The organism is Kitasatospora sp. NPDC127060 (assembly GCF_042724935.1).
In the GTDB taxonomy this organism is placed as follows: Bacteria; Actinomycetota; Actinomycetes; order Streptomycetales; family Streptomycetaceae; genus Kitasatospora.
Genome location: NZ_JBHXEG010000065.1, coordinates 1 through 56534 on the forward strand (window position 1 = coordinate 1; position 56534 = coordinate 56534).

General features: G+C 72.7%; 45 protein-coding genes and 2 pseudogenes. 25 read left to right on the forward strand and 22 right to left on the reverse strand.

Annotated features, from left to right (window positions below; all coding sequences use genetic code 11):
• Positions 1 to 46 precede the first annotated feature (46 nt).
• The 7 genes from trxA to ACFWIS_RS29405 form a co-directional block, all read right to left on the reverse strand.
• On the reverse strand, positions 47 to 373 hold the full coding sequence (gene trxA / locus ACFWIS_RS29375) for a thioredoxin (protein WP_380458421.1): 327 nt from the start codon (positions 371 to 373) through the stop codon (positions 47 to 49).
• 134 nt (positions 374 to 507) lie between these two features.
• Positions 508 to 1473 (reverse strand): thioredoxin-disulfide reductase, encoded by a 966-nt coding sequence (gene trxB, locus ACFWIS_RS29380; RefSeq protein WP_188307728.1) that lies wholly within the window; start codon positions 1471 to 1473, stop codon positions 508 to 510.
• Between the two features lie 194 nt (positions 1474 to 1667).
• Positions 1668 to 2675, reverse strand: a complete 1008-nt coding sequence (locus tag ACFWIS_RS29385; RefSeq protein WP_380458423.1) for a hypothetical protein — start codon at positions 2673 to 2675, stop codon at positions 1668 to 1670.
• Complete coding sequence (sigM, locus tag ACFWIS_RS29390) at positions 2672 to 3451, reverse strand: RNA polymerase sigma factor SigM (RefSeq protein WP_380458425.1); 780 nt, start codon at positions 3449 to 3451, stop codon at positions 2672 to 2674. Before sigM ends, ACFWIS_RS29385 begins: the two co-directional genes overlap by 4 nt.
• Before the next feature lie 39 nt (positions 3452 to 3490).
• Positions 3491 to 5443 (reverse strand): serine/threonine protein kinase, encoded by a 1953-nt coding sequence (locus tag ACFWIS_RS29395; RefSeq protein ID WP_380458427.1) that lies wholly within the window; start codon positions 5441 to 5443, stop codon positions 3491 to 3493.
• A 316-nt stretch (positions 5444 to 5759) separates the two neighbouring features.
• On the reverse strand, positions 5760 to 8192 hold the full coding sequence (gene murJ / locus ACFWIS_RS29400; RefSeq protein ID WP_380458429.1) for a murein biosynthesis integral membrane protein MurJ: 2433 nt from the start codon (positions 8190 to 8192) through the stop codon (positions 5760 to 5762).
• A gap of 58 nt (positions 8193 to 8250) precedes the next feature.
• Positions 8251 to 10773, reverse strand: a complete 2523-nt coding sequence (locus ACFWIS_RS29405; RefSeq protein WP_380458431.1) for a DUF6049 family protein — start codon at positions 10771 to 10773, stop codon at positions 8251 to 8253.
• A 361-nt stretch (positions 10774 to 11134) separates the two neighbouring features.
• Between ACFWIS_RS29405 and ACFWIS_RS29410 the strand changes: the two genes are divergently transcribed.
• Positions 11135 to 12559 (forward strand): CCA tRNA nucleotidyltransferase, encoded by a 1425-nt coding sequence (locus tag ACFWIS_RS29410; RefSeq protein WP_380458497.1) that lies wholly within the window; start codon positions 11135 to 11137, stop codon positions 12557 to 12559.
• Positions 12560 to 12634: 75 nt separating this feature from the next.
• Here ACFWIS_RS29410 and ACFWIS_RS29415 read toward each other — a convergent pair whose 3' ends face one another.
• From ACFWIS_RS29415 to ACFWIS_RS29435, 5 genes are all read right to left on the reverse strand, one after another.
• Positions 12635 to 13627: a hypothetical protein gene (locus ACFWIS_RS29415; protein WP_380458433.1), complete on the reverse strand. Its 993-nt coding sequence runs from the start codon at positions 13625 to 13627 to the stop codon at positions 12635 to 12637.
• Positions 13628 to 13681: 54 nt separating this feature from the next.
• A complete protein-coding gene (locus ACFWIS_RS29420) occupies positions 13682 to 14290 on the reverse strand; it encodes a hypothetical protein (protein ID WP_380458435.1) in 609 nt (202 codons plus the stop codon).
• Positions 14291 to 14425: 135 nt separating this feature from the next.
• A complete protein-coding gene (locus tag ACFWIS_RS29425) occupies positions 14426 to 15760 on the reverse strand; it encodes an MFS transporter (protein WP_380458437.1) in 1335 nt (444 codons plus the stop codon).
• A 133-nt stretch (positions 15761 to 15893) separates the two neighbouring features.
• Positions 15894 to 16976, reverse strand: a complete 1083-nt coding sequence (locus ACFWIS_RS29430; protein ID WP_380458439.1) for an inositol-3-phosphate synthase — start codon at positions 16974 to 16976, stop codon at positions 15894 to 15896.
• Between the two features lie 127 nt (positions 16977 to 17103).
• Complete coding sequence (locus ACFWIS_RS29435) at positions 17104 to 17808, reverse strand: PadR family transcriptional regulator (RefSeq protein WP_380458441.1); 705 nt, start codon at positions 17806 to 17808, stop codon at positions 17104 to 17106.
• A gap of 354 nt (positions 17809 to 18162) precedes the next feature.
• On the opposite strand from ACFWIS_RS29435, the gene ACFWIS_RS29440 reads away from it, so the two are divergent.
• Positions 18163 to 20781 (forward strand): transglycosylase domain-containing protein, encoded by a 2619-nt coding sequence (locus tag ACFWIS_RS29440; RefSeq protein WP_380458443.1) that lies wholly within the window; start codon positions 18163 to 18165, stop codon positions 20779 to 20781.
• A gap of 152 nt (positions 20782 to 20933) precedes the next feature.
• Entirely contained in the window at positions 20934 to 22517 is a 1584-nt protein-coding gene (locus tag ACFWIS_RS29445) for a glycosyltransferase family 87 protein (RefSeq protein ID WP_380458445.1), read from the forward strand.
• Positions 22518 to 22520: 3 nt separating this feature from the next.
• Here the strand turns inward: ACFWIS_RS29445 and ACFWIS_RS29450 are convergent, their stop codons facing one another.
• The 3 genes from ACFWIS_RS29450 to ACFWIS_RS29460 all read right to left on the reverse strand — a co-directional run bounded on the left by ACFWIS_RS29450 (position 22521) and on the right by ACFWIS_RS29460 (position 25155).
• Positions 22521 to 23555, reverse strand: coding sequence for an alanine racemase (locus ACFWIS_RS29450; RefSeq protein WP_380458447.1), 1035 nt, complete (start codon positions 23553 to 23555; stop codon positions 22521 to 22523).
• A gap of 13 nt (positions 23556 to 23568) precedes the next feature.
• A complete protein-coding gene (locus ACFWIS_RS29455) occupies positions 23569 to 24687 on the reverse strand; it encodes a peptidoglycan bridge formation glycyltransferase FemA/FemB family protein (protein ID WP_363429774.1) in 1119 nt (372 codons plus the stop codon).
• 168 nt (positions 24688 to 24855) lie between these two features.
• On the reverse strand, positions 24856 to 25155 hold the full coding sequence (locus ACFWIS_RS29460; protein WP_188302419.1) for a hypothetical protein: 300 nt from the start codon (positions 25153 to 25155) through the stop codon (positions 24856 to 24858).
• A gap of 319 nt (positions 25156 to 25474) precedes the next feature.
• Here ACFWIS_RS29460 and rpsF point away from each other — a divergent pair, with 319 nt between their 5' ends.
• The 4 genes from rpsF to rplI all read left to right on the forward strand — a co-directional run bounded on the left by rpsF (position 25475) and on the right by rplI (position 27260).
• Positions 25475 to 25765: a 30S ribosomal protein S6 gene (gene rpsF, locus ACFWIS_RS29465; RefSeq protein ID WP_188298654.1), complete on the forward strand. Its 291-nt coding sequence runs from the start codon at positions 25475 to 25477 to the stop codon at positions 25763 to 25765.
• Between the two features lie 96 nt (positions 25766 to 25861).
• Positions 25862 to 26479, forward strand: a complete 618-nt coding sequence (locus ACFWIS_RS29470) for a single-stranded DNA-binding protein (RefSeq protein WP_380458450.1) — start codon at positions 25862 to 25864, stop codon at positions 26477 to 26479.
• 80 nt (positions 26480 to 26559) lie between these two features.
• Positions 26560 to 26796: a 30S ribosomal protein S18 gene (gene rpsR / locus ACFWIS_RS29475; RefSeq protein ID WP_030059640.1), complete on the forward strand. Its 237-nt coding sequence runs from the start codon at positions 26560 to 26562 to the stop codon at positions 26794 to 26796.
• Between the two features lie 17 nt (positions 26797 to 26813).
• Positions 26814 to 27260, forward strand: coding sequence for a 50S ribosomal protein L9 (gene rplI / locus ACFWIS_RS29480; RefSeq protein WP_380458452.1), 447 nt, complete (start codon positions 26814 to 26816; stop codon positions 27258 to 27260).
• A 65-nt stretch (positions 27261 to 27325) separates the two neighbouring features.
• Here rplI and ACFWIS_RS29485 read toward each other — a convergent pair whose 3' ends face one another.
• On the reverse strand, positions 27326 to 28675 hold the full coding sequence (locus ACFWIS_RS29485) for an MATE family efflux transporter (RefSeq protein ID WP_380458454.1): 1350 nt from the start codon (positions 28673 to 28675) through the stop codon (positions 27326 to 27328).
• 581 nt (positions 28676 to 29256) lie between these two features.
• Between ACFWIS_RS29485 and dnaB the strand changes: the two genes are divergently transcribed.
• The gene (gene dnaB / locus ACFWIS_RS29490) at positions 29257 to 30732 is read left to right on the forward strand and encodes a replicative DNA helicase (RefSeq protein ID WP_380458499.1); all 1476 of its coding nucleotides are present in this window, start codon (positions 29257 to 29259) and stop codon (positions 30730 to 30732) included.
• A 45-nt stretch (positions 30733 to 30777) separates the two neighbouring features.
• Here dnaB and ACFWIS_RS29495 read toward each other — a convergent pair.
• Positions 30778 to 30906, reverse strand: a pseudogene (locus ACFWIS_RS29495) (sterol carrier protein domain-containing protein); the annotation flags it as partial.
• Positions 30907 to 30958: 52 nt separating this feature from the next.
• Between ACFWIS_RS29495 and ACFWIS_RS29500 the strand changes: the two are divergent.
• The gene (locus tag ACFWIS_RS29500; protein ID WP_380458456.1) at positions 30959 to 32389 is read left to right on the forward strand and encodes an acyltransferase family protein; all 1431 of its coding nucleotides are present in this window, start codon (positions 30959 to 30961) and stop codon (positions 32387 to 32389) included.
• A gap of 73 nt (positions 32390 to 32462) precedes the next feature.
• On the opposite strand, the gene manA is transcribed toward ACFWIS_RS29500, so the two are convergent.
• Complete coding sequence (manA, locus tag ACFWIS_RS29505; RefSeq protein ID WP_380458458.1) at positions 32463 to 33671, reverse strand: mannose-6-phosphate isomerase, class I; 1209 nt, start codon at positions 33669 to 33671, stop codon at positions 32463 to 32465.
• A gap of 288 nt (positions 33672 to 33959) precedes the next feature.
• Here manA and ACFWIS_RS29510 point away from each other — a divergent pair, with 288 nt between their 5' ends.
• Entirely contained in the window at positions 33960 to 34727 is a 768-nt protein-coding gene (locus ACFWIS_RS29510) for a polyprenol monophosphomannose synthase (RefSeq protein WP_380458460.1), read from the forward strand.
• Between the two features lie 75 nt (positions 34728 to 34802).
• Here ACFWIS_RS29510 and ACFWIS_RS29515 read toward each other — a convergent pair whose 3' ends face one another.
• Positions 34803 to 35210, reverse strand: coding sequence for a winged helix-turn-helix transcriptional regulator (locus ACFWIS_RS29515; protein WP_380458462.1), 408 nt, complete (start codon positions 35208 to 35210; stop codon positions 34803 to 34805).
• 107 nt (positions 35211 to 35317) lie between these two features.
• Here ACFWIS_RS29515 and ACFWIS_RS29520 point away from each other — a divergent pair, with 107 nt between their 5' ends.
• The 10 genes and pseudogenes from ACFWIS_RS29520 (at position 35318) to ACFWIS_RS29565 (ending at position 46636) form a co-directional block, all read left to right on the forward strand.
• A complete protein-coding gene (locus ACFWIS_RS29520) occupies positions 35318 to 35965 on the forward strand; it encodes an FMN-dependent NADH-azoreductase (RefSeq protein ID WP_380458464.1) in 648 nt (215 codons plus the stop codon).
• A gap of 111 nt (positions 35966 to 36076) precedes the next feature.
• Positions 36077 to 37039 (forward strand): MBL fold metallo-hydrolase, encoded by a 963-nt coding sequence (locus ACFWIS_RS29525; RefSeq protein WP_380458466.1) that lies wholly within the window; start codon positions 36077 to 36079, stop codon positions 37037 to 37039.
• 17 nt (positions 37040 to 37056) lie between these two features.
• A pseudogene (locus ACFWIS_RS29530) lies at positions 37057 to 38024 on the forward strand (NTP transferase domain-containing protein).
• Between the two features lie 20 nt (positions 38025 to 38044).
• Positions 38045 to 39229, forward strand: coding sequence for a molybdopterin molybdotransferase MoeA (locus tag ACFWIS_RS29535; RefSeq protein WP_380524045.1), 1185 nt, complete (start codon positions 38045 to 38047; stop codon positions 39227 to 39229).
• Positions 39230 to 39251: 22 nt separating this feature from the next.
• Positions 39252 to 40310 carry a potassium channel family protein gene (locus ACFWIS_RS29540; RefSeq protein WP_380458470.1) on the forward strand — a complete coding sequence of 353 codons (1059 nt, stop codon included), beginning with the start codon at positions 39252 to 39254 and terminating at the stop codon, positions 40308 to 40310.
• A gap of 36 nt (positions 40311 to 40346) precedes the next feature.
• Positions 40347 to 41324, forward strand: coding sequence for an NAD(P)H-quinone oxidoreductase (locus ACFWIS_RS29545; protein ID WP_380458472.1), 978 nt, complete (start codon positions 40347 to 40349; stop codon positions 41322 to 41324).
• A gap of 126 nt (positions 41325 to 41450) precedes the next feature.
• On the forward strand, positions 41451 to 42227 hold the full coding sequence (locus tag ACFWIS_RS29550) for a hypothetical protein (protein WP_380458474.1): 777 nt from the start codon (positions 41451 to 41453) through the stop codon (positions 42225 to 42227).
• Between the two features lie 244 nt (positions 42228 to 42471).
• Positions 42472 to 43086: a bacterial proteasome activator family protein gene (locus ACFWIS_RS29555; RefSeq protein WP_380458476.1), complete on the forward strand. Its 615-nt coding sequence runs from the start codon at positions 42472 to 42474 to the stop codon at positions 43084 to 43086.
• 267 nt (positions 43087 to 43353) lie between these two features.
• Positions 43354 to 44805 (forward strand): protein kinase, encoded by a 1452-nt coding sequence (locus tag ACFWIS_RS29560; RefSeq protein WP_380458478.1) that lies wholly within the window; start codon positions 43354 to 43356, stop codon positions 44803 to 44805.
• A 112-nt stretch (positions 44806 to 44917) separates the two neighbouring features.
• Positions 44918 to 46636, forward strand: coding sequence for a protein kinase (locus ACFWIS_RS29565; RefSeq protein WP_380458480.1), 1719 nt, complete (start codon positions 44918 to 44920; stop codon positions 46634 to 46636).
• Between the two features lie 4 nt (positions 46637 to 46640).
• Here ACFWIS_RS29565 and ACFWIS_RS29570 read toward each other — a convergent pair whose 3' ends face one another.
• Positions 46641 to 47741, reverse strand: a complete 1101-nt coding sequence (locus ACFWIS_RS29570) for a phosphotransferase enzyme family protein (protein WP_380458482.1) — start codon at positions 47739 to 47741, stop codon at positions 46641 to 46643.
• A gap of 64 nt (positions 47742 to 47805) precedes the next feature.
• A complete protein-coding gene (locus tag ACFWIS_RS29575) occupies positions 47806 to 48465 on the reverse strand; it encodes a response regulator (protein ID WP_380458484.1) in 660 nt (219 codons plus the stop codon).
• A gap of 426 nt (positions 48466 to 48891) precedes the next feature.
• On the opposite strand from ACFWIS_RS29575, the gene pdhA reads away from it, so the two are divergent.
• The 3 genes from pdhA to ACFWIS_RS29590 are packed head-to-tail and all read left to right on the forward strand — an operon-like array spanning position 48892 to position 52481.
• Positions 48892 to 50046 (forward strand): pyruvate dehydrogenase (acetyl-transferring) E1 component subunit alpha, encoded by a 1155-nt coding sequence (gene pdhA / locus ACFWIS_RS29580; RefSeq protein WP_380458486.1) that lies wholly within the window; start codon positions 48892 to 48894, stop codon positions 50044 to 50046.
• The gene (locus ACFWIS_RS29585) at positions 50046 to 51020 is read left to right on the forward strand and encodes an alpha-ketoacid dehydrogenase subunit beta (RefSeq protein WP_380458488.1); all 975 of its coding nucleotides are present in this window, start codon (positions 50046 to 50048) and stop codon (positions 51018 to 51020) included. The genes pdhA and ACFWIS_RS29585 overlap by 1 nt, the downstream gene beginning before the upstream one ends.
• Positions 51021 to 51035: 15 nt before the next feature.
• Positions 51036 to 52481, forward strand: a complete 1446-nt coding sequence (locus ACFWIS_RS29590; protein ID WP_380458490.1) for a dihydrolipoamide acetyltransferase family protein — start codon at positions 51036 to 51038, stop codon at positions 52479 to 52481.
• An 80-nt stretch (positions 52482 to 52561) separates the two neighbouring features.
• Here the strand turns inward: ACFWIS_RS29590 and ACFWIS_RS29595 are convergent, their stop codons facing one another.
• Positions 52562 to 53464, reverse strand: coding sequence for a hypothetical protein (locus ACFWIS_RS29595; RefSeq protein ID WP_380458492.1), 903 nt, complete (start codon positions 53462 to 53464; stop codon positions 52562 to 52564).
• A gap of 205 nt (positions 53465 to 53669) precedes the next feature.
• Here ACFWIS_RS29595 and ACFWIS_RS29600 point away from each other — a divergent pair, with 205 nt between their 5' ends.
• Together ACFWIS_RS29600 and ACFWIS_RS29605 are read left to right on the forward strand one after the other, a co-directional pair.
• Complete coding sequence (locus ACFWIS_RS29600; protein ID WP_380458494.1) at positions 53670 to 54902, forward strand: benzoate/H(+) symporter BenE family transporter; 1233 nt, start codon at positions 53670 to 53672, stop codon at positions 54900 to 54902.
• Between the two features lie 158 nt (positions 54903 to 55060).
• Complete coding sequence (locus ACFWIS_RS29605) at positions 55061 to 56293, forward strand: M64 family metallopeptidase (protein ID WP_380458496.1); 1233 nt, start codon at positions 55061 to 55063, stop codon at positions 56291 to 56293.
• Positions 56294 to 56534 lie beyond the last annotated feature (241 nt).

Consider the following 56534-nt stretch of genomic DNA (forward strand, 5'->3'; position numbering starts at 1 on the left):
CCCCCATCGGGGAGCCCCGCCGCCGTTCGGTCGGTGACCGGGAGACCTAGATCAGGCCGTCCAGCTCGCGCAGCAGCGCGGCCTTCGGACGGGCACCGGTGATCTGCTTCACCGGCTGGCCGCCCTTGAAGAGGATCAGGGTCGGGATCGAGATGACGTTGTACTCGGCGGCGGTCGCCTGGTTGGCGTCCACGTCGAGCTTGGCGATGGTCAGCTTGTCGCCGCTCTCGGCCGCGATGTCGTCGAGAACCGGGGCGACCTGGCGGCACGGGCCGCACCAGGTGGCCCAGAAGTCGACCAGTACGGGCTTGTCGCTCTCCAGGACGTCGGACTTGAACGTCGCGTCGGTGACGGTGGTGGTGGCGCCGGCCACGGGGACTCCTCGGGTTAGGACGGAGGGGGCTGCTGCCAGGTGAACAACGGCCGGAGCCGTTCTGTTTCTGCCTGGCCGGGGCGGGGGTGTTTCACGTGGAACACCCCCGCGGGGTTCGGTCGGTGGTGGGGAGGTCAGACCGCGACGGCGGCGGTCTTGTTCTCCACGTCGTCCAGCGCGGCCAGGTAGCGCTCGGCGTCCAGCGCGGCCGAGCAGCCGGTGCCGGAGGCGGTGATGGCCTGGCGGTAGGTGTGGTCCACGACGTCGCCGGCGCCGAAGACGCCCTCGACGTTGGTCCGGGTCGAGGGGGACTCGACCTTCAGGTAGCCCTCGGCGTCGAGGTCCAGCTGGCCCTTGAACAGGTCGGTGCGCGGGTCGTGGCCGATCGCGATGAACAGGCCGGTGACCGCCAGCTCGCGGGTCTCGCCGGTGGTGGTGTCGCGCAGGGTGACGCCGGTCAGCTTCGGGTCGCCGTGGATCGCCTCGACCGCGCTGTCCCACTCGAAGCGGATCTTCGGGTCGGCGAAGGCGCGCTCCTGCATCGCCTTGGAGGCGCGCAGGCTGTCCCGGCGGTGGATGATCGTGACGCTCTTGGCGAAGCGGGAGAGGAAGGTCGCCTCCTCCAGGGCGGTGTCGCCGCCGCCGACCACCGCGATGTCCTGGTCGCGGAAGAAGAAGCCGTCGCAGGTCGCGCACCAGGAGACGCCGCGGCCGGACAGCTTGTCCTCGTTCGGCAGGCCCAGCTTGCGGTGCTGGGAGCCGGTGGTGACGATCACCGCGCGGGCCTTGTGGACGTTGCCCTCGGAGTCGGTGACGGTCTTGATCTCACCGGTGAGGTCAACCGCGACGATGTCGTCCGGGATCAGCTCGGCGCCGAAGCGCTCGGCCTGCGCCCGCATGTTGTCCATCAGCTCGGGGCCCATGATGCCGTCCCGGAAACCCGGGAAGTTCTCGACCTCGGTGGTGTTCATGAGCGCACCACCGGCGGTGACGGCTCCCTCGAAGACCAGCGGCTTGAGGGAGGCTCGGGCCGTGTAGAGCGCAGCCGTGTACCCAGCCGGGCCGGAACCGATGATGATCACGTTACGGACGTCGCTCACTGCTTCTCCTGGTTCGCATCGCGACCCGCGTTTGCTGCGGGGAGGGCGGTCCTGCTCCGCCGCCCGGGACAACGACTGACCAGTCTCTCGCATTCCCAGGCGGATCAGTACCAGGTGCCCGAACTCCGGAAGCGGCGTGGCGTCCTTGACGTCGATCGCATGGGAAGGGCCGACCGGTGGCTGGGAACGGCTGCTCAGCGGCCGGGGACGGTCCGCTGCAGGAGGACCGGGCCGCAGTCCGCGGCGCGCAGGTAGACGTCCACGGAGCCGGGTCGGTCGGAGGCCGGATAGACCAGGACGTCGACCGGAGAGCCCTGGTAGCTGCCCCGGTCGGTGGCCAGCGGGGTGCCCTGAGCGGGCGCCGGGCAGGCGGTGGGGGAGGCCGGCGCGGTGGGGGAGGCCGGCGCGGTGGGGGAGGCCGGGGCAGTGGGCGAGGCCGGCGCGGTGGGGGAGCCGGGGCCGGCGAGGTCGGGGCGGGAGCCGTCGGCGGGGGCGGCCTCGGACTTGGCGGGCCCGGTGGCGTGCAGCCCGGGCTCGGCCCCGGAGCGGGCCAGCAACTGCTGGACCTGTGCCGCGAGCCGGTCCTCCCGGTAGTCGGTGCCGGGGCCCGCCAGGCGCGGGCTGCGGGCGTTCGGCTCGCCGGCGGCGGCGGAGGAGGGGACCGAGGCCGCCGAGGCGGTGGACCGGCCGGAGTCGTCGCGGTGGTTCAGCAGCAGGGCGCCGCCGAGGCCGAGGGCGGCCAGGGCGGCGGCCGTGCCGAGCAGCAGGGCGAACCGGCGGCGGGGCCGGGGTCGCCCGGGACCGGAGGCCGAGCCGGGGCGGGACGGGGGCGCGGAGGGGGCCGGGACGGACCGGACGGGCGTCGCCGGGGTGGTGGTCGGGCGGGCGAGGGCGGGGGCCTCCCGGGGGCGTTCCACGGCTCCGGCCGCCGCGCGGTGGTCGGAGCCGGCGGCCTCGGCGAGGGCGGCGTCCAGCCGGGCGGCCACGTCGGCGGGCATCGGCTCGGGCTCGACGGTGCCGAGCAGCGCCTGCACCTCGGCCAGGGCCTCGGCGGTCTCGCGGCACTCGGCGCAGCCGTCCAGGTGCCGTTGCAGCGCCCGGGCGGCCTGGGCGGGCTCGACCAGGCCCTCGGCGAGGTCGGCGAGTTCCTCGACGGAGGGGTGGGCGTCGGAGGCCTCGGGGGAGGAGAGGGGGGCGGTCATCGTGTGCTCGCGTCTCCTTCCAGCATCGTGCGGCCGGTGCTCGGGCCTGTCCCTGTGACGGTGCGGGGGCCCGTCGGGTTCCCCTGGGGCGCGCGGTGCGGTGGCGGGGACCCGCCGGACGCCCCGCGGGCCGGCGTTTCACGTGAAACGTTCCGTCGGCCGCGCTCCCCGCCGCGCTCCCCGACGGGCTCTCCACCGCGCGCCTCGCCGCCGGTCTCCCGCAGGTGCCGCACCAGTGGGAGCAGCCGGGCCCGGCCGCGCGCGCAGCGGCTCTTCACCGTGCCCACCGGGACGCCCAGCAGCTCCGCGGCCTCGGCGACCGGGTAGCCCTGCATGTCGACGAGGACCAGCGCGGCCCGCTGCTCGGCGGGCAGCTCTGCGAGCGCCGCGGTGAGCTCGCGGTGCACCTCGGCCCGGACCACCGGGGAGTCGGCCGGTTCGGCGGTGCCGACCAGGCGGTCCAGCCGCTGCGGGTCGTCGTCCAGCGGGGTGGTGCGCCGGGTGGCGCTGCGCCGGGCGCGGTCCAGGCAGGCGTTGACCACGATCCGGTGCAGCCAGGTGGTGACCGCCGAGCGGCCCTGGAAGCCGGGGGCGGCCCGGAACGCGGAGACCAGGGCGTCCTGGAGGGCATCCGCGGCCTCCTCGCGGTCGCCCAGGGTGCGCAGGGCGACCGCCCAGAGCCGGTCCCGGTGGCGGTTCACCAGCAGGCCGAAGGCCTCCTGGTCGCCGGCGACGTGCCGGGCGAGCAGCGTCGCGTCGTCGTCCGCCACTGTCACCCCTCGTCCCCTTGCCGTCGTACGGATTCGCCGACCGGGTCAGCCGGAGACCTTGACCTCCGAGACCCGGCCGACGAACTTCGTGGGGTTATCCTTCGGCAGAGCGGTCAGCCAGAGCAAGAGGTAACGCGTGGTGACCGGTGCGTCGAGGGCGTACTCGGCGTGCGAGCCGGTCTGCTTGCCGATGACGGTGAAGCCGTCGAGCTTCGCCTGGGAGGGATTGGCGGCGGAGGCCGGCGTCGGCACCCGCAGTTCCGCCGTGTGCTCGCCGGCGAACTGGACGCTCACCGAGGAGACCGGCTGGGGGGAGCCGAGGTCGATCAGCAGGCCGGTCCCAGCCTTGAGGGAGGGCAGCTTGGGACCGAACTGGTCGCGGTACCACTGGGTTTCCCAGAACGTGTTCGGGTCGCCGTCGACCGCTTTCGCCGGACTGTCCGATCCTTCGGTGCCGTCACCGAACGGGTCGTAGGCCTGTGCGCCCTTGATCGCGATCGGCACCGGGGCGTGGGCCGTCGGGTGCATGCTCGGGGCGGTGCTGCTGACCGAGGTCTGCGGGGTGGCGGCGGCCTGCCCGGTGTTGCGCAGGCTGCCGACGAACTGCCAGGAGGCTACGCCGATCGCGCCCAGCGCGACCGTCCAGGCGGTGGCCTTGACCACCCGGCGCAGCCGGCGCTTGGTGCGCCGGGCGGCGGTCGGCCGGGAGGACGGCGGCAGCGGGGTGACCGTCGGGTCGGCGACCCGGGTGGGGTTGGGCGCGGTGGGCAGGGAGTGGGTGTTGTGCCGGGGCGGAGCCGGGAAGGCCGGCAGCTCCGGCTCGGGCTGGCGGATCTTGGGCAGCTTCGCGATCGCCCGGACCAGTTCCTCCGGGGTGGTGATCGGCTCGGCGTGGTGCGGCGGGTGGTCGAACAGGGCGCGTGCGGCGAGCTCGGACAGGCCCTTGTGGACGCCCGCGCGGACCTGGTCCGGTGCGGCGTTCTGCAGGTCCTTGGGCAGTCCCTTGAGGTCGTAGCGGTCCTCGGGGTACGGCCAGCGGTGGGTGAGCGCGGCGAACAGCAGGGCGCCAATCGCCTGGGTGTCGGTGCGCTGGGCGTCCTCGGTGGAGTCCTCCGGGGGCAGTCCGCGCAGGGCGGCGTCCACCGCGATGCCGTTGATCCGGTACTGGCCGCTGTCGGTGCGCAGCACGCAGCGCGGGGTGAGCCGCAGGTGGGCCTTGCCGCGGCGGTGGGCGGCGGCGACGGCGTCGGCGACCTGGCGGACCATCTGGTACGCCTCGTGCGGCTCCATCGGGCCGTTCGCGAGCAGTCTGGCGAGGTCGGAGGCGTGCGGCAGCCACTCCCGCACGACGTAGACCAGCTCGTTCTCCTGGACGGCGTCCAGCACCTGGACGAAGCGCGGGTCGCCGAGCAGGGCCGCGGACTTGGCGGCGGCCAGCACCTTGCGGGCGCGCTGGTGGCCGGAGGCCATCAGGTGGACGCCGACCGCCCGGCGCAGCTTCTCGTCGACGGCCCGCCAGCTGCTGAAGGTCTCGGTCTGGGAGATGCACTCTTCCAGCAGGTACCGGTTGCCGATCTTGTCGCCGCTGTGGCGCATCGGCGCGGGGAGGGTGCGCGGGAGGGTGGCGGTGTCGCGCGGGTCGACCGTGGGCTGGGGGTCGGTCGGGCGGCGCTTGGCGGGCGCGGCCGCCGGCCCGGGGGCGGGCTTCTTCGCGGCCGAGCCGGCCGCCAGCTCGGCGGCGATCTCCTGGACCGAGAGCGGGGCGGTGACCTCCGAGGTCTCCTCGCTCACGGAGGCCTCCGGGGCGCGGCCCGGGTCCGGCGCCGCCGGTTCGTCCTCGTCGGCAGCCGTGGGGGCGTCCGCGGAGGGGGCGTCGGCGGAGCCCGCCGGGGCGGGCTTCCCGCCCCCGAGCTCGTCGATCGCCGCGGCCAGCGCGGCCTCGTCCGCCGCCGTGTCAGCTGCTGACGTGTCGACGACCGCCTTGGTGCCATCAGCCACCGTGGTCCTGCCTCCCCTTGTGTCGCCCCGGCTGAGAGAGTCGCTGGAGCCCGCGGATCGGCCGCCCTGTGCTCCAGGACAATTGTGCCCACTCTTCTCCACCGGGTACGACCGCTGAGGTGTCCGCTCGGTTGCACGGGGGTGGAGAGATGTGGTGCAGATCCGACACCTGGCCGCCACCGGGCCGCCACCCGGTGGTCCCGGGTGCTCCCGGCCGCGGCCTGCGGCCCAGAATCTGGCCGGACGGGCGGAGGCGGTGTCGCCCCGGTTGACGCCCGCTCAGGGCGCCCGCTCGTCCGGCCGGTTGGCCGGTCGGTCAGCGGCCCAGTCGGCCGCGGACCATGCCCAGCATGGCGTTCATCTCCTCGATCCGCAGGCGCTTCGCGATGAACACGAACACCAGCATCTGGATGCCGCCGCCCAGCAGGACGGACGCCACGCTGCCCGGCCAGCCGCCGATCACCTGCTGGACCGCCAGGCTGACGCCGAGGCCGACCACCGCGGCCGGCACGCAGGCGGTGGCCAGCCGGCTGTAGGTCTTGCCGATCCGCTTGGTGTCCAGGCCGCCGATCTTCTTCTTCAGCTTCGGCACCGCGACCATCACTCCGACGGCGTAGGCGAGGCCGTAGCCGAGGGCCATGCCGGTCACGGTCCACTGCGCGGGCAGCGCGAACCAGCAGATCAGCGAGAATCCGGCCTGGCAGACCGCCACCCAGACGGTGTTGGAGAACGGCGTCCGGGTGTCCTCGTAGGCGTAGAAGCCGCGCAGCATCACGTACTGGGCCGAGTACGGGATCAGCCCGAGCGCGAAGGCCGACAGCATCAGGCCGACGTTGGTGGCGTTGTCCAGGGCCGTACCGCCGCCGCCGACCGCGTAGATCGAGCGGCCGATCGCCGGGCCGAGGGCCAGGAACAGGAAGGCCGCCGGGACGACCGCCACGGCGGTGGTGCGCAGCCCGTACGACAGGTCGTCACGGACGGCGCCGGCGTCCTCGTCGGCCGCCGCCCGGGAGAGCCGGGGGAGCACCGCGCTCATGATCGAGACGGTGATGACGGCCTGCGGGAGCTGCCAGATCAGCAGGGCGTTGGAGAAGGCCGACAGGCCGACACCGCCGTGACCGCCCTGCTCGGCGGCGCTGCCGGCGGCGGTGGCCAGCTGGGTGATGACCAGGTAGCCGGCCTGGTTGGCGAGCACGAAGAAGAAGGTCCACTTGGCCAGCCGGGCGGCCTTGCCCAGGCCGTGGCCGCGCCAGTCGAAGCGCGGCCGGAAGCGGAAGTCCGCGGCCCGCAGGTACGGGATCATCGCCAGCGACTGGACGACCAGGCCGAGCAGGGTGCCCAGGCCGAGCAGCCGGACGCCCTCCGGGGAGATGTTCTCGGGGGTGACCTGGGTGCCGTTGTAGCCGCCGAAGACCCAGATGTAGGCGCCGAAGGTGAAGATCACCACGATGTTGTTGAGGACCGGGGTCCACATCATCGCGCCGAACCGGCCGCGGGCGTTGAGGATCTGGCCCATCACCACGTGCACGCCCATGAAGAAGATGGTCGGCAGGCAGTAGCGGGCCAGCGCCACCGTCGTGTCGGCGCGGGCCGGGTTGGTCATCATCGGGTGGGCGATCAGCTGGACCAGCAGGGGCGCCCCGAGCACGGCCAGGAACACCACGCCGCCGAGCCCGACCATCACCAGGGTGAGCAGCCGGTTGGCGTAGGCGGTGCCGCCGTCCTCGTCGTTCTTCATGCTGCGCACCAGCTGCGGCACGAAGACCGCGTTCAGCGCGCCGCCGCCGATCAGGATGTACAGCAGGGTCGGCAGGGTGTTCGCCGCGTTGTAGGAGTCACCCATGACCGCGATGCCGATCGCGCCGGCGATCACCATGGTCCGCAGGAAGCCGGTGCCGCGGGAGACCAGGGTGCCGGCCGCCATGATCGCGCTGGAGTTCAGCAGGCTGGCGACCTTGCCGCCACCGCCCTCGGTCGCCGGGGCGGGCGCGGCCGCGGGCTGGGCGTCGTGCTCCTCGGCGAAGTCCGCCAGCGGCTCGACCGCCGGGGGCACCGCGACGGCGGCCACCTGCATGGTGGCCTCCTCCTCGGAGAGCGGCGGGTCGAACTCGATCGGCGGCACGAAGGGGCGCTGCCCGTCCGGGCCGCCGTGCTGCGGCTGCCCCGGGTAGCCCATCGGCGGGTACGGCCCGGGGGCGACCGGCGGCACCGGCGCGGACGGCGGGGCCGGCGCGGGCTGGGGCACCGGCGGCTGGGCCGCGGCCGCGGGCTGGTGGCCGCCGAACAGGGCGTCCACCCCGACGTACTCGGTGGTCTCGCTGTCCCATGCGGAGTGCGCCGGGCCGGGCTGCCACTGCGGCTGGGGCTGCTCGGCACCGCCCCACTGGGTCGGCGCCGGGGCCGGAGCGGCCTGCTGCGGCCAGTCGGCCTGCACCGGCGTGTCCCAGCCGGGCTGCACGGGCGGCACCGGGGCCGTGAACGGCGCCGACGGCACCGGCGTCGGGTACCCGCCACCCTGCGGCGGCAGCTGCGGCGGCACGTCGTACGCGGTGACCGGCGGCGGCGCGGCGGCGGGCCGTCCGGCCTGGAGACCGTACGGGTCCTGGCCGTCCTGCTGGGCCCGGTACGCCTCCGCGGCGTACGGGTCCTGGGCGTAGGTGTCGGCCACGTACCAGTCGCCGGACGGCGACTCGGCGCCCGGCCGGCTCTCACCGCGGCCCGGCGGCCGCTCCTCGCTGCGCCCGGTCATGTCACCTCTTCGCTGTTGTGGGGGGAGGCCGGCCCGGCGTTGCGGGGGGTCGGCGGTATCAAGGACCAACCTTCTCATCACTGGCGGTCCGATCCCGGCCATCCGGGCTGCTGGCGCGCGGTGTCTGCGCGGGACGGCCGCCCGCGGAGCCGTCCGGTCCGGGGTCCTCGGTGGCTTCCTCGGCGGTGTCACCCGCGGCGGCGTCCGGGTCGGCCGGCTCGGCCTCGGCGGCGCTCCCCGGCCCGTCGGTGTCCGGGCCGTCGCCGACCGGCTGGTCGCCGTCCTCGTGCGGCTGCCCGCCCCGGCGCTTGCGCTGGCGGACGAAGCGCAGCGCGGCCAGCACCAGCAGTACGGCGGCGCCGGCGAAGACGTACAGCACCCCGTTGGTCACCGACGTGACCTCGACGGTGAAGGGCTGGGCCTCGCCGTACGGCCGCGGGTCGGGGCCGCTGGTCCACAGCTGGGCGATCATCGTGACCGGGCCGTTGTTGCGGGCCTCGGCGTTGAAGCGCAGGGTGACGCTCTGCGAGGCGGGGAGGACCAGCTCCTCCGGCTTGCCCACCCGCAGTCTGTTCGGCTGGACCGAGGTGAGCCGCAGCTGCAGGTTGGTGACCGTCTGGGTGAGGTCGTTGCGCACGCTGACCTGGAGCTGGCCGGTGTTCCCGGCCAGGGTGACCACGTTCTTCTTGGGCACCTGGACGGCGCCGATGAGCTCGTCCAGGTACGTGGAGACGCCCTTGCGGTAGGTCTCGCCGGCCGGTGCCCGGGTGCGCCACTCGGTGGACAGCGAGCGGACCATGGCGGCGCTGAACGGGCCGCGGACGCGCTGCGGCAGGGTGAGCACCCGCATCAGGGTGTCCAGGTGCTGCTGGATGACGTCGGTGCCGGTCAGGGCGTCGGCCGGCAGCTCGGAGGCCCGGGCCTGGGTCGGGTAGTCGGCGGGCGACGGGACGGTGGTGTTGGCCTTCGGGTCCGGCGCGGCCTGGGCCAGCGCGTCCAGCTTGACCGGGGTCAGCCACTTGTCGGTGGCCGTCTGCAGGGCGCCCGCCAGCACCTTGGCGGTGTTGACGGTCAGGTCGCGCGGCGGCATGACCAGCAGGCCGCGCTGGTTCTGCGGCTGCTCGTGGGTGATCGCGAAGGTCTCGGCGAGGAACCGCTGGGTGGTCTCGCTCTGGTCCTTCGGGGTGGCCAGGTCCTTCTGGAAGAGCGTGGAGACGGTGTCGTCGGCGACCACGGCGCTCTGCCCGTTGCCGATCGGGCGCACCGCGGTCGGGGTGTAGTTGACCGAGTCCGGCTCCGGCATGCTCGCGCCGTTGGCCAGCACCAGGCTGCTGCCGGCCTGCCGGGCGATGCCGGCGATCTGCTGGTCGAGGTAGCCCTGGTACGGCCACGCCACGTCGGAGCGGGTGTCCACGGAGAGTCGGCCCTCGACGGTCAGCCGGCCGGCGGTGGACGCCTTGTTCAGGGCGGTGCCCATGCCGGCGAGGTCCGCGCCGTTGTGCCCGATCGAGGCGAGGTCCGGGTCGGCGTACGGCAGGGCGACGACCTGGCTGCCCTGCTTGGCGACGGCCGCCCGCAGCTTGTTCAGCCAGGCGTCGGCGACGGCCGAGGCGGGGCGGGAGACGGTGTTCTCCTCGCGGGCGGACTTGCCGGAGGACTCGGTGCCCGGCTTCTGCACCCGGTAGCCCTTGGTCATCGCGAACGCGGCGTCCAGCAGGTCCGGGTCGACCATCCAGGTCAGCCCGTTCAGCTTGGCGCCGGTGTCGACCAGCTCGTACAGCCGGCCGCCCGGCGCGAAGTCGGTGGCCAGGCTGTCGTCGCGCAGCACCGGGACGGTCTGGTCGCCCTCGGCGAAGGTCTGCGCGGCCAGCACCGGTGGGTGCACCAGCGGCCAGAGCGTGGCGACCTTGGTCGGCTGGGCCTCGGTGCCGCCCTGGGTGTAGGGCAGGAAGGTGCGGGCGATGCCCAGCGCCCGGTCGCGCGGGTTGTCGGCGGTCGCGCCCCAGGCGTCCACCGCGAGCTCGTAGACGCCGCTCTCGGACAGCCCGAGGTCGCTCACCGCGACGCTCAGGGTGTACGCCTGGCTCTGGCCCGGGTTCAGCTCGGGCAGGGCGTACTGCGGGCTGTCCAGCTCTATGCCGTCGTCGCCCCTCGGTGTGGTCCTGGTGGCCACGCCCTGGAGCTCGCTGCGCCGCTGGAGGGGCTTGCTGGAGACGGGCTTGCGGACCGCCGCGTGGGCGCCCTTGAGCGCCGACTTGCCGGAGTTGGTGACGTGGCCGGTGACGGACACCGTGCCGTTCTGGGTGGCCAGCTGCGGGGTGACCGTGTCGATGGTCATCACCACCGGGTACTCCGCGGTGGCCGCGGCGTCGGCGGCCGGGCGGATGTTGCCGCCGGCCGGAAGCGCCGTCGCGGGGCCGGCCGTGAACGCGGTCGTGAACAGGGTCAGGGCGGCCGCGCAGGCGGCGGCGAGTCGGCGGGCGCGGCGGTGCCGCCCTTCGGTGGGACGCCCGGTGGGATCCGCGATCCCGCCAGGCCGTCGGTGTGCCCCCAGGCCCGAGTGCCGTGCCGGCTCACTCACTCGATTCGCCCTCGCCGTTCTGTTCGATCGCTCGCTGCTGATGCTGCCCGCCCGGCGCGGTCGCCGGACGTTCCCCGCTCGACGTTCTTCGCTCGACGCCGTACGCCACCCTGCTGCCGCGGAGGTCCCGTCGGCACGGCGGAACGCGACACCGCATCCCCGGTTCCGGTGTCCGCGCTTCGTCCACCGGCATGGTAACGATCCAGCCTGGGGTGCAGTGTTGCGGGCTGTGGGGTGAGACGCCCAAAACGCGCGGGCGGTTGACCTTCCGGGGCACGTACCCTTGTGAGCCGTGTCCACTGCCAATGAGCCCACCGCGCGCACCGATCGTTCCAGCACCGACGTCCAGGCCGTCCCAGGACTGAGCGAGGCCCAGACCCTGGGGCTGCAAGAGCTGCTGCGGGTGTCGCCGGTCGCCGACGAGATCGCCCGCCGGTTCCAGGCGGCCGGTCACCGGCTGGCCCTGGTCGGGGGCTCGGTCCGGGACGCGCTGCTCGGCCGGCTCGGCAACGACCTCGACTTCACCACCGACGCCCGGCCGCAGCAGGTGCTCAAGCTGGTCAAGGGCTGGGCGGACGCGGTCTGGGACGTCGGCATCGCCTTCGGGACCGTCGGCGCCCGCAAGGACACCCCCGAGGGCTCCTTCCTGATCGAGATCACCACCTACCGCTCCGAGGCGTACGACCGCACCTCCCGCAAGCCCGAGGTGACCTACGGCGACACCATCGGGGAGGACCTGGTCCGCCGGGACTTCACGGTCAACGCGATGGCCGTCGACCTGCCCGGCCGCGGCTTCGTCGACCCGCACCACGGCCTGGAGGACCTGGAGGCCCGGGTGCTGCGCACCCCCGCCACTCCCGAGGAGTCCTTCTCCGACGACCCGCTGCGGATGATGCGGGCCGCCCGCTTCGCCGCCCAGCTGGACTTCGACCCAGCGCCCGAGGTGGTCGCCGCGATGACCGCGATGGCCGACCGGATCACCATCGTCTCCGCCGAGCGGGTGCAGGCCGAGCTGAACAAGCTGCTGCTGTCCGCGCACCCGGTGAAGGGCCTGCGGCTGCTGGTCGACACCGGCCTGGCCGGGCACGTGCTGCCGGAACTGCCCGCGCTCCAGTTGGAGAGCGACGAGCACCACCGGCACAAGGACGTCTACGAACACTCGCTGACCGTCCTGGAGCAGGCCATCGACCTGGAGCAGGACGGCCCGGACCTCACCCTGCGGCTGGCCGCGCTGCTGCACGACATCGGCAAGCCGCGCACCCGCCGCTTCGAGTCGGACGGCCGGGTCTCCTTCCACCACCACGAGGTGGTCGGCGCCAAGATGACCCGCAAGCGGATGCGCGAGCTCAAGTACTCCAAGGAGCTCACCGAGGAGGTCTCGCGCCTGGTCGAGCTGCACCTGCGCTTCCACGGCTACGGTGGCGGCGAGTGGACCGACTCCGCGGTGCGCCGCTACGTCACCGACGCCGGGCCGCTGCTGGAGCGCCTGCACAAGCTGACCCGCTCCGACTGCACCACCCGCAACAAGAAGAAGGCCGCGATGCTGTCACGCACCTACGACGGCCTGGAGTCGCGGATCGCCGAGCTGAAGGCGCGGGAGGAGCTGGACGCCATCCGTCCGGCGCTGGACGGCAACCAGATCATGGAGCTGCTCGGGCTGAAGCCGGGCCCGGCGGTCGGCAAGGCGTACAAGCACATGCTCGAACTGCGGCTGGAGCACGGGCCGATGGAGCCCGACGAGGCGGTCGCGGCGCTGCGGACCTGGTGGGCCGGGCAGCAGGGCTGACCGCGGCGGCGCCCCCCACGACGAGCGGCGGCCACCTCCTCGGAGAGCGAGGGGGTGGCCGCCGTCGGTGTCCGCTCAGTTGTTGACGTGCTTGAGGCAGAGCACGTAGTCGAGCGAGGGCAGCTTGCTGTAGGTACGGGTGTAGGTGCTGTCCGACTTCGGCTGCTTCTGGCAGGACTTTTCGTCCGAGGTGCCGAAGTACTTGTAGACCACCTTGTACTGCGCCTTGGGGTCGGTGCAGGGCAGCACGGTGATGTTCGGGTGGTCGTCGTCGCCCGTGCCGTTGCTGTTCTCGTTGCGCAGGCAGTCGCCGATGCCGGCGCTGTCGACGTCGTTCTTGGCCGCCGGGGTGGCGGGTGGCGGCAGGGTGATGCTCGGCATGGTGAAGCTCGGCATCGGCACCACCGGCGGCGGGGTGTGGCTGTAGGTGGGCATCGGCAGCGGCGACGGCGAGTACGCGGTGGTGTTGTTCGGCGTCGACGAGCCGATCGTGCTGCCGGGGTCGTACTTCGGGCCGATCACGCCGGTGACCACCAGGATCCCGGTGGTCAGCAGGGAGACCGGCACCAGCAGCATCGCGATGTGCGGGCGGCTGCCCAGAGGGGTGCCCGGGTCGAGCTGGGGGCCGTGGGTGCCCGGCACGGGCGGCGGCAGCCGCTTGATCCGGCCGTTGGCGCCGAGGTTCAGCAGCAGGGTGATCACGGTCAGGAGCGGCGAGACCCAGCTCCACCAGCCCTGGACCAGCGTCCGGGCGGACATGTCGCGGACGGTGGCCGTCCCGCAGGTGCGGCAGAACGGGCCGTGCATCCGCAGCATCCGGAAGGCGATTATCAGGCCCTGGTGGCCGCGGACGGTGGCGCGCACGGCGGGGAAGCCGCCGCAGAACCGGCAGGTCTCCCCGTCCATCGGGGCGGGCGGAGGGTAGCCGTACCCGGGCGGCTGGGCGCCGTAGGGCTGCTCCGGCGGCGGGGCGCTCGGGTAGCCGTAGCCGGGCGGCGGCGGGGGCGGCGAGCCGTACGGGCCGCCGCCGTACGGGTTGCCGTCACCGGGTGGCGGGCCGTAGGGCATCTGGGGCGGAGGTGGAGCGGACAAGAGGTCCCCCGGGGAAGGTCGGTGGCAGGATCAGGACTTCTTCACCGGCGGGTAGCCGGCGGTGGTGGGGGTCAGTGGGCCGAGGCAGAGCACGTACCGCTTCTTGTTCCAGCGGCGGCCGCTCTTGCCCGAGACGGCGCTGGTGGTCTGCGGCGTCTGCCGGCAGCGGTTCACGTCGGTGGTGTCGGTGAACTTCGACAGCACCTTGTAATTCGCTTTGCGATCAGTGCAGTTGACGATCGAGACGTCGCGGGCGCCGCTCACCTGGACGCAGTCGCCGGGCTTGGCGCTGCTGACGCTCGGGCCGGCGACGAAGTAGCCGACCGCGAGCGCGGCGCAGCCGCCGATCAGACCGACGACCCGCAGCTTGGACCGGACGCCGCGCTTGGCGGGTGGTGCCGGGGGTACCGCGCCGGGCTGGGGGTGGCCGTACGGCGCCTGCCCGTACGGTGCCTGCCCGTAGGGCGGTTGGCCGTACGGCGGCTGGGGCTGGGGCGGTGGCCCGTACGGGCCCGGGGCGTACGGCTGCGGGGCGGGTGGCTGCTGCCCGTACGGCGCCTGCGGATAGGCCGCCGGGGGCGGACCGAATCCGGGCGCGGCCGATTGCGGCGGCCCGTACGGGCCGGTCGGTGTGCTCATCAGTTCGTCCCCCGAGACCGAGTGCTGTCGTTCCGACAGGTTTACGTACCTTAGCGACTGGGTCGGACGCAATCGGCCCGGTGGTCGGACGGGGGTTTCGGGACGAGGTGGTTTCGATTCCGCTACCGGGCGGTTTCAGTGGCCGTCGCCGGGGAGCGGCCCGGACCGCCGGGCGGCCCGCAGGTAGACGAGGGCCGTCAGCGCGTACACCACGGCCACTCCGACGACCACCGCGACCGAGCGGCCGGACAGCGGCAGCACCAGCGCGGTGACCAGGGCGGCGGCCACGAAGGCGACGTTGAACAACACGTCGTAGATGGCGAAGACCCGGCCGCGGAACTCGTCCTCGACCGACTCCTGCACCACGGTGTCGGCGCAGATCTTGGTGCCCTGGGTGACCACCCCGAGCAGCAGGGCGGCGGCCAGCGTGGGGACCGGGGCGAAGAACAGGCCCAGCACGGGCACGAAGACCACCGGGGCGAGCAGGCAGGCGGTCATCCAGCCGGCCAGGCCCAGCCGGCGGGTGCACCAGGGGCTGACCAGCGCGGCGACGAAGAACCCGGCGGCGGACAGCCCGACCGCCTGGCCGAGGGTGGCCAGTCCGGCGGCGCTGTCGGTCGGGTCGTTGAAGGTGTACCGGGCGAGCATCACCACGACCACGATCAGCACGCCGTAGCAGAACCGGGCCGCGGTGACGGCGGCCAGCGCGTGCACGGCCGGGCGGCAGTCCCGGACCAGGTGGCGCACGGCGGCACCGAGTTCGACGGCGGCCCGCACCAGCGCCTGGCCGAGCGCGGGCCGTTCGCCGTGCCGCTCCGGGCCGAGCAGGTCGCGGTCCATCCGGCGGGCGGCCAGCGCGGCCGACAGGTAGAGCAGCGAGGCGACGGTGACCAGCGCGGCGTCCGCCTTCGGCCCGGGAGCCATCACCTGGTGCAGCAGGAAGCCGAGGCCCCCGCCCGAGGCGGCGGCGACCGTCCCGAGGGTGGGGGAGAGGGCGTTGGCGGTGACCAGCCGGTCCTGCTCGACCACCCGGGGCAGTGCGGCCGAGAGCCCGGCCAGGATGAACCGGTTGAGCGCGGTGACCAGCAGCGCCGAGGCGAAGAACAGCCAGGTCGGCGCCTTGAGCAGGAGCAGCGCGCCGGTGCCCAGGCCCAGGCCGAAGCGGGCCAGGTTGCCGAAGTAGAGCACCTGGCGGCGGCGCCAGCGGTCCAGCAGCACTCCGGCGAACGGGCCGATCACCGAGAACGGCAGCAGCATCACGGCCAGCACCGAGGCGATGTCGGCGGGGGAGGACTGCTTCTCGGGGGAGAAGACCACGTAGGCGGCGAGCGAGACCTGGAAGACGCCGTCGGAGAGCTGGGAGAGTACCCGGGCGGTCAGCAGCCGACGGAAGTCCCGGCCGCGGAGCAGACCGAGGAGCGTGGCGCTGCGCGCGGACTGGTGGGTGCTGCCGTTCTCGGTGATCGCCACCCGCTCAGGGTGCCATGGAACCGGTCGCTGTTTCACGTGAAACATTCGCCGCGGAACCGTGAAGGGCTCACGATCGGATGATCGTGAGCCCTTCGGAGGAGCTAGGAGCCCCTACCGGCAGTCAGCACTGCGCTCAGCGCTCGACCTCGCCGCGGATGAACTTCTCGACGTTCTCCTTGGCCTCGTCGTCGAAGTACTGGACCGGCGGCGACTTCATGAAGTACGAGGAGGCCGACAGGATCGGGCCGCCGATGCCGCGGTCCTTGGCGATCTTCGCGGCGCGGACGGCGTCGATGATGACACCGGCGGAGTTCGGGGAGTCCCAGACCTCGAGCTTGTACTCCAGGTTCAGCGGGACGTCGCCGAACGCGCGACCCTCCAGGCGGACGTACGCCCACTTGCGGTCGTCCAGCCAGGCCACGTAGTCCGAGGGACCGATGTGGACGTTCTTGGCGCCCAGCTCGCGGTCGCGGATCTGCGAGGTGACGGCCTGGGTCTTGGAGATCTTCTTGGACTCCAGGCGCTCGCGCTCGAGCATGTTCTTGAAGTCCATGTTGCCGCCGACGTTCAGCTGCATGGTGCGCTCGAGGATGACACCGCGGTCCTCGAACAGCTTGGCCATCACGCGGTGCGTGATGGTGGCGCCGACCTGGGACTTGATGTCGTCACCGACGATCGGCACGCCGGCCTCGGTGAACTTGTCCGCCCACTCCTTGGTGCCCGCGATGAACACCGGCAGGGCGTTCACGAAGGCGACCTTGGCGTCGATGGCGCACTGGGCGTAGAACTTGGCCGCGGCCTCGGAGCCGACGGGCAGGTAGCAGACCAGGACGTCGACCTGCTGGTCCTTGAGGACCTGGACGACGTCGACCGGGGTCTCGTCCGACTCCTCGATGGTCTCCCGGTAGTACTTGCCCAGGCCGTCGAGGGTGTGGCCGCGCTGGACGGTCACGCCGGTCGGCGGGACGTCGCAGATCTTGATGGTGTTGTTCTCGCTGCTGCCGATGGCGTCGGCCAGGTCGAAGCCGACCTTCTTGGCGTCGACGTCGAAGGCGGCGACGAACTCCACGTCGCGGACGTGGTAGTCACCGAACTGGACGTGCATCAGCCCGGGGACCCTGCCGGCCGGGTCGGCGTCCTTGTAGTACTCGACACCCTGCACCAGCGACGCGGCGCAGTTGCCCACGCCCACGATGGCTACGCGAACCGAACCCATTCCGGTTGCTCCCTGTGATCTCATGAGGGCCGTCAGAGTCGACGGCACTCGTCCTGCTTCTTCGAATGACTGCTTGTACGGGCGCGAGGCGCCCACTCCTGCCGCGTGGAACCGGGCTGACGCGGCGTCAGCGCTCCTGGGCGGAGCGCCCCGGGCGGTCGTACGGTGGCCCGGACGGGTCGGGGGACCCGGTCTCCTGGCCACGGCCGTCCGAAGTCGTGTGGGGTACGGCGGTGGTTCCGGGGGTTCCGGTGGCGGGCCCGGGCCGGCCGGTGCGGTTGGCCCGCTCGGTCTCGATCAGCTCGTTGAGCCACCGGACCTCGCGTTCCACCGACTCCAGGCCGTGCCGCTGGAGTTCGACGGTGTAGTCGTCGAACCGTTCGCGGGCGCGGGCCAGCGAGCTGCGCATCCGCTCCAGGCGTTCCTCCAGCCGGCTGCGGCGACCCTCCAGGACGCGCATCCGGACCGCCCGGTCGGTCTGCCCGAAGAAGGCGAAGTGAACGCCGAAGCGCTCGTCCTCCCAGGCGTCCGGACCGGAGTCGGCGAGCAGCTCCTCGAAGCGCTGCTTCCCCTCGGGGGAGAGCCGGTAGACGATCTTCGACCGCTTGCCGTTGAGCGCGGTGGCCGGGACGTACTCGACGTCCGGGTTGTCCTCGACCAGGAAACCCTGGGCGACCAGGCTCTTCAGGCACGGGTAGAGCGTTCCGTAGGAGAGTGCCCGCAGTGCTCCGAGCAGGATGTTGAGCCGCTTCCGCAGCTCGTAGCCGTGCATCGGGGCGTCATGGAGCAGGCCGAGAACGGCGAACTCCAGCACTCCTGAGCGTCTGCCCACTGCCGTCGTCCTCCTTTCTCTCGACCTTCGCTGCGGCCGCTGCATCGGCGGGTATACCGCTTCGATGTATCGGCTCGATATATCGAGAACAGTAAACCCGACCCCCGGAAGGGGCAAGGGGGGCACGCGTGAATGTGATCACAAGCCGACGCGCGGGTGGGGTTGGCAACGGGCGTGTAATGATCTGACGCCGTTTTGCGGTTATTGGCGACTGATGCCCGATTAGTTCGGATTCCCTGCTGCGTACGCTGTCGCGTGTGCACGAGGACCAACCTCCGGGGTTAGGGCGGTCCGAGCATCGGACAGGAACCCTGCCTTCAGGCCGATCAGGCCTGGCGAGGAGTGGCTGGAAACATGAGCGAGCGACGGCGAAGGACGCCCGACCCGGGCGGTGACGGGCAGCAGCCCCCGGGAGGCGGAGGCCGTCGGGGTGGTCCCGGGCCCGACGAGTTGGCCTCGGACGGCATCGGCCGCCGACGCCCGCCCGGCGTCCGGGAGACCGCCCAGCAGCCCCGGATGACCCGCGCCGAGATGCGCAAGGCCGCCCAGAAGAAGGGCAAGGGCGGTGGCGGCCGACGCGGCGCCGCCGGCGCTTCCGCCGCGGCTGCCGCCGACCCGGGCAAGAAGCGCTTCATCGACTACCCGCGCTGGGGCAAGACCGGCGTCCGGCGCTGGCTGCCGTCCTGGAAGCAGGTGCTGAGCGTCTTCCTGCTGTTCTTCGCCGCCGGCGTGGCGGGCGTGTTCTACCTGTACCAGACCACCACCGTCCCGCAGCTCAAGGACCTGGTGAAGGACCAGAACACCATCTACTACTGGGCCGACGGTTCGGAGATGACCCGCAAGGGCGAGACCAACCGGCAGATCGTCGAGCTCAACGACATCAACCCGACCCTGCAGAACGCCGTCATCTCGGCCGAGAACGAGACCTTCCGCACCGACAGCGGCATCGACCCCAAGGGCATGCTGCGCGCCGTCTACAACATGGCGAAGGGCGGTGAGACCCAGGGCGCCTCGACGATCACCCAGCAGTACGTGAAGAACGCCTACCTGAGCCAGGAGCAGACCCTCAGCCGCAAGCTGAAGGAATTCTTCATCACGCTGAAGATCAACCAGCAGATGGAGAAGAACGACATCCTCAAGGGCTACCTCAACACCAGCTGGTTCGGCCGCAACGCCAACGGGGCCCAGGCCGCCGCCCAGGCCTACTACGGGGTCAACGCCAAGGACCTGAACCTCTGCCAGAGCGCCATGCTGGCCGGCCTGCTGAAGGGTGCGAACTACTACGACCCCTCCAAGCCGGCCAACCACGACCGCGCCGTGGAGCGGTGGAAGTGGATCCTGGACCGGATGGTGACCACCCACAACGCCACTGCGGAGGAGCGGGCGAAGTGCACCACCTTCCCCGAGCCGATCCCGCTGAAGCCCAGCTCCAACATGAACGGTGAGATCAGCTACCTGGTCGACACCGCCAACCAGTACGTGATGACCACCGACAAGTCGGTCACCCAGCAGATGATCGACAAGGGTGGTCTGAAGATCTACACCACCTTCGAGAAGGACAAGGTCGACGCCCTGAAGAAGGCCGTCGACGACGTCAAGGGCGAGAACCTCGACCCGCAGAAGCGCCCCAACAACGACACCTTCGTCCAGTTCGGCGCCGCCAGCATCCGCCCCGGTGACGGTGCGATGGTGGCGATCTACGGTGGCGACGGCGTGGAGAACAACCACTTCGACAACAACGCCAACGCCACCGGTGTCCAGGTCGGCTCGACCTTCAAGCCCTTCGTGCTCGCCACCGCGATGCAGGTGGGCGTGCAGACCGCGAAGGACAGCGACGGCAAGCCGAAGCGGATCAACGCCGACAGCCGCTACCTCGCCGACGACATGTCCGAGATCCGCAAGCCGGACGGCTCGCTGGTGATCGGCGACGACGGCAAGCCCTACCGGCAGAAGAACGAGGACTCCGGCAAGCGCGGCTACGTCTCGCTGCGGCAGGCCATGCAGTGGTCGTACAACGTGCCCTTCGTCCAGCTCAACCAGGACGTCGGCGGTCCGGCCGTGGCCGACATGGCCGTGCAGATGGGCATCAAGCGGGACAGCCTGGCCGACCCGAAGACCGCGACCTTCCCGCTCGGCACCTCCACCATCAGCCCGATCCGGATGGCCACCGGCTACGGCACCCTGGCCGCCAGCGGCAAGGAGGCCGAGCCCTACTCGGTCACCAAGGTCGAGGTCGACGGCAAGGAGCGCCCGGGCTTCGGCAAGAAGGACGTCAAGGTGGCGCTGGAGCCGGCCGTCGCCGACAACGTCACCGACGTGCTGGTGAACGTGGCCAAGAACGGTACCGGTACGAAGACCAACAGCCTGGGCCGCCCGGTGGCCGGCAAGACCGGTACCACCGACCAGAACAAGTCGGCCTGGTGGGTCGGCTACACCCCGCAGCTGGTCACCAGCGTCGCGATGTGGCGCGAGGACCCGAGCAAGCACGACCGGGAGTCCCTCAACGGCACCGGCGGCAAGGAGTCCATCCACGGTGGTGACATCCCCACCGACATCTTCACCCGCTACATGAAGGCCGCCCTGGCCAACGAGAAGAAGATGGACTTCCCGACCCCGCAGCCGGTCGGCACCGAGGTGGACTCCTCCGGTGCGCCGTCCACGGCCACCGCGACGCCCACCCAGACCGCGACCGAGGCCCCGTCGCCCCCGGCGCAGACCCAGGCGCCGGTCCAGCAGCCGACCCAGCAGCCCACCCAGCCCGCCCCGGGCGGGGGCTGCGTGCCGGGCGTGGACTGCCAGACGACCCCGCCGGCGAGCCCCACCCACAAGCCGAAGCCGACGGACACCAGCTGCACCCTCATCTTCTGCCCGTCGACGCCACCGCCCGGTGGCAGCGGTGGCAACGGTGGTGGCGGTGGCAAGCCGACCCCGACCAGCACCGGCGCCACTCCGGGCGCCGGAGCGGCCGGGTAGCAGCGAGACGACCGGAACGGCGGTGGCGGTCCTCCTCGGAGGGCCGCCACCGCCGTTTTCGTCACGATTCGCCGCGCGCGCCCCACCCGTACCGCCGGACCACCGCGGGGTCCTCCTCGTCCCGGTGCGGCGGGTGCGGCAGGATGTCCGGCATGACGTCGAGCGATCGTGACGAAGCCGTCGGCCGGTACGGGCCCGACGGCGCCGCAGGGCCCCTCCCGGCAGCCGTCGCCACGGCCGTGCCCCCGGTCGACACGGTGGTCGTCCCGGCCGACGAGGACCGGGTGGCGGCGGCCGGCAGCGAGGTGATCGGCGGCCCGCCCGGGCGCCGGGCGCTGCTCGGCGTCTCCTGGTGGATCCCGGTGCGCGTCCTGGCGCTGGCGGTGATCGTGGTCTCGGCGCTCGGCATGGTGCACAACCTGCCCTGCTACGACCAGGCCTGGTTCCAGCCGGGCTCGCCGCAGTACATCCACGCCTGCTACAGCGACATCCCGCACCTGTTCTCCGGCCGCGGCTTCGCGGCCGGGCTGCACCCGTACGTGGACCGGATCCCGGGCACCACGGGGGACCTCCAGTACCTCGAGTACCCGGTGCTGACCGGTCTGTTCATGCAGGTCGCGGCCTGGCTGACGCCCGGCGGCGGCACCGAGCAAGCCCAGGAGCAGTGGTTCTGGGCGATCAACGCCGGACTGCTGATGGCCTGCGCCGTGGTCGCCGTGGTCGCGCTCTCGCGCACCCATCGCCGGCGCCCCTGGGACGCGATGCTGTTCGCGCTCTCGCCGGTCCTGCTGCTCAACGGCACGGTCAACTGGGACCTCCTCGCGGTCGCCCTGGCCGCCGTGGCGATGGCCTGGTGGGCCGGCTCCCGACCGGGCTGGGCGGGCGTCTTCATCGGCCTGGCCACCGCGGCCAAGCTCTACCCGCTGCTGCTGATCGGCCCGCTGCTGGTGCTCTGCTGGCGGGCCGGGAAGTGGCGCGAGTTCCGGGTGATGCTCGGCGGCGCGGTCGGCTCCTGGCTGCTGGTCAACCTGCCGATCATGCTGGCCAACTGGCAGGGCTGGTCGACCTTCTACGTCTTCAGCAAGCACCGCGGCGAGGACTACGGCTCGTTCTGGCTGATCCTGATGCAGAACCGCGGGGTGGGGCTGGCCGACCTCGACCTCTACATCGCGGTGCTGATGGTGCTGGGCTGTGCGGCCATAGCGTGGCTCGGCCTCTCGGCGCCCCGCCGGCCGCGGTTCGCGCAGCTGGCCTTCCTGGTGGTCGCACTGTTCGTGCTGGTCAACAAGGTGTACTCGCCGCAGTACGCGCTCTGGCTGCTGCCGCTCGCGGCGCTGGCCCGGCCGCGCTGGCGGGACCTGCTGATCTGGCAGGCCTGCGAGGTGCTCTACACCCTGGGCATCTGGTCCCACCTGGGCTTCGTCACCGGGCCCAAGCAGCACGGGATCGGCGAGCCCTGGTACCACTTCGCGATCGTGCTGCACCTGCTCGGCACGCTCTACCTGGTCGCGCTGGTGGTCCGGGACGCACTCAACCCGGAGCGCGACCCGGTCCGCTGGGACGGCACCGACGACCCCTCCGGCGGGGTGCTCGACCACGCCCCGGACGTGGTCACCCTGGGCGCCGCCCGGCGGCTGCACGAGGAGGAGAGCTACGCCGGATACGCGCCGGCCGGCGCCTTCGACCAGTGGCTGGAGGAGCCACCGGCGACGGAGCCGGCCGAGAAGCAGCCGTGAGGCTCAGCGGTCCACCACGCGGTCGAAGTGGGTGGTGGTGTGCCGGACCTGGAGGCCCAGCTCCTCGCCGATCGCGGGGGGCGCGGTCTCCCCGTCCAGGAACAGCAGCGAGACCTGCATGTGCGGCGGCTCGGCGAACCAGAGCTGCTTGCCCGCCCAGTGGAACGGCGACTTGGTCTTGTTGACGGTCGCCAGGCCGGCCCGGGCGATGCCCTTGGCGCGCGCGCCCATGCTGGCCACGTACTTGGGGGCCTCCAGGCCGATGCCGTGCGCGGTGCCGCCGGCCGCCACCAGGATGTGGCCGTCGGCGGGCGCCGGGTGCTGGCGGTAGCCGTAGCGTTCGCCCTTCTTCACCGGGGTGACGTCCAGCACCGTGGCCCGGACCTCCAGCGCGCCGTGGTCGCCCAGCCAGAGCCGGGTGCCGATCCGGGCCCGGAAGACGGTGTCCGGGTAGCGCTGGGCCAGCTGGTCCATGCCGGCCGCGCCCAGGTGGCTGACGAAGACGGTGTGCACCGGGATGCCGGCCGCCTTCGCGGTGTCCACCCAGTACATGACCTCCTCGACCGGGCTGGAGCCGTCCGGCCGGTCCATCGGCAGGTGCAGGGCGAGGCCCTCGAAGGACACGCCGTCCAGCTCGGCGGCGACGGTGCGCAGGTCGGCCGCGCTCACGCCGTGCCGGCGCATGGTGGTCATGCACTCCAGCACCACCCGGGCGCCGTGCAGCGAGCGCAGCGCGTCAACGCGGGCGACCGTCCGGATCACCCGGGCGTGCGGCAGCGGGAGCACCTCCTCGCCGACCCGGTAGGGGGTGAGCACCAGCAGCTCGCCGCCGTACCACTCGGCGACGTCGGCCGCCTCGTACGCGGTGCCGACGGCCAGCACCCCGGTGCCGAGCAGGGTCGCCTCCTCGGCCAGCCGGTGGTTGCCCAGGCCGTAGCCGTTCCCCTTGGCGACGGGCACCAGGCCGGGGAACTCGGCCAGGACGGAGCGCTGGTGGGTGCGCCAGCGTTCGGTGTCGAGGTAGAGCGACAGCGTCATCGGGGCAGCCTCCTCAGCGGCGGGACATGTAGAGGTCGAGGGCCTTGTGCAGGAGCTTGTTCAGCGGGAAGTCCCACTCGCCGAGGTACTCGGCCGCCTGGCCGCCGGTGCCGACCTTGAACTGGATCAGGCCGAACAGGTGGTCGTTCTCGTCCAGGGTGTCGCTGATGCCGCGCAGGTCGTACACGCCGCCGCCGAGGGCGTAGGCGTCGCGCATCATCCGCCACTGGATCGCGTTCGAGGGCTTGACCTCGCGCTTGTGGTTGGCCGAGGCGCCGTAGGAGTACCAGACGTGCTCGCCGACCACCAGCATCGTGGTCGCGGCCAGCGGCTCGCCCTCGTGGTAGGCGATGTAGAGCCGCATCCGGTTCTGGTCCTCGGCGGTGAGGGCCTGCCACATCCGCTGGAAGTAGGACAGCGGGCGCGGGGTGAACTTGTCGCGCTCGGCGGTGACCAGGTAGAGCTGGTGGAAGATCGGCAGCTCGTCGTAGCCGCCCTGGTACACCTCGACGCCGCTCTTCTCGGCCTTCTTGATGTTGCGGCGCCAGAGCTGGTTGAAGTTCTTGTGGATGTCGTCCAGCGAGCGGTTGGCCAGCGGCACCTGGAAGACGTAGCGCGGCTGGACGTCGCCGAAGCCGGCGCCGCCGTCCTCGCCCTGCAGCCAGCCGGCCTTGCGCAGCCGGTCCGCGACCTCGAAGGCGCGCGCCTCGTACCAGTCGGCCTCGATGTCGCGCAGGCGCTTGGCCTGCTTGCCGGCGATGGCCTCCTTGATGGTGGGGGCGTTCCAGCGGCGGATGACGATCGGCGGGCCCATCTTCACCGAGAAGGCGCCCTGCGACTTCAGGTGCGCCAGCATCGGGGAGAGCCAACGGTCCAGGTCCCGGTCGAACCAGTCGATCACCGGGCCCTCGGGCAGGTAGGCCAGGTAGCGCTTGACCTTCGGCAGCTGGCGGTACAGCACCAGACCGGCACCGACGAGCTGGTCGGCGTCGTCGAACCAGCCGATCGACTCCGAACGCCACTCGGCCTTCACATCGCCCCAGGACGGCACCTGCATGTGGCTGGCCGAGGCGCGGCTCCTGATGAAGGCGAGGTGCTCCTCGCGGGTGATCGTCCTCAGGCGCAGGCTCATTGCTCGGTGCTCCTCGTCGGTCGGGCTGCGGTGGGCCCCAGGTTCTCGGGCTGACCTTATCGTCCGGGGCCCCGGCGCCCGCCGGTGCGGGCACGACGGCGCCCCCGTCGGGTACCTGTCCCTTCCAGATACGCGACGGGGGCGCCGGGGGTTCCTGGGGCCGGGTGCTCAGCCCCAGAGGCCGCCCCGGGCGATGCCGAGGTAGAAGCCGATCGCGGAGGCGCCGAGCGTGATCATCAGGACGAAGCGTTCGGCGGTGGTGACCGAGACGAACATGCCCCACAGGCCCGTGACGATCCCGGCCAGGCCGGTCCACGAGGTCAGCAGGTGCAGGTTGTGGAAGAACGAGGTGGTGAAGGCGATCACGCCCAGCACGGCCGTCAGGGCCACCAGGGTGTTCTCGCGGGGGTGCGGGTGGCCGTCGGTGTTCAGCGTGAGGGCGGGCATGCGGTGGACGGACTGGGCCATGAGTCCCACCTCCTGGCGTGGAGACGAACGGGCAGGAATCCCGTTCCGTCCAGATTGCGGCGGTTGGGTCCGTCTCACAACCCCTATGCGTTTTGTTCGGCCGTCCGGGTGCAGGTAGGCTGTGCCGTCTGCACTGGTGTAGTTGTGCCCCCTTGCGCCCTCTTACGGGTGACACCCTCTTCCGGGTGGGCGGGGCCCGATTGTCGGACCCGGCCGCTACGGTGGGCCGGAGTCGTCACCGCACCGGTGCCGACGCTACGCACAACCCTCCTGCCACGGAGAGACCGTGGCCGCTGAGTCCAAAGGAGGTGGGTTACTCATGCGTCACTACGAGCTGATGGTCATCCTCGACCCGTCGGTCGAGGAGCGCGCTGTCTCCCCCCTGATCGAGTCCTTCCTGGCCGTCGTCCGCAACGCCGGCGGCAAGGTCGAGAAGGTCGACACCTGGGGTCGCCGCCGTCTGGCTTACGAGATCAACAAGCAGTCCGAGGGCATCTACTCGGTCATCGACCTCAAGGCCACGCCTGAGGTCGTCAAGGAGCTCGACCGCCAGCTTGGCCTGAGCGAGTCGGTCCTCCGGACCAAGGTCCTGCGCCCGGACACCCACTGAGCCACCTCTGAGGCCTTCGGGTCTCGGGTAGCTCGCGTCCGCTGTTTCACGTGAAACAGCGGTGAACGGACATCTTCCCGAGAGGTCATCACCACCATGGCAGGCGAGACCGTCATCACCCTCGTCGGCAATCTCGTCGACGACCCCGAGCTGCGCTTCACCCCGTCGGGTGCGGCGGTCGCGAAGTTCCGCATCGCGTCCACCCCCCGCACCTTCGACCGTCAGACGAACGAGTGGAAGGACGGCGAGAGCCTCTTCCTCACGTGCAACGTCTGGCGTCAGCCGGCGGAGAACGTGGCCGAGTCGCTGCAGCGCGGCATGCGCGTCATCGTGCAGGGCCGACTGCGCCAGCGGTCTTACGAGACCAAGGAAGGCGAGAAGCGGACGGTCTTCGAGGTCGAGGTCGACGAGGTCGGCCCGAGCCTGCGCTCGGCGACCGCGAAGGTCACCCGGGCCAACCGGTCCGGTGGCCCCGGCGGCCCCGGTGGCGGCTTCGGCGGCCAGCAGGGCGGCGGCGGCCAGGGCGGTTGGGGCGGCGGCAACGGTGGCGGCCAGCAGGGCGGCGGCAGCTGGGGTGGAAACTCCGGCGGCGGCCAGTCCGGCCCCTCCGACGACCCGTGGGCGTCCAGCGCTCCGTCCGGTGGAAACCAGGGCGGCGGCGGCTGGGGCGGCGCCCCGTCCGGTGGCGGCTTCTCGGAAGAGCCCCCGTTCTAAAGAGCTGACAGATTTCGTGCGGCCCGGCCGCAGGCGTCCCCGGACGCCGGCCGGGCCGTGAACCCCAAATGGAGCACACCATGGCGAAGCCGCCTGCTCGCAAGCCGAAGAAGAAGGTTTGCGTCTTCTGCAAGGACAAGGTCAACTACGTTGACTACAAGGACACGAACCTGCTGCGGAAGTACATCTCCGACCGCGGAAAGATCCGTGCCCGCCGGGTCACCGGCAACTGCACCCAGCACCAGCGTGACGTCGCCACGGCCGTGAAGAACAGCCGTGAGATGGCGCTGCTGCCCTACACCAGCACCGCGCGCTAAGAGAGGGTGACCGAGTAATGAAGATCATCCTCACGCACGAGGTCCCGGGTCTCGGCTCCGCCGGCGAGGTCGTCGAGGTCAAGGACGGCTACGCCCGCAACTTCCTGGTCCCGCGTGGCTTCGCCATCCGCTGGACCAAGGGTGGCCAGAAGGACGTCGACGCGATCCGTCGCGCCCGCAAGATCCACGCGATCCAGACCCTCGACGCCGCCAACGACGTCAAGGGCAAGCTCGAGGGCGTCCAGGTCAAGCTGGCCGTTCGCTCGGGCGAGGCCGGCCGTCTGTTCGGCTCGGTGACCCAGGCCGACGTCGTCGAGGCCATCAAGGCCGCCGGCGGCCCGGCTGTGGACAAGCGCGCCGTCGCGATCGGCTCGCCGATCAAGACCGTGGGCACCCACAAGGTCTCGGTCAAGCTGCACTCGGACGTCGTGGCCAACCTCGACGTCGCCGTCGTGGCTGCCTGAGTTCCGTAGCAGTGGCCTGAGGGCCGGACTCCCCGCTCGGGGAGTCCGGCCCTCGGTCGTTCCGGTCAGCTCCGGACGGCCCCGGTGACCAGCCAGCGGCCGCCGCGGGCGCGGGCGACCAGGAAGACCGCGCGGACCAGCATGAACAGGTTCATCGCCCACCACAGCCCGGCCAGCCCGGTGCCGGTGGCGGGCACCGCGAGGGCCGCCGGGGTGAACACCGCCAGGGTGGCCAGCGCCGCCCGGGCCAGGTACGGGCCGTCCCCGGCGCCCATCAGCACGCCGTCCAGCACGAAGACCAGGCCGGCCACCGGCTGGCTGAGCGCGAGCAGCAGCAGCGCCGTGTGCAGCTGCCCCTGGACCACCGGGTCGGGCGTGAACAGCGGGACGTACAGCGGGCGGGCGAGCACCACCAGCAGGCCCAGCACCACCCCGGAGCCCAGCCCCCACTCGACCATCCGCCGGGTGGCCGCCCGGGCGCCCGGGACGTCCGAGGCGCCCAGGTAGCGGCCGATGATGGCCTGCCCGGCGATCGCGATGGCGTCCAGCGCGAAGGCCAGGAAGCTGAACAGCGTCATGGCGATCTGGTGCGCGGCCACCTGGTCGTCGCCGAGCCGGGCGGCCACCGCGGTGGCGATCATCAGCACCGCGCGCAGGCTGACCGTGCGCACCAGCAGCGGACCGCCCGCCCTGGCCCCGGCCCGGATGCCGGCTGCGTCCGGCCGCAGCGAGGCCCGCTCCCGGCGGGCGCCGCGGACCACCACGACCAGGTAGACGGCGGCCATCCCGGTCTGGGTCAGCACGGTGCCCCAGGCGGAGCCGGCCACCCCCAGGCCGGCGCCGTACACCAGGCCGGCGTTCAGGCCGATGTTGGCGGTGAAGCCCGCCACGGCCACCACCAGCGGCGTGCGGGTGTCCTGGAGGCCGCGCAGCACGCCGGTGGCGGCCAGTACCAGGAGCATCGCCGGGATGCCCAGCGAGCTGATCCGCAGGTACGTCACGGCGTACGGCGCCGCGGTCGGCGAGGCGCCCAGCAGCTCGGCCGCCCAGGGGGCCAGCAGCAGGGTGAGCAGCACCACCGGGACGGCCAGGCCGAGCGCCAGCCAGAGGCCGTCGACGCCCTGCTGGACGGCGCCCCGGCGGTCCCCGGCGCCTATACGGCGGGCCACCGCGGCGGTGGTGGCGTAGGCGAGGAAGACGAACACCCCGGTGGCCGTGGTGAGGGCGGCGGAGGCGACGCCGACCCCGGCGAGCTGGGGGGTGCCGAGGTGGCCGACGATCGCGGAGTCGGCCAGCAGGAACAGCGGCTCGGCGACCAGGGCGCCGAAGGCGGGCACCGCCAGGGCGAGGATCTCGCGGTCGTGGCTGCGGCGGTCGCGGCTGCGTCCGGAGGTATCGGTGGGGGCGGTGCTCATGCGCTCCAGGGTACTCATCCACAGGTAATAGGCCAATGGCCTTTTCAGTCATTACTTGAAACTGTGAGCGGCGAGCTCCGTCCGGTCCGTGTCCACGGCCGTTCGGCGGTGTGTGAAGAATTTCTCATGCACAGGCCCCGGAAGAGGTAAACGCAGGTCAGCAGGTTGACGGTGGATCGATTGTCCGGTTATCCACAGGAGCTTCCACAGGGGTGTCCACAGCTTTGCGGCAGTTCTCCACAGCCGAGGGCCACTCGTCCACACCCCCTGTGGATAACCGCCTTGGCGCGAGGGCGTCCGGCGCCTTAGCGTGGGCCCTCCGCCCGACACTCTCACCCACCCCGGCGTCCGATTTGTCGGTGCCGTGGCGTACAAAAGGAGCGGCTCCGCTCCACCCAGCCACCGGCAAGGCCCGCTCCAACTTCGCACCACTCGCTGATCGGGGAACACGCGTGACCGGCCCCCAGTACGACGACCACGACGCCCCGCCGCCGCCGGAGGAGGACTGGCAGAACGCCGAGGATCCCTTCCCGGCCGGCGCCTTCGACGACGCCCCCTTCCCGGACGGCCCCGGCGACCGGCTGCCGGTCTCCCGCAACCGCGGCGGCCAGGGCGGCGGCCAGGGTGGCGGTCAGGGTGGCGGCCGCGGCGAGGGCTTCCGCAAGGGCGGCTTCGGGAAGAACGGCAAGGACCGGGACCGCCGGGACGACGACGGCCAGGGCGGTGTCGACGGCTTCGAGCGCGTCCCCCCGCAGGACCTCGCCGCCGAGCAGTCGGTGCTGGGCGGCATGCTGCTGTCCAAGGACGCCATCGCCGACGTGGTCGAGGTGCTCAAGCCGGCCGACTACTACCGGCCCGCGCACGAGATGATCCACGGCGCGATCCTCGACCTCTACGCCCGCGGCGAGCCGGCCGACCCGATCACCGTGGCCGGCGAGCTCACCAAGCGCGGCGAGCTGCAGCGCGTCGGCGGCGCCTCCTACCTGCACACCCTGGTCAACTCCGTCCCGACCGCGGCCAACGCCGAGTACTACGCGCAGATCGTCGCCGAGCGCGGGGTGCTGCGTCGCCTGGTCGAGGCCGGCACCCGGATCGCCGGCATGGGCTACGCGGCCGAGGGCGACGTGGACGAGATCGTCAACGCCGCCCAGGCGGAGATCTACGCCGTCACCGAGCAGCGGACCAACGAGGACTACGCGCCGCTCGCCGACATCATGGAGGGCGCCCTCGACGAGATCGAGGCGATCGGCTCCCGCAACGGCCAGATGTCCGGCGTGCCGACCGGCTTCGCCGACTTCGACCAGCTCACCAACGGGCTGCACCCCGGTCAGATGATCGTCATCGCGGCCCGCCCCGCCATGGGTAAGTCCACCCTCGCGCTGGACTTCGCCCGTGCCTGCTCGATCCACCACAAGCTGCCGAGCGTGATCTTCTCGCTCGAAATGGGTCGCAACGAGATCGCCATGCGCCTGCTCTCCGCCGAGGCCCGGGTCGCGCTGCACCACATGCGCTCCGGGAACATGACGGACGACGACTGGACCAGGGTCGCCCGCCGGATGCCCGACGTCAGCGAGGCGCCGCTGTTCATCGACGACTCGCCGAACCTGTCGATGATGGAGATCCGGGCCAAGTGCCGCCGGCTCAAGCAGCGCAACGACATCAAGCTGATCGTGATCGACTACCTCCAGCTGATGCAGTCCGGCGGCTCCCGCCGGGCCGAGAACCGCCAGCAGGAGGTCTCGGACATGTCCCGGAACCTCAAGCTGCTGGCCAAGGAGCTGGAAGTCCCGGTCATCGCGCTGTCCCAGCTGAACCGTGGTCCCGAACAGCGCACCGACAAGCGGCCGATGGTCTCCGACCTGCGCGAGTCCGGCTCGATCGAGCAGGACGCCGACATGGTCATCCTGCTGCACCGCGAGGACGCGTACGAGAAGGAGTCCCCGCGCGCGGGCGAGGCCGACCTGATCGTCGCCAAGCACCGTAACGGCCCGACCGCCACCATCACGGTGGCCTTCCAGGGCCACTACTCGCGCTTCGTCGACATGACCCGGGACTGACGGTCCCGGGGGCCGCTCCCGGGCGGGGCGGCCGGTCGGCGCTCGGAACCGGCTCAGGCAGTGCGGCGGGCGCTCGGCGCGGAACAGGGCGTCGGCGAGGGCGGCCGCCTCCGGGCGGTGGGCCCGGACGTGCCCGGCCCGGACGAGCGTGCTCGGGGCGGTGCCGCCGAGGTAGGCGACGGCGCCGGAGGCGGGGACGTGACGCAGATGGACTACTGTCCCTGCGGTGAAGACGATACGACTGCCGGTCGCCCGTAAGTCCGGGGGAAGCACGCAGGCCCGGGCGGGCGGTGCGGCCGCCCGGCTCGGCTGGCTCGACGCGCTGCGCGGTGTGGCCGCCCTCGTGGTCGCCCTGCACCACTTCGACGTCCTGAAGCTGCTGCCGGACCGGCTGGCCGCCTTCATCTGGTGGCACGGGGATCTCGGCCTGTACGGCGTGATGCTGTTCTTCCTGGTCAGCGGCTACATCATCCCCGCCTCGCTGGAACGCCGGGGGAACGTCCGGGCGTTCTGGATCGGCCGGTTCTTCCGGCTCTGGCCGCCGGTGATCATCGGCATCGCGGTGGCGCTGGCCATCATCCCCAAGGGTGACGGCTCGGTCGCGCTCTTCGCCACCGGTCACAACTTCGTGGCCGTGGCCGCCAACACGACCATGCTGCAGGACTTCATGGGCGTCTGGAACGGCCTGGGCGTCATGTGGACGCTGAGCTACGAGATGGCCTTCTACTACATGGTCACCGCGCTCTTCGCGGTCGGCCAGCACCGTCGCAGCGCCCCGATCGCGGTGGCCTTCGCCGCCGTGGCGGTGATCTTCGGGACCTCCATCGCGTCCCACACCATGACCGTCGACGCCGCCTCGACCCACAACCTGGTCTGGGGCGTGGTGCTGATCGTGCTCTTCGCCTTCGCCTGCGTGCTGAGCGGCCGGGCGAACCTGACCCGGATCGGCGCGATCACGCTCGGCGTGCTGGCCTTCGTGCTGATGTACAACAACAGCCGGGCCCCGATGTTCGAGACCCTGATGATCTTCGCCACGATGTTCGCCGGCACCACGGTCTACCGCGCCGAGCGCGGCCAGATCGACCGCCTGCAGGCCGTCCTCTGCTGCGGCTTCGTGATGGCCGCGGGCGTGGCCGTCGCGTTCTTCTACAACCACAGCGGCATGGAGAACAACACCTGGACGGCCGGGCCGCGGGCCTTCGTCGGCTCCTACCTCGGCGCCTGGCTGACCTTCGGGATCGGCTTCGCACTGCGCAAGCGCCGCTTCCCGAAGCCGCTGACCTGGCTCGGCGGGATCAGCTTCTCGCTCTACCTGCTGCACGTCCCGGTGCTGCACACCCTGCACCACCTGCTGGACGTGCCCAAGGTGCCGCCGACGACCGGCGGCAAGGTGCTGTGGACGGTCGAGTACCTCGCCGTGATCATGATCGCGAGCTGGGTGATGTACAAGCTGGTGGAGCTCCCGGTGCAGAAGGTGGGCCGCAAGGTGGGCAAGTGGGTCGACCGCCGCTGGCCCGGCGGCGAGCTGCCGCCGCTCGCCTTCGCGGTGCCGGCCGGCGCCGCCGCGAGCGTCCCCGCCGCGGCTCCGGCCTCGACTCCTGCTTCGGCCTCGGCCGAGGAGACGGTGCCGGCCGGGGCCGGATCCCCGGGCCGCTGACCGGTCGAACAGCACGAAGGGCTCGCCCCCGCTGGGGGCGAGCCCTTCGCCGTACCCGCCCCTCCGGGCGGGCTCAGACCGTGACGGTGGCGCGGAAGAGCGTGCCGGCCGTGCCGGAGAGCCGGGTCGGGGTGCCGGTGGCCGGGAGGAAGGCGGACTGGCCGCGGGCGAGGTCCAGCACGGTGCCGTCGGCGGCGGTGAGCCGTACGGCGCCCTCGGTGCAGAGCAGGATCTGCGGGGTGCGGCCGTCGATCTCGCGCTCGACGCCGGCCAGCTCGAAGCGGGAGAGCCGGAACTCGTCGATCGGGACGGGGTAGAGCTGCTCGCCGGGGGTGGTCCCGACCGGGACGGGGTGCACCACCTCGGGCGCGCAGGGCTCGAAGAGCACGACCTTGAGCAGTTCCGGCACGTCGATGTGCTTGGGGGTGAGGCCGGCCCGCAGCACGTTGTCCGAGTTGGCCTGGAGCTCCACGCAGACCCCGGACAGGTAGGCGTGCGGCACCCCGGCGCCCAGGTAGAGCGCCTCTCCGGCCCGCAGCCGGAAGTGGTTGAGCAGCATGCCGACGAGCACGCCGCGGTCGTCCGGGAAGTCCTTGGCGATCCTGGTGTACGGGGCGTGCTCACCGTCCGGATCCGTCCCGGCCAGCGCGGCGACGGTGTCCCGGACGGTCCGCCCGGCGGTCTCGTCGTCCATGGTGAGCAGGGCGGCCAGGGCGTCGCGCAGGGCCCGGGCCTCGGCCTCGGGGCCGCCGGGGGCCTCGACCGATAGCAGTGCGATCACCGGGTCCAGCCCGGGCACCCCGAGGGCGGCCATCAGCGCGGCCGCCGCGGCGGGCCGGCGGAAGCCGCACAGACCCTCGAACTCGCCCAGCGCGCAGACCATTTCGGGCTTGTGGTTGTCGTCGCGGTAGCTGCGCCCGGGGGCGTCCAGCGGGATGCCGAGGGCGTTCTCGGCGGCGAAGCCGGCCCGGGCCTGGTCCAGTGTGGGGTGGGCCTGGATGGACAGCGGGATGCCCGCGGCGAGCACCTTGAACAGGAACGGCAGGCTCGGGCCGAACCGGGCCACGCTCGCCGCGCCGAGTTCGCCCTCGGGGTCGGCCGCGATCAGCTCGTCCAGCCGCCTCGGGCCCTCGCCGCGGTCGGCGCGGGACGGGTCGCCGGGGTGGGCGCCCATCCACAGCTCGGCCTGCGGTTCGCCGGTCGGTTCCTGCCCCAGCAGCTCGGGCAGGGCCGTGAGCGACCCCCAGGCGTACGGGCGGACGGTGTTGACGAGCCTGTCCATGCGCGCGGTCCTACTCCTTCGCTGACGGGGCGGCCCGGGCACGGGCAAGGGCATCGACCCTAGCTGACCTCGGTCGCCCGCGGGGAAACGGCGGCCATCCGGTGGGAGTGCCGTGGTCCGACCGGTGGTTCCCGGGCGCGGTAGTAGGATGCCAGGACGCAGTAGTCTCCGCCCCCCGCAGCATTCTCCACCGTGGTCATCCCGTCGGCGGGCTGTCGGCGGGGCCGCGTTCCAGAGTGCGGGCGACGGTGTTCTGATACTCCCCGCCATCGGCCGAGAGGTTTGTACGTGACCGTGAACCAGCAGAGTTTTGCTGATCTCGGCAGGGTCCTGGTGATCATCCCGACCTACAACGAGGCGGAGAACGTCGAGCGGATCGTCGGCCGGGTCCGGGCCGCGGTGCCCGAGGCCCATGTGCTGGTCGCCGACGACAACAGCCCCGACGGCACCGGCGAGCTGGCCGACAAGCTGGCCACCGAGGACCAGAACGTGCACGTCATGCACCGCAAGGGCAAGGAGGGCCTGGGCGCCGCCTACCTCGCGGGCTTCCGCTGGGGCATCGACAACGGCTACGACGTCCTGGTCGAGATGGACGCGGACGGCTCGCACCAGCCCGAGGAGCTGGACCGGCTGCTGAGCGCGCTGCGCGGCGCCGACCTCGTGCTCGGCTCGCGCTGGGTGCCGGGCGGCCGGGTGGTCAACTGGCCGAAGTCCCGGCTGCTGCTCTCGCGCAGCGGCTCGACCTACTCGCGGCTGATGCTGGGCGTGCCGATCCGGGACGTCACCGGCGGTTACCGGGCCTTCCGCAAGGAGACCCTGCTGGGCCTGGGCATGGACGAGGTGGCCTCGGCCGGGTACTGCTTCCAGGTCGACCTGGCCTGGCGCACGGTGAAGGCGGGCTTCAAGGTCGCCGAGGTGCCGATCACCTTCGTCGAGCGTGAGCTCGGCGCCTCCAAGATGAGCCGCAGCATCGTGGTCGAGGCGCTCTGGCGGGTGACGTCCTGGGGCGTCGCCGACCGGGTGGCCCGACTGCGCGGCGGTGCCGCGCAGGGCTGAGCAGCTGCACGAAGGGCCCGTCCGCCGTTGTCGGCAGGGCGGGCCCTTCGGCGTGTCCGGGTGCGGCCGGGCGGGTCAGCAGCCGCCCTTGAGGGCGTCCTCCGGCAGGTAGCGGTCGGCCCAGACGGCCAGTTCGGTGAGGGCCGGCTTCAGTGCGATCCCGCTCTCGGTGAGCCGGTACCTCACCCGCAGCGGGGGGCCGGGGTCGACCTCGCGGACGACCAGTCCGGCCTCGGTGAGCTCGGTCAGGCGGTCGGAGAGCATCCGCTCGCTGATGCCCGGAACGGAACGGCGCAGCTCGGAGAAGTGGGCGGGGCCGCCGTTGTTGAGCACGCCCAGCAGCAGACCGGTCCAGCGCTTGCCGAGCAGGGTGAACACCCGGTTGAGGGCGAGCTCGACGTTGAAGCAGCCGCCGTGGCCCTCGGGGGCGCCCGCGTCGACGGCGGTCGGAGCTGCGTCGGGGACTACCTGGGGCTCGGCCATGGCTCCAGCCTACTCGACCCGTCACTAGTGACTATAGAAAAGTAAGCTGCTACGTTACTTGCAGCTGCGACGGAAACCGCAGCTACTTATTCTCTGGAGGCTCTGCCATGCCCACACTGCTGCACATCGACTCCTCGGCGCTCACCGACGGCTCCGTCTCCCGCGAGGTCACGGCCGCGTTCCGGGAGGCCTGGCAGGCCGAGCACCCCGGCGGCACGGTGATCCACCACGACCTCGCCGCCGACCCGCTCCCGCACCTGGAGGCCGCCGGCATCACCGCCGGATACCTCCCGGCCGAGGCCCGCACCGCCGAGCAGGCCGCCGCCTTCGCGCTCCGCGAGCAGCTGATGGTCGAGCTGGAATCCGCCGACGCGGTGCTGATCGGCGCCCCGATGTACAACTTCACGATCCCGTCGACCCTCAAGGCCTGGCTGGACCACGTGATCCTGATGGGCCGCACCGCCGGCGACCAGCCCTCCGCCAAGGGCACCCCGGTGACCGTCGTCGCCTCCCGCGGTGGTTCGTACGGCCCGGGCGCCCCGCGCGAGCCGTACGAGTTCGTCACCACCTACCTGGAGAAGGTGCTGGGCGGCGGGCTGGGGCTGGAGGTCGACTTCATCGTCCCGGAGCTCACCCTCGCGGCGAGCGTCCCGCAGCTGGCCGAGTTCGTCCCGCGGGCCGTCGAGTCCAAGGCGCAGGCGCTGGAGCAGGCCGCCCGCCGGGGCAAGGAACTCGCCGCCCGGGCCTCGGTGTGACCTGCCCCTGAAGGCGCGCCCCGCCGGGCGCGCCTTCCGCGCAATCGGCCGCCGGTGCTCCCATGCTGTAGGGCGCAAGGAGTCCGACCGCCGAACCAGAGGGAGCAGCCCGTGACGTCGTCCCCGCCCGAGGAGAGCGCCGGCGCGGAACGGGCCGACACCGAGCCCGTCGCGGCCGGGGTCGCCGACGACGCCGAGCGCCCGGCCCCTCCGCTGGAGGTCGCCGTCTTCACCGGGCCCGAGTCGGCCTTCTTCACCACCTCCACGCTGATCCTCGGCGAGCGGACCGCGATCCTGGTCGACGCCCAGCTCACCCGCAGCGCCGGGCGCGAACTGGCCGAGTGGGTCGCGGGCAAGGGCCGTCGGCTGCTCGCCATCGTGATCACCCACCAGCACCCGGACCACTACTTCGGGGCCGAGGAGGTGCTGAGGCTCTTCCCGGACGCCCAGCTGCTGGCCGCCCCGGCGGTGGTCGAGGGCATCCGGCGGACCGTCGCGGCCAAGGTCGCCCAGTGGAAGCCGGTCTACGGCGACGACATCCCGGACCACCCGCTGGTCCCCGCCCCGCTGCTGCCGCAACCGCTGATGCTCGACCGCCAGGTGATCCCGGTGCTGCTGCTCGGCCAGGCCGACTGCGGGGAGTCCACCGTCGTCCACGTGCCCAGCATCCGGACCGTGATCGCCGGGGACTTCGCCTGCAACGGCACCCACGTCTGGACCGCCGACACGACCCCGGCCCAGCGCACCACCTGGGGCCACAACCTCGGCCGGATCGCCGACCTCGGCGTCGACCGGGTCATCGCCGGGCACCGCGCCCCCGAGCAGGGCGACGACGCGGACCGGGTGCTCGCCTTCACCGGGGAGTACCTCAAGGACTTCGACCGGCTGCTGGCCGAGCACCCGGACGACCCGGAGGCGCTGGTCACGGCGATGAACGAGCGGTACGGGGAGCTCACCCTGCCGTCCTTCCTGGAGCTGGGCGCCGCCGCCAACACCGCGCGGGCGGCCTCCCCGGCAGCCGAGGCGGAAGCGGAGGCGGAAGCGGAGGACGGGGAGGACGGGGCGAGCGAGTAGGACGGGATACTGGCCGCATGGCGACGCTGTACGACGTGATCGTTCCGGCCGGCGGCTCGGCCCGGCGGCTGGGCGGGGCCGACAAACCCGGCCTCACCGTCGGGGAGACGACCCTGCTGGACCGGGTGCTCGCCGCCTGCACCGGTGCCCGGACCACCGTCGTGGTCGGCCCCGCCCGGCCGACCGCGCGCGCGGGCGTCCACTGGACCAGGGAGCAGCCGCCCGGCGGCGGGCCGGTCGCCGCCGTCGCGGCCGGGCTCGACCTGGTCACCGCCGACCTCGTGCTGCTGCTCGCCGCGGACCTGCCCTTCCTGGACCGGCGCACGGTGGACCGGCTGGCAGACGCCCTCGACGGGGCCGGGCCGACCGTGGACGCCGCCCTGCTGGTCGACGCGGGCGGCCGCGACCAGCCGCTCGCCGCCGCCTACCGCACCGCCCCGCTGCGCGCCGCGCTCGCCGCCCTCGGCGACCCGGCCGGGCAGCCGCTGCGCCGCCTCGTCGGCGGACTGGCCGGGCTGCGGGTCGCCGACACGGACGACGTCGCGTACGACTGCGACACCTGGGAGGACCTCGAACAGGCCCGGGAGCGGGAGAAGTCCTGACCGGCTCTCACCGGTCCCGGCCCCGGACCGTGAGGGAAACGACGCGCGCCGCACACGGGGCGAACACCTCGGGGAAACCGCCGATCAGGCAGCATGGGCGCATGGAGCGCACGCTGGAAGACTGGATCGCCGAGGTCAAGGCCGACCTGGGCATCGACCTGGACGTGGACGTCCGGGGACTGCTCGACACGGCCCGGGTGGTCGCGCACGGGGTGGCCCGGCCGGCCGCGCCGCTGACCGCCTTCCTGGTCGGCTACGCGGCCGCCCGGCAGGGCGGCGGGGCGGAGGCCGTCGCCGAGGCGTCCCGGCGGACCGCGGCGCTCGCCGAGCGGTGGGCCCTGGCCGGGGCCAGCCCGGGCGACGACAGCCCGGGCGAGCCGTGAGCGCGGTCGGGCAGACCACCGTGACCGCCCCCGCCACCGGTCCCGGCGTGCTGAGTTGGCCGCGCGCCCGGGAGACCGCGCGCCGGGCCGGGCTGCGCCCGCTGCCGGTGATCGGGCGGCCGCTGGCCGAAGCGCTCGGACACGTCCTCGCCGAACCGCTCGGCGCGCTCACCGACCTGCCCGCCTTCGACACCTCCGCGATGGACGGCTGGGCGGTCGCCGGCCCCGGGCCCTGGCGGGTCGCCGGGAAGGTGCTGGCCGGCCGCACCGAAGTGGACCCGCTGGCCGACGGCTGCGCCGTCGAGATCGCCACCGGCGCCCAACTGCCGCCCGGGGCGACCGCCGTACTGCGCCGTGAACACGGCCGGACGGACGGCACGCTGCTGCGTGACCGCGGCCCGCAGCCGCTGACCACCGGTCAGGACGTCCGCCCGCGCGGCCAGGAGTGCCGCCGGGGCGAGGAGTTGCTGCCCGCCGGGACGGTGGTCGGGCCCGCCGTGCTCGGCCTGGCCGCCGCCTGCGGCCACGACCGGCTCGCCGTGCGCCGTCGCCCGGTCGTCCAACTGCTCATACTGGGCGACGAGTTGCTCGACACCGGGATCCCCGGCCCGGGGCTGGTCCGGGACGCGCTGGGCCCGCTGCTGCCGCCCTGGCTGCGGGCGGCCGGTGCCGAGGTCGCCGAAGTCCGGTGCGTCCGGGACGACTTCGGGCTGCTCCGGGACGCCCTGCGGCACTCCACCGCCGACGTCGTGGTCACCACCGGCGGAACGGCTGCCGGGCCGGTCGACTTCCTGCACCGGGCGCTCGCCGAAGCCGGCGCCCGACTGCTGGTCGACGGCGTGGCCGTCCGCCCCGGACACCCCATGCTGCTGGCCGAACTCCCCGGTGGGCGCCATCTGGTGGGCCTGCCCGGCAATCCGCTGGCCGCCGTCGCCGGCATGGTCACCCTCGCCCTGCCGCTGCTGCACGCCCGCGGCGGGCGGGGTGTCACCGCGCCCGCGCTCGCCCCGACGGCCGTGCCGCTGCCCGGACACCCGGTGGACACCCGGCTCCAGCCGGTGCGGCGCACCGCCGCGGGGGTCGTCCCGCTCGCCTTCGACGGGCCCGCGATGCTGCGCGGCCTCGCCCGGGCCGAGGCGCTGGCCGTCGTCCCGCCCGGCGGGGCCGGCGCGGGGGAGGCCGTCGAACTGGTGGAGGCGCCGTGAGCGGGCGGAGCGAGGTGGGCGGATGAGCCGGCTGAGGCGCATCTCGGCGCCCGGCACGGAGCCGTGGGCGGACGCCGGGATCGTGCTGCCCGCCCGGCGGACCGCGCCCGCGGTGCGGCAGGTCGGCTCCCGGCTGCTGCTGGCGCTCGCCGTGCTGGTCGCCACCTCGGTGATCGTGTACCTCGACCGGGCCGGCTACCACGACAACGCGGGCGGCGATCTCAGCTTCCTGGACGCGGCCTACTACGCCACCGTGACGCTCTCCACCACCGGCTACGGCGACATCACCCCGTACAGCGACGGCGCCCGGCTCACCAACATCTTCGTGATCACCCCGCTGCGCGTGGTGTTCCTGATCATCCTGGTCGGCACCACGCTGGAGGTGCTCACCGAACGCACCCGTCTGCAATGGCGGTTGAACCGCTGGAGGTCCACCGTGCGCGAGCACACCGTCGTCATCGGCTTCGGGACGAAGGGGCGCAGCGCCGTCGACACCCTGCTCGGGCAGGGGGTGAAGGCGGAGGAGATCGTCGTCGTCGACCCCCAGCGCAAGGTCATCGAACACGCCTCCCGGCACGGCCTGGTCGGGGTGGTCGGCGACGCCACCCGCACCGACACCCTGGTGCGGGCCGCGGTACCGGGCGCGGCCCGGATCGTGGTCGCCCCGGAACGGGACGACACGGCGGTGCTGATCACCCTCACGGTGCGCCAGTTGAACAAGGGTGCCACCGTGGTCGCCGCCGTACGGGAGGACGAGAACGCTCCGCTGCTGCGGCAGAGCGGTGCCGACGTCGTGGTCACCAGCTCCAGTTCGGCCGGGCGGCTGCTCGGGCTGTCGATGCTCAGCCCGCACGCCGGAGCGGTGATGGAGGACCTGCTCACCTACGGGAACGGGCTGGACGTGGTCGAACGGCCGGTCACCCGGGCCGAGGCCGGGCACGGTCCGCGCGAGTGCGAGGAGTTGGTGCTCGCGGTGGTGCGGGGCCGACGGGTGCTCAACTACACCGAGCCGGAGGCCGCCGTCCTGCAGCTCACCGACCGGGTGATCGTCATCAAGTCGGCCGGGCCGGGCGGGGCCTGAACCCCGGACCGCCGTACGGCGAAGTAGGTTCGGGGCATGCATGCGATGACGATTCCCGTACCCGGCGGCCCCGAGGCACTGGTGTGGGCCGAGGTCCCCGATCCGGTGCCCGGCGAGGGCGAGGTCCTGGTCGAGGTGGCGGCCACCGCCGTCAACCGCGCGGACCTGCTCCAGCGGCAGGGCTTCTACAACCCGCCGCCCGGCGCCTCGCCCTACCCCGGGCTGGAGTGCGCCGGGCGGATCGTCGCGCTCGGGCCGGGTGTGGCCGGCTGGGCCGTCGGCGACCGGGTGTGCGCGCTGCTGGCCGGTGGCGGCTACGCGCAGAAGGTCGCGGTGCCGAGCGGGCAGCTGCTGCCGCTGCCCGAGGGGCTGAGCCCGGAGCAGGCCGCGGCGCTGCCCGAGGTGGCCTCCACGGTGTGGTCCAACGTCTTCCTCACCGCCCACCTGCGGCCCGGCGAGACAGTGCTGCTGCACGGCGGCGCCAGCGGGATCGGGACGATGGCGATCCAGCTGGCCAAGGCCGTCGGCGCACGGGTCGCGGTCACCGCGGGCGGCGCCGAGAAGCTGGCCCGGTGCGCCGAGCTGGGCGCCGACATCACGATCGACTACCGCGAGCAGGACTTCGTCGAGGTGCTGCGCGAGGCCACCGGCGGGGCCGGGGCGGACGTGATCCTGGACATCATGGGTGCCAAGTACCTGCAGCGGAACGTGGACGCCCTGGCCGTCAACGGACGGCTGGTGATCATCGGGCTGCAGGGCGGGGCCAAGGGCGAACTCGACCTCAACGCGCTGCTGCGCAAGCGCGCCGCGGTGATCGCCACCAACCTGCGCGGGCGGCCGCTCGCGGAGAAGGCGGCGATCGTGGCGGCGGTGCGGGAGCACGTGTGGCCGCTGGTCGAGTCCGGAGTGGTGAAGCCGGTGGTGGACCGGGTGCTGCCGCTGACCTCGGCCGGGGACGCGCACCGGGTGCTGGAGGCGGGGGAGCAGGTCGGGAAGGTCGTGCTGAAGGCCTGACGGGCTGCGCGGCGGGTGCGCCGGCGTCCGAAATGCCGCGATTGTCGGAATGTGTGAGGCTGGTCCGGAGCTGTCCCACCGCCGACCCCGCCCCGGGCGCGGTCGGCCGTCGGAAGGACTCCGACCGTGGCCGCACCTCCGTACGTCGTCCTCGGGCCGCTGCCCGCCGCGCTCCACCACCGCACCGACCCCCGGCTCCGCCGTGCCCGCCGGCTGTTCGCGGCAGCCGTGCTGGGACTGACCCTTCCGCTGGCCGCCGCGACCGTGGCGGCCGCCGAGCCGGCGCCGACCGCCTCGGTGCCGGCGGACTCCTCGGCCACCGGGGCCGACGACCAGGCCGAGCCGGACGGGCCGGCGACGGGTGCCGACGACCAGGCCGGGCCGGACGACCCGTCCGGCCCGGCGGCGGATGACGACCAGGCCTGGACGGAGCCGGAGGGGCCGTCGCCGAAGGCCGCGCCGCCGCAGTACCCGGCGCCCGACCGGTCGCGCCCGGACCTCGCCGGACTCCGGGCCCACCGGCACCACCCCGCGGCGGTGCTGGAGCACCCGGACACGGCCGTGGACCAGGTGCCGGACCAGGCTCCCGGCCAGCTGCCGGACCAGACTCCCGGCCAGGTGCCCGACCAGGCACCGGACCAGGCACCGGACCAGGCCGTCGAGCAGCCGCCCGAGCAGGCCCAGGACCCGGACGCCCCGGACGCCCCGGACGCCTCCGCTCCGGCCGCCGACCAGGACACCGTCACGGCGGCCTCCGGCCAGCCCGTGGCCGCTGCGGCCGTCCCCGCCATCCTCCCCGCCCGCTGGCAGGACCCCTCCACGCTCCAGCTGCCGCTGGGCGCGGGCCTGGGGCTGATCGGCTGCGGCCTGGGGCTGATCGGCCTGCGGCTGCGCAAGGGCTGAGACGGGGCGCTTCGGGGCCCGGGGCGTGGAGATTCGGTGGGGGTTCGCGGAGTGCGGCCCTCCTGGGTGGGGTGGGTTTCGCGGGGTGATGGGGGAGGTGCTGTGTGCGGCCGGGCGGGAACCGAGTAGCCGTACGGATTCCCGGGCGGGCCGTGGGGGCGTACGGTCGTCGGGGGGTGGCGCAGGACGGCGGGACGCACGGGGGCTTCCGCCCGACCAACCCCAGTGAGAGAGAATGTTGTTCATGACGAATCCGATGAACGAGCGCTCGTCGCAGGAGCCCTTCCGGGCCGCCGGCGGGCAGTCGCAGGACGGCCAGAAGGTGCTGATCGTCGGACCGGACGGACTGCCCGTGGGCCAGGGGTTCGCCGGGGCGCCGATGGAGGGGGACGACGAGGCGGACGTGCCGCGCGAGCTCCCGGTGACCGAGATGGTCGAGCAGCCCGCCAAGGTCATGCGGATCGGCAGCATGATCAAGCAGCTGCTGGAAGAGGTCCGGGCGGCGCCCCTCGACGAGGCGAGCAGGGTCCGGCTGAAGGACATCCACGCCAGTTCGATCAAGGAGCTGGAGCTCGGGCTGGCCCCGGAGCTGGTGGCCGAGCTGGAGCGGCTCTCGCTTCCGTTCACCGACGACACCATCCCGACCGAGGCCGAGCTGCGGATCGCCCAGGCCCAGCTGGTGGGCTGGCTGGAGGGCCTCTTCCACGGCATCCAGACCGCCCTGTTCGCCCAGCAGATGGCCGCCCGGGCGCAGCTGGAGCAGATGCGCCGCGCGCTGCCGCCCGGTCTGCACGGGGGCGAGGCGGACGAGGAGGACCCGGGCCAGAGCCGCGGCATCCGCTCCGGCCCGTACCTGTAGGCCCACCGGGCCCGCCGCGGGGTCCGGACGTACCACGAGGATCCGCCCCGGACCGCGCCGCCGCAGCAGGGCGAGGGCGGTCCGGGGGCAGGATCGGCCCTGGGCCGAGCACCGTCGGCGGAAGCCGATACCCTGACCCCTGTCGCAGGCCGGTGGAGCCGCCGCGACAGGGGTTCGCCGGGCCAGCGGGCCAGGCCCACCACGTACGGACGAGACCGAACGTCACGGTTGCGGCAGGACCACCGCGCCGAGGGGGAGCAGAGGACCATGAGCGAGCACGGCAACGCGGCGGCCGAGGGCTTCTCCCTGGGCAACGGCCGCTATGTGCTGCAGCGGCTGCTGGGCGAGGGCGGCATGGCTTCCGTGCACCTCGCGTACGACAGCGTGCTGGACCGGCAGGTGGCGCTGAAGAGCATGCACAGCGAGCTGGGCCGGGACGACTCGTTCAAGGAGCGGTTCCGCCGCGAGGCCCAGGCGGTGGCCCGGCTGGAGCACCCGAACATCGTCACGGTGTACGACAGCGGCGAGGACGTCGCCCCGGACGGCTCCAGCACGCCGTACATCGTCATGCAGCTGATCGACGGCATGGGCCTGCGCGAGTCGATCAACGAGGCGGTCGCCCAGTACGGCGCGATGCCGACCGAGGATGCCCTGCGGGTCATCGTCGGCGTCCTGAACGCGCTGGAGGCCTCGCACGACATGGGCCTGGTGCACCGCGACATCAAGCCCGGCAACGTCATGTTCGACCGCAAGGGCAACGTCAAGGTCATGGACTTCGGCATCGCCCGGGCGCTGGAGTCGGGCGTCACCTCGATGACCCAGACCGGCATGGTGGTCGGCACCCCGCAGTACCTCTCGCCGGAGCAGGCGCTCGGCAAGCCGGTCGACGCCCGCTCCGACCTGTACTCGGTCGGCGTGATGCTCTTCGAGATGCTCACCGGCCAGCTGGTCTTCGACGGCGACTCGGCCTTCTCGATCGCCTACAAGCACGTCCAGGAGGAGCCGCCGGCCCCCTCCAGCCTGAACGCCTCGCTCACCCCCGTGGTGGACGCCTTCGTGGCGCAGGCGCTGCGCAAGGACCCGGCGCACCGCTTCCAGAGCGCCGCCGCGATGCGGGACGAGGCGGAGCGGCTGATCGCCGAGCTGAAGGGCGGCGGGGCCGGGCACGCGCTGCAGGCCAGCTCCCCGCTGGTGATCAAGGAGGGGCCGCGCTCGGTGCACGCGACGCCGCAGGCGCCGCAGACCCCGCACCCGCAGTACCTCCAGCAGGGGCAGCCCCAGCCGCCGGCCCCGCAGTACCAGACGCCGCCGCCGGCCTACCAGACCCCGCACCCGCAGTACCTCCAGCAGGGGCAGCCCCAGCCGCCGACGCCGCAGTACCGGACCCCGCCGCCGGCCTACCAGACCCCGCGGCCACAGGCGCCGCACACCCCCCAGCCGCAGTTCCTTCAGCAAGGGGGGCCGCAGCAGGGCCCGCGACCGATGCCGCCGGGCCCGCAGACGATGCCGCCGTACCAGCAGCCGAAGCCCAGCAGCGGCGGCTGTTCCACGGCCTTCGTGGTGATCGCGATCATCGTCGGCGTGCTGGTGCTGGCGGGCATCATCATCGCGATCGTGGTCAACAAGGCGCAGAACAGCACCGGCGGGAAGTTCCACTCCGAGCGCCCGGCCGCGGTCGTCCTGTTGGACTCGCAGGCCGACCGGAACGGGCTGCTCTGACGGTTTCCCGCCGTTCTGCGGGTGTCACGGGTGCCCGCCGGAAGCGGTAGCGTTCGGGGATACGTAAGCGACAGGGCACCGCGATCCGAGCGAACGCCCGGGGCGAGGAGCGATGGCACAGACGCAGCAGCCGGACGACGAGGCGGGTGCCCGAGCGGTCGGACGGACCGGCGGCACGCCGAGGATCCCCGAGCCGGGCAGCGACGCCGCGACCTCCGCGCTGCCGCCGTTCGGTCGCGGCGGACCGCAGACTCCCGGTCGCGGGGTTCCGATGGGCACGGTCGGTGACGGCCGCTACCGGCTGACCCACCGGCTGGGCCGCGGCGGCATGGCCGAGGTGTTCGCCGCCGAGGACGTGCGGCTGGGCCGCACCGTCGCGGTCAAGCTGCTGCGCGGCGAGCTGGCCCAGGACGACGTCGCCCGGCTGCGCTTCACCCGCGAGGCACACGCCGTCGCGGCGCTGAACCACCACTCGATCGTCTCGGTCTACGACACCGGCGAGGAGTACCTCGGCGACGAGTCCACGCCGTACATCGTGATGGAGCTGGTCGAGGGCCGGACCGTCCGCGAGCTGCTGGCGGACGAGGAGGCGCCGCCGGTCGACCAGGCGCTGATCATCATCGCCGGGGTGCTGGAGGCGCTGGCCTACAGCCACCGCAACGGCATCGTGCACCGCGACATCAAGCCCGCCAACGTGATCATCACCAACACCGGCGCGGTCAAGGTGATGGACTTCGGCATCGCCCGGGCGCTGACCGGCGGGGCCACCACGATGACCCAGACCGGCATGGTCATGGGCACCCCGCAGTACCTGTCGCCGGAGCAGGCGCTCGGCAAGCCGGTCGACCACCGTTCCGACCTGTACGCGGCCGGCTGCATGCTCTACGAGCTGCTCACGCTGCGCCCGCCGTTCACCGGCGACACCCCGCTCTCGGTGGTCTACCAGCACGTCCAGGACCCGCCGGTGCCGCCCTCGCAGACCAACAGCCGGGTGCCGGTCGGCCTGGACCCGCTGGTGCTGCGCTCGCTCGCCAAGAACCCGGACGACCGCTTCCAGGACGCCGACGAGTTCCGCGCCCACCTCCAGCACGCGCTGCGCGAGATGCACGGTGCGGGCGGGGCCGCCTGGGCCGGCGCCGGGATGCCCGGTGACACCGGGGCCACCCAGGTGCTCCGGCCTGACCAGGCGGCGGCCACCCAGGCCTTCGGCGCGGTCGGCGCCGGCGACCGGACCTCGGTGCTGCCGTACTCGGCGGGCGGCCCGCACACCCCCGCCCCCTACCAGGGGTCCGGCGGCTCGTACGGCGGTGGCGGCGAGGACGACCACGACGACCACGGCGGCCGGCGGCGCGGGCCGTGGGGCTGGGTGGCCGGCGGGATCGCCGTGCTGGTCGCGGCCGGCGCCGGGATCGCGTTCGCGCTCAGCGGCGGCGGTGGCGGTGGCACCGACCACCAGACGACGCCCACGACGCCCGCACCGGTGGTCAGCACCACCGAGCCGACCACGCCGACCCAGAACGGCCAGCCGACCCCGCCGCCGTCGAACTCCGGCAGCCGGCGGCCGAGCCAGCCGACCGGCTCCGGCGGCTACGGCGGGACCGGCGGGACCGGCGGCGAGAACAACACGTCGCCGTCGCCGGGTACGGGCAAGCACACCCCGACCCCGACCCCCACGCCGACCGCCACCCACTCCGCGACGGCCAGTTCGTCGGCGACCGGTGGACCGACCTCGGGGACGTCGCCGACCGCGGGCGGCGGGAACACCCCCCCGCCGGTGTCGCCCTCGAAGCCGGCCGGCGGAGGCGGCACGCTGCCGCCGCCCATCAACTGACGGATCAGTTGGCGAAGGCGTCCAGGACCTGCTCGTACTCCTGGCACCACCACGCCAACTGGCCCGCCGAGGCGGGGTACAGCGGGTCGGCCCGGTGGTCGGCCCGCTGGTAGCGCCACTGCAGCATCCAGAAGTCGTTCAGCCGCTCCCACCAGACCCGGTGGACGGCGGCGGCCAGCTGCTCGGCGGTGGCGGCGCCGGCCGCCCGGTAGGCCTGTGAGTAGCGGCGGACCCGGACCAGGTCGAGGGTGCCGGTGGTGCGGTCGTTGAAGAGCAGGGTGGCGCCGCGGACGGCCTCCTCGGCGCGCGGCTGCGGGCCGAGCTTGTCCCAGTCGAGCACGCCGGTGATCCGGTCGCCGCCCGGGCCCTCGCCGTGGAGCAGGTTGAGGCCGTGGAAGTCGCCGTGGGTCCAGCCGGTGGGCGGGGCGGCGAGCGGTTCGGGGCGGCGGTGGGCGTGCTCGGCGAGCAGTTCCAGCCGTTCGTCGAGCCGTCGGACGACCAGGGCGTCGAAGTCGCCGTTGGGGCGGTGGTCGCGGGCTCGTCGCCGCAGCTCGCGGGCCAGTTCGGCGCTGTCACGGGGGTCGGCGCTGTGGTAACCGGCGGGCTGGTCGAGGGGGGCGCAGACGTCGTCGAGCGCGCCGTGCAGCCGACCGAGCAGCGCGCCGAGCGCGTCGCACCCCGACGGATCCAGCTCGGTACCGTGTCGGTGTCGGCCATCCACCCAGGGGAACAGCGCGAACAGCCGGCCGTTCAGTCCGGCCACCGTCCCGCCGCCTCCGGAGCAGCTCAACGGGGGCGCCACGGGCAGCCCCAGGGCGTGCAGGTCGGTCATCGCGCGGTGGTGGGCGAGGATCTTCGGGCGGTTGGCGGTGGCGGCGTCGACGTAGCACTTCAGGAAGTACGCGCCGGCCCCGGTGGTGACCCGGTAGCCCCGGTTGAGCAGGCCCTCGGCGACCGGTTCGACGGTGAGCGGCGGCCCCACCCGGAAGCGGGCCAGGACCTCGGCGAGTGCGCTGCGCGGTACCGGTGGACTGAGGGTCCCTATCGGCGGTGCGGAGAGGTCGGGGCGGGCCGGGGCGCAGGCGAGGGTCTGGCTGAAAGTCACGTGCAGAGGTTATGGCCCCCTGGTGGGGGCCCTTGACAAACCATCACATGTGTGAAGGGCCGTATCAGTACTGATGATCGGCCTGGTGTCGGGCCACGTACGCCGCCGCCTGGGTGCGCCGCTCCATCCCCATCTTGGCGAGCAGACTGGATACGTAGTTCTTCACCGTCTTCTCGGCCAGGTGCAACTCGTTGCCGATCTGACGGTTGGTCATCCCCTCGCCGATCAGATCGAGGATCCGCCGCTCCTGCTTGGTGAGTTGGGCCAGCCGCTCGTCCTCCTTCTCGCCGCCGTCGCGCAGCCGGGCGAGCACCCGGCTGGTGGCGACCGGGTCGAGCAGCGAGCGGCCGGCCGCGACGTCCCGGACGGCGGTGATCAGGTCGGTGCCGCGGATCGCCTTGAGGACGTAGCCGGAGGCGCCCGCCATGATCGAGTCGAACAGCGCCTCGTCGTCCGAGAAGGAGGTCAGCATCAGGCACTTGATCTCGGGCATCAGGGAGCGGATCTCCCGGCAGACCTCGACCCCGTTGCCGTCCGGGAGCCGGACGTCCAGCACCGCGACGTCGGGGTGGACCGCGGGGATCCGGGTGAGCGCCTCGGCGGCCGTGCCGGCCTCGCCGACGATCTCGATCTCGTCCTCGACCGACAGCAGGTCGTGCACGCCCCGTCGGACGACCTCGTGGTCATCGAGCAGGAAAACCCTGATATGTCCGTTATCAGTCACGCCCAAAGCCTCCCATATCACCGTACAGAAGGCCTATCGTCCTGGGTGCCGTAACGGTGCGATCCAGCCACACCCGACCGAAACCGATACCGAGAACCCCCTTACGTACGGGCGTCCGCCCGGATAACGTGCGCTGGTGTCCTGAAGGCGCTCGAATTGAGAGCTGCGTCACGCCGACCGTCACCCCCACCCTTCCGACGGCGAGCCGGGCGCGGCACCCTCGGGGTTGTAGACCCTGAACAAGTAGGACGTCCTAGCGCAAGCGCGCCAAGGGCGGACGCTGGGTAACGTTCTCGTGAGGGACGCCGTCGGAACAGGATCACCACCTGCCACGCAGTAGGTGCGCACACCCACGCGCGCCCCGCGAGGCGGTGACCGGACCGGTCACCGGCGACCCCGGGCGGCCGGACAGACCGAGGAGTGAACGTGACCGTCAAAAGCACGGCGAGGGCCCGCAAGAAGGCGGCCCCCGGCGTCCCTGACACCCTCCGCGCCACGGGGACGGACGCCCAGCCGGAGCTCGTACAGCTGCTCACGCCGGAAGGCGAGCGCGTCGAGCACCCGGACTACCCCCTCACCACCACTCCCGAGGAGCTGCGCTCCCTCTACCGCGACCTGGTGCTGGTGCGCCGGTTCGACGCCGAGGCGACCTCGCTCCAGCGCCAGGGCGAGCTGGGCCTGTGGGCCTCGCTGCTCGGCCAGGAGGCCGCGCAGGTCGGCTCCGGCCGGGCCATGCGCACCGGCGACTACGCCTTCCCCACCTACCGCGAGCACGGCGTGGCCTGGTGCCGCGACGTCGACCCGCTGAACCTGCTCGGCATGTTCCGCGGCGTGAACCACGGCGGCTGGGACCCGAACGAGAAGAACTTCCACCTCTACACCATCGTGATCGGCGCGCAGACCCTGCACGCCACCGGTTACGCGATGGGCATCACCAAGGACGGCTCCGACGACGCGGTGATCGCGTACTTCGGCGACGGCGCCTCCAGCCAGGGCGACGTCAACGAGGCCTTCACCTTCGCCTCGGTCTACAACTCCCCGGTGGTGTTCTTCTGCCAGAACAACCAGTGGGCGATCTCCGAGCCCACCACCACCCAGACCAAGATCCCGCTGTACCGCCGCGCCTCCGGCTTCGGCTTCCCGGGCGTCCGGGTCGACGGCAACGACGTGCTGGCCTGCCTCGCGGTCACCCGCTGGGCGCTCGACCACGCCCGCAGCGGCAACGGCCCGGTGCTGATCGAGGCCTTCACCTACCGGATGGGTGCCCACACCACCTCCGACGACCCGACCCGCTACCGGCTCGCCGAGGAGACCGAGGCCTGGAAGGCCAAGGACCCGATCCTGCGGCTGCGCACCCTCCTGGAGAAGGAGGGCCTGGCCGACGACGAGTTCTTCGCCGCCGTCGACGCCGAGAGCGAGCAGCTGGGGCTGCGGGTGCGCGAGGGCGTGCGCAGCATGCCGGACCCGGACCCGACGCTGATCTTCGACCACGTGTACAGCGAGCCGCACGCACTGGTCGATGAGGAACGGGCCGAATACGTCGAGTACGCGGCCTCCTTCGAGGCGGGGGAGAACCACTGATGGCCGGTCAGCTGAGCATCGCGAAGGCGCTCAACGAGGCGCTGCGCAAGTCGCTGGAGAACGACCCGAAGACCGTCCTGATGGGCGAGGACATCGGCAAGCTCGGCGGCGTCTTCCGGATCACCGACGGTCTGCAGAAGGACTTCGGCGAGGGCCGGGTGATCGACACCCCGCTGGCCGAGTCCGGCATCATGGGCACCGCGATCGGCCTCGCGCTGCGCGGCTACCGCCCGGTGGTGGAGATCCAGTTCGACGGTTTCGTCTACCCGGCCTTCGACCAGATCGTCTCCCAGCTGGCCAAGATGCACGCCCGTGCGCTGGGCCACGTCAAGATGCCGGTCACCGTCCGCATCCCCTACGCGGGTGGCATCGGCGCGGTCGAGCACCACAGCGAGTCGCACGAGGCGTACTTCGCGCACACCGCCGGTCTGCGGGTGGTCACCCCGTCCAACGCGCACGACGCGCACTGGATGCTGCGGCAGGCCATCGAGTCCGACGACCCGGTCATCTTCCTCGAGCCCAAGCGGCGTTACTGGGACAAGGGCGAGGTCGGCGCCGCCGCCGACCTGGGGCTGCACGACGCCCGGATCGTCCGCCCCGGCACCGACGCGACGCTGATCGCGTACGGCCCGATGGTCAAGGTCTGCCTGGAGGCCGCCGCGGCCGCCGCGGAGGACGGCCGCCGGCTGGAGGTCGTCGACCTGCGCTCGCTCTCCCCGGTGGACTTCACCACCCTGGAGGAGTCGGTCAAGCGCACCGGGCGGGCCGTCGTGGTGCACGAGGCCCCGGTCTTCCTGGGCATGGGCGCCGAGTTGGCCGCCCGGCTCACCGAGCGGTGCTTCTACCACCTGGAGGCACCGGTCCTGCGGGTCGGCGGCTACTACGCGCCGTACCCGCCGTCCCGGGTCGAGGAGTCCTTCCTGCCCGACCTGGACCGCGTGCTCGACGCCGTCGACCGCGCGCTCGCGTACTGATACCGGGGAGCGAAGATGACCACCGAAGTTCGCTCGCTCCGCGAGTTCAAGATGCCGGATGTGGGCGAGGGCCTCACCGAGGCCGAGATCCTCAGCTGGTACGTCAAGCCGGGTGACACCGTCACCGACGGGCAGGTCGTCTGCGAGGTGGAGACCGCCAAGGCGGCGGTGGAGCTGCCGATCCCGTTCAACGGGGTCGTCGAGCAGCTCTTCTTCCCCGAGGGCGCCACGGTCGACGTCGGCACCGTGATCATCACGGTGGCGGTCGCCGGGGAGGCGGGGGCCGCTCCGGCCGCTGCCGCTGCCGCTGCCGCCGTGTCCGCGCCCGCCGCCGCGGCGCCGGCCGCCGAGGCCGAGCCGGAGCGCCGGGAGGTGCTGGTCGGGTACGGCCCGCGCACCGGCTCCGCCCAGCGTCGGGCCCGGCGGACCACCGCCAAGACCGTCTCCGCGGCGAAGCCGGCTCCGGTCGCGGCCCCGGCTCCGGTCGCTGCGGCCCCGGTCGTTCCGGCCGCGGCCGCGCCGGTGGCCGAAGTGCCTGTCGGCGAGCGGCCGTTGGCCAAGCCGCCGGTGCGCAAGCTGGCCAAGGACCTGGGCATCGACCTGCGGGCCGTCACCCCGACCGGCCGGGACGGCGTGATCACCCGCGAGGACGTGCACGCCCAGGCCGCGGCCCAGGCCGCTGCGGCGGCTCCGGCCGTCGAGTCGGCCGTGGTCGAGGCGGCCGAGGCCGTGGTGGCGCCGGTTCCGGTGTCCGTCGCGGGCGACGTCCGGGTGCCGATCAAGGGCGTCCGCAAGGCGACCGCGCAGGCGATGGTGGCCTCGGCCTTCACCGCCCCGCACGTCACCGAGTTCGTCCAGGTCGACGTGACCCGCACCATGAAGTTCGTCCGCAAGCTCAAGGAGAGCGGCGAACTGGGCCGGGACGTCCGGGTCAGCCCGCTGCTGCTGGTCGCCAAGGCGCTGCTGGTGGCGATCAAGCGGCACCCGGAGATCAACGCCCAGTGGGACGAGGCGGCCCAGGAGATCGTGGTCAAGGGCCAGGTCAACCTCGGCATCGCCGCGGCCACCCCGCGCGGTCTGATCGTTCCGAACATCAAGGACGCCGGCTCCAAGACCCTTGCGGGCCTGGCCGTTTCGCTCGGCGAGCTGGTCGAGACCGCCCGGCAGGGCAAGACCTCGCCGGCCGACATGCAGGGCGGCACGGTCACCATCACCAACGTCGGCGTCTTCGGCGTCGACACCGGCACCCCGATCCTCAACCCGGGCGAGGCGGCCATCCTGGCCTTCGGCGCGGTCCGGGAGCTGCCGTGGGTGCACAAGGGCAAGGTGGTCCCGCGACAGGTGACCACGCTCGCGCTCTCCTTCGACCACCGCCTGGTGGACGGGGAGCTGGGCTCCCGGGTGCTGGCCGACTTGGCCGGGCTGCTGGAGTTCCCGAAGCGCCTGATCACCTGGGGCTGACGCCCCCGGAGACGAGACGAAGGGGCCCTGCTCCGCACCGCCGTGCGGAGCAGGGCCCCTTCGCCGTACCCGCCCGTCGACTACCGCCGGTGGCGGAGTCGGCGGACGGTGAGCAGGACGCCGGCCCCCAGCGCGAGCAGCGCGGCGGCGGAGGTGGCGAGGAAGGTGTTGGTCTCGGCGGCGCCGGTGTGGGCCAGCTCGGCGGTGCCGGCCGGCGCGCTGGTCGCCGGGGCGGCGGTGGGCTGGGCAGCGGGGGCGGCGGTCTTGTCGGCAGCGGGGGCGGCGGTCTTGTCGGCAGCGGGCGCGGCGGGCTTGGCCGGTGCGGGCTCGGCGGCCGGGGTCTGCCGGTCGGTCTTGGGGTGGGTGACCTTCACGGTGCGGTTGCCCCAGTACTCCAGCGTGGCCTTGTCGGTCTCGGCGTCCGTGACCAGCGTCAGCGCGTTCAGGTCCTTCGGTGAGTCGGGGGAGAGCGAGACCCGGAACAGGAAGTCGGCGGCCCGGCCGTTGGTCAGCGGCTGCGCCAGCGAGGCGGTGTCGGCGTCGAGCCCGATGCAGCCCGCGTTGAGCTTGAGCGGCTTCCAGGCGCCCTGCCGCATGACCTCGACCCGCACGTCCTTGGCGCGCAGCGGGGTGCCCCGCCCGGCGGCCGACAGGCCGAAGCCCGGCGTGGCCTTGGCGACGTCGGTCCCGGTGAAGTTGGTCATCCCCACCCCGATCTCGGTCCAACTGCCGTCGGTGGAAATGCTGTTGGCGAGGGGGTCGCGGAAGTCCGCGTTCGGGACGGTCGGCTGCCTGGTAGTGGGGTCGACCACCGGGGAGGTGCCGAACCGCGCGTCGCCGCAGGCCCAGGCGGTGTCGGTGGCGAGGAGCTGGACGCCGCCCGCGAGGACGGTGGTGGCGGCCAGGAGGGCGATGCGGCGGCGGCCGGAGAAGGAGAAGGCGCGGTCGTTCTTCGCAAAACGGGTGATAACGGACGTGCGCATGACGTGACTCCCCAGGGTCATGGGTCTGACGGTGTGTTGGGTGAAGACGACCGGCTCCGCTCCTCGTGAGCGGAAGCGCCCCCCGGCTCCGCCGGTCTCGCTCTCCGTGCCTTCACCCGTACAGACGCGCGTCCTCCGCAGGGGTTGCAGCTGGATCGAAAAGTTTTTTCGGGAGTCTTCGGCCGGGCTTCGGGATACTGCCGGAATGACGGATGAGCTGACGATTCGACCGGAGAAGACGGCGGCCGGGAGCGACGAACGCCGGTCGCTGCGGCGGGACGTGTCGGCGCCGGCGCTGCTGGCGGGGCTGGTCTGCGTGGTGGTGTCGTTCTCCGGACCGCTGGTGGTGGTGCTCGCGGCGGCCGCCGCCGGCCGGCTGGACCAGGCGCACACGGCGTCCTGGATCTGGGCGGTGGCGATCGGCAGCGGGGTGAGCGGCTTCGCGCTGAGCTGGTGGACCCGGACGCCGGTGATCACCGCCTGGTCCACCCCGGGCGCCGCGCTGCTGGTGACCAGCCTGGGCGACTACCCGTACCGGGAGGCGGTCGGGGCGTTCCTCGTGAGCGCGGCGGTGGTGACGCTGTTCGGGGTGACCGGCTGGTTCGGCCGGCTGATCGCGGCGGTGCCGGTGGGGATCGTGAACGCGATGCTGGCGGGCATCCTGTTCTCCTTCGGCGCCGGGATCTTCGGCGCGGTGCACGGTGCGCCGGTGCTGGTGGTGGGCAGCTTCGCGGCCTTCCTGCTGGCCAAGCGGTTCGCGCCGCGGTACGCGGTGCCGGTGGCGCTGGTGGTCGGCGGGGTGCTGGCGGCGCTGACCGTGGGGCTGCCGCTGCACCTGGGCTCGGGCGGGCCGACCGCACCGGTGCTGACGGTGCCGGCGTTCTCCTGGTCGGCGCTGGTGGGGCTGACGCTGCCGCTCGGCATCGTCACGCTGGCCTCGCAGAACGCGCCCGGGCTCGGGGTGATGCGGGCCTTCGGCTACCGGGCGGACGACCGGCTGCTGATCGGCTCGACCGGCGCGGTGTCGATGCTGCTGGCGCCGTTCGGCTCGCCGGGGGTGAACCTGGCGGCGATCACGGCGGCGATCTGCTCGGGCCCGGAGGCCCATCCGGACCCGCGCCGACGGTACGTCGCGGGGATGTCCTCGGGGGTGCTGTACGTGGTGGTGGGCAGCTTCGGCGGGCTGCTGGTCAGCCTGTTCACCGGGCTGCCGAAGGAGCTGATCGCGGTGATCGCCGGGGTCGCGCTGCTGGCCTCGTTGCAGGGCAGCCTGACGGCGGCGGTGGCCGAGGAGCGGGGGCGGGACGCGGCGGTGGTGACCTTCCTGGCGAGCGCCTCGGGGATGAGCCTGTTCGGCATCGGTTCGGCGTTCTGGGGGCTGCTCTTCGGGCTCGGGACGCACCTGGTGCTGGAGCTGGGGAGGCGGCCCCGGACGTGAGGCGCCGGGATTGATTGGTATCTCTGGCAGGGCAGGGATCGTTCGGCCAGGTCGGTGACATTTTCTTCGGCCGGTGGGGGCGACACGCCGGTCCGGGTACGTCTCCGCTCCACCACCCGGGCGACACCGGGTGACCGGAGCCCCGAGGACGCACCCGTATGCCTGCTGGCAACCCTGGCCGTCTCGTCCGGAGTCTGGCCGCCCTCGTACTGGTGTCCACCGCCGTACTCCCCGCCGCCCTGGAACTCGTCGGCCCCTCGCCGTTCGGCGTGATCGGAGCCGGCACCCCCGCCGACCGGGCGCTGCCGCCGCACACCGTGCTCCGCGCCGACCAGCGGCTGCCCGCGGCCGCCCCGACCTTCGACATACGCCGCACCGGGGACCCGGCCAACCGGATCACCCTGGTGCTGCTCGGCGACGGCTACACGACGGACGAACAGGAGGCCTTCCGGCAGCAGGCCGACAAGGCCTGGCGCGCGCTGATGGACGTCGAGCCCTTCCGCACCTACCAGGGGTTCTTCAACATACGGCGGGTCGAGGTGGTCTCCCCGGTCTCCGGGATAGCCGAGACCGAGGGCCGCGGCCGCCACCCCGCCACCCCGCTGGGCATGCACTTCTGGTGCGAGGGCACCGCCCGGCTGCTCTGTGCCGACGAGGGCGCCACCGCCCGCTACGCCGGGGACAGCGCCGGACCGCAGTACCTGATAGCGCTGGCCAACTCGGTCGAGTACGGCGGCGCGGGGGGCACCGGGGTGACCACCCTGGCCGGGGGCAGTCCGGACGCCGGGCGGATCATCCAGCACGAGATCGGGCACACCGTGGGGGACCTCGGGGACGAGTACGACAGCGCCCCGGACGACGCCGACTACCCGAACCTCTCCACCCTCAACGCCGACGACATGCGCAAGAAGCAGACCAAGTGGTGGCGCTGGCTGGGCGCGGTGTCGCCGGACGGCGCCGGCACCGTCGGGGCGTACCGCAGCGCCAACGGTCTCTACCGGCCCACTCCCGACTCGGTGATGCGCACCCTCGGCAGCGCCTACAACCTGCCCTCCCGGGAGGCGATCATCGAGGAGCTGTACCGCAAGGTCCGCCCCACCGACGCCCCCTCGCCGCCGCCCGGCGAGGTCACCGGGCGCCCTCGGCTGGACGTCCGGCCGCTGCCGCTGACCGGCGCCCGGCAGCTCCAGGTGGACTGGAAGGTGGACGGCGCCCCGGCCGCCCCGCAGGCCGTGGACGGCGGCCGGCTGGACACCGCCCTGCTGGACCTGCCCCCGGGCCGGACGGTGACCGTGACCGCGACCGTCCGGGACTCCACGGACTGGGTGCGGGACGAGGCCTTCCGGGACCGCTACATGACCCGGTCGGTGTCCTGGACGGTCACCGGCTGAGCGTCGCCGGCGCGGGTCCGTCGGCCAGGGCCGGCTGAAGGCCGCCGGCGGCCTTCAGCCGCCAGCCTTCAGCTGGCGGCTGCCGGCTGGCGGCTGCCGGCTGGGGACAGCCGGGGGCCGGGGGCCGGAGTCCGCGAGGTCACACCCCCCGTTACCTTCTTCGTGGCCCTGAAACGGGGCTCCTGGCCTCCGGGTCCGGCATGACTGTTGCCCCCTGTCGATCGCATGACCTGGGGGGTGG

Excerpts from the sequence above, each read along its gene's own strand:
- ACFWIS_RS29385 (WP_380458423.1), bottom strand. The coding sequence starts at position 2,675 with ATGACCGCCCCCCTCTCCTCCCCCGAGGCCTCCGACGCCCACCCCTCC.
- murJ (WP_380458429.1), bottom strand. The coding sequence starts at position 8,192 with ATGACCGGGCGCAGCGAGGAGCGGCCGCCGGGCCGCGGTGAGAGCCGG.
- ACFWIS_RS29415 (WP_380458433.1), bottom strand. The coding sequence starts at position 13,627 with ATGCCCTACGGCCCGCCACCCGGTGACGGCAACCCGTACGGCGGCGGC.
- ACFWIS_RS29420 (WP_380458435.1), bottom strand. The coding sequence starts at position 14,290 with ATGAGCACACCGACCGGCCCGTACGGGCCGCCGCAATCGGCCGCGCCC.
- ACFWIS_RS29430 (WP_380458439.1), bottom strand. The coding sequence starts at position 16,976 with ATGGGTTCGGTTCGCGTAGCCATCGTGGGCGTGGGCAACTGCGCCGCG.
- ACFWIS_RS29440 (WP_380458443.1), top strand. The coding sequence starts at position 18,163 with ATGAGCGAGCGACGGCGAAGGACGCCCGACCCGGGCGGTGACGGGCAG.
- ACFWIS_RS29445 (WP_380458445.1), top strand. The coding sequence starts at position 20,934 with ATGACGTCGAGCGATCGTGACGAAGCCGTCGGCCGGTACGGGCCCGAC.
- ACFWIS_RS29450 (WP_380458447.1), bottom strand. The coding sequence starts at position 23,555 with ATGACGCTGTCGCTCTACCTCGACACCGAACGCTGGCGCACCCACCAG.
- ACFWIS_RS29455 (WP_363429774.1), bottom strand. The coding sequence starts at position 24,687 with ATGAGCCTGCGCCTGAGGACGATCACCCGCGAGGAGCACCTCGCCTTC.
- ACFWIS_RS29460 (WP_188302419.1), bottom strand. The coding sequence starts at position 25,155 with ATGGCCCAGTCCGTCCACCGCATGCCCGCCCTCACGCTGAACACCGAC.
- rpsF (WP_188298654.1), top strand. The coding sequence starts at position 25,475 with ATGCGTCACTACGAGCTGATGGTCATCCTCGACCCGTCGGTCGAGGAG.
- ACFWIS_RS29470 (WP_380458450.1), top strand. The coding sequence starts at position 25,862 with ATGGCAGGCGAGACCGTCATCACCCTCGTCGGCAATCTCGTCGACGAC.
- rpsR (WP_030059640.1), top strand. The coding sequence starts at position 26,560 with ATGGCGAAGCCGCCTGCTCGCAAGCCGAAGAAGAAGGTTTGCGTCTTC.
- rplI (WP_380458452.1), top strand. The coding sequence starts at position 26,814 with ATGAAGATCATCCTCACGCACGAGGTCCCGGGTCTCGGCTCCGCCGGC.
- ACFWIS_RS29485 (WP_380458454.1), bottom strand. The coding sequence starts at position 28,675 with ATGAGCACCGCCCCCACCGATACCTCCGGACGCAGCCGCGACCGCCGC.
- manA (WP_380458458.1), bottom strand. The coding sequence starts at position 33,671 with ATGGACAGGCTCGTCAACACCGTCCGCCCGTACGCCTGGGGGTCGCTC.
- ACFWIS_RS29515 (WP_380458462.1), bottom strand. The coding sequence starts at position 35,210 with ATGGCCGAGCCCCAGGTAGTCCCCGACGCAGCTCCGACCGCCGTCGAC.
- ACFWIS_RS29520 (WP_380458464.1), top strand. The coding sequence starts at position 35,318 with ATGCCCACACTGCTGCACATCGACTCCTCGGCGCTCACCGACGGCTCC.
- ACFWIS_RS29540 (WP_380458470.1), top strand. The coding sequence starts at position 39,252 with ATGAGCCGGCTGAGGCGCATCTCGGCGCCCGGCACGGAGCCGTGGGCG.
- ACFWIS_RS29545 (WP_380458472.1), top strand. The coding sequence starts at position 40,347 with ATGCATGCGATGACGATTCCCGTACCCGGCGGCCCCGAGGCACTGGTG.
- ACFWIS_RS29555 (WP_380458476.1), top strand. The coding sequence starts at position 42,472 with ATGACGAATCCGATGAACGAGCGCTCGTCGCAGGAGCCCTTCCGGGCC.
- ACFWIS_RS29560 (WP_380458478.1), top strand. The coding sequence starts at position 43,354 with ATGAGCGAGCACGGCAACGCGGCGGCCGAGGGCTTCTCCCTGGGCAAC.
- ACFWIS_RS29565 (WP_380458480.1), top strand. The coding sequence starts at position 44,918 with ATGGCACAGACGCAGCAGCCGGACGACGAGGCGGGTGCCCGAGCGGTC.
- ACFWIS_RS29585 (WP_380458488.1), top strand. The coding sequence starts at position 50,046 with ATGGCCGGTCAGCTGAGCATCGCGAAGGCGCTCAACGAGGCGCTGCGC.
- ACFWIS_RS29590 (WP_380458490.1), top strand. The coding sequence starts at position 51,036 with ATGACCACCGAAGTTCGCTCGCTCCGCGAGTTCAAGATGCCGGATGTG.
- ACFWIS_RS29595 (WP_380458492.1), bottom strand. The coding sequence starts at position 53,464 with ATGCGCACGTCCGTTATCACCCGTTTTGCGAAGAACGACCGCGCCTTC.
- ACFWIS_RS29600 (WP_380458494.1), top strand. The coding sequence starts at position 53,670 with ATGACGGATGAGCTGACGATTCGACCGGAGAAGACGGCGGCCGGGAGC.
- ACFWIS_RS29605 (WP_380458496.1), top strand. The coding sequence starts at position 55,061 with ATGCCTGCTGGCAACCCTGGCCGTCTCGTCCGGAGTCTGGCCGCCCTC.